52 protein-coding genes and 1 pseudogene (1 of these 53 only partly in view) are annotated in these 56,451 nt (G+C 71.0%); 35 read left to right on the top strand and 18 right to left on the bottom strand.

Going from position 1 to position 56,451, the window contains the following annotated elements; genetic code table 11:
- From ACFWUY_RS18140 to ACFWUY_RS18125, 4 genes are all read left to right on the top strand, one after another.
- Positions 1-213 carry the 3' portion of a 2OG-Fe(II) oxygenase gene (locus tag ACFWUY_RS18140; protein WP_384108597.1) on the top strand. 513 nt of this gene lie to the left of the window's left edge, so 213 of the gene's 726 nt are visible here — the last part of the coding sequence; the start codon falls outside the window, past its left edge; the stop codon is at positions 211-213.
- A 96-nt stretch (positions 214-309) separates the two neighbouring features.
- Entirely contained in the window at positions 310-1,116 is an 807-nt protein-coding gene (locus ACFWUY_RS18135) for an aspartyl/asparaginyl beta-hydroxylase domain-containing protein (protein ID WP_384108594.1), read from the top strand.
- 14 nt (positions 1,117-1,130) lie between these two features.
- Positions 1,131-1,796 (top strand): O-methyltransferase, encoded by a 666-nt coding sequence (locus tag ACFWUY_RS18130; RefSeq protein ID WP_384108591.1) that lies wholly within the window; start codon positions 1,131-1,133, stop codon positions 1,794-1,796.
- A gap of 126 nt (positions 1,797-1,922) precedes the next feature.
- Positions 1,923-2,648 (top strand): class I SAM-dependent methyltransferase, encoded by a 726-nt coding sequence (locus ACFWUY_RS18125; RefSeq protein WP_384108588.1) that lies wholly within the window; start codon positions 1,923-1,925, stop codon positions 2,646-2,648.
- A gap of 88 nt (positions 2,649-2,736) precedes the next feature.
- Here the strand turns inward: ACFWUY_RS18125 and ACFWUY_RS18120 are convergent, their stop codons facing one another.
- The 4 genes from ACFWUY_RS18120 to ACFWUY_RS18105 form a co-directional block, all read right to left on the bottom strand.
- Entirely contained in the window at positions 2,737-4,188 is a 1,452-nt protein-coding gene (locus ACFWUY_RS18120; RefSeq protein WP_384108585.1) for an endo-1,4-beta-xylanase, read from the bottom strand.
- Positions 4,189-4,408: 220 nt separating this feature from the next.
- Complete coding sequence (locus ACFWUY_RS18115) at positions 4,409-5,869, bottom strand: glycoside hydrolase family 43 protein (protein WP_384108582.1); 1,461 nt, start codon at positions 5,867-5,869, stop codon at positions 4,409-4,411.
- Positions 5,866-8,085, bottom strand: coding sequence for a glycoside hydrolase family 3 N-terminal domain-containing protein (locus ACFWUY_RS18110; protein WP_384108580.1), 2,220 nt, complete (start codon positions 8,083-8,085; stop codon positions 5,866-5,868). The genes ACFWUY_RS18115 and ACFWUY_RS18110 overlap by 4 nt, the downstream gene beginning before the upstream one ends.
- A 9-nt stretch (positions 8,086-8,094) precedes the next feature.
- A complete protein-coding gene (locus tag ACFWUY_RS18105; protein WP_384108577.1) occupies positions 8,095-9,108 on the bottom strand; it encodes a LacI family DNA-binding transcriptional regulator in 1,014 nt (337 codons plus the stop codon).
- Positions 9,109-9,340: 232 nt separating this feature from the next.
- Here ACFWUY_RS18105 and ACFWUY_RS18100 point away from each other — a divergent pair, with 232 nt between their 5' ends.
- The 9 genes from ACFWUY_RS18100 (at position 9,341) to ACFWUY_RS18060 (ending at position 19,160) form a co-directional block, all read left to right on the top strand.
- Positions 9,341-10,633: an extracellular solute-binding protein gene (locus ACFWUY_RS18100; protein ID WP_384108574.1), complete on the top strand. Its 1,293-nt coding sequence runs from the start codon at positions 9,341-9,343 to the stop codon at positions 10,631-10,633.
- 157 nt (positions 10,634-10,790) lie between these two features.
- Positions 10,791-11,687 carry a carbohydrate ABC transporter permease gene (locus tag ACFWUY_RS18095; RefSeq protein WP_384108858.1) on the top strand — a complete coding sequence of 299 codons (897 nt, stop codon included), beginning with the start codon at positions 10,791-10,793 and terminating at the stop codon, positions 11,685-11,687.
- Positions 11,684-12,514, top strand: a complete 831-nt coding sequence (locus tag ACFWUY_RS18090; RefSeq protein ID WP_384108571.1) for a carbohydrate ABC transporter permease — start codon at positions 11,684-11,686, stop codon at positions 12,512-12,514. Before ACFWUY_RS18095 ends, ACFWUY_RS18090 begins: the two co-directional genes overlap by 4 nt.
- Positions 12,515-12,550: 36 nt before the next feature.
- Positions 12,551-13,948 (top strand): glycoside hydrolase, encoded by a 1,398-nt coding sequence (locus ACFWUY_RS18085; protein WP_384108568.1) that lies wholly within the window; start codon positions 12,551-12,553, stop codon positions 13,946-13,948.
- A gap of 35 nt (positions 13,949-13,983) precedes the next feature.
- Complete coding sequence (locus ACFWUY_RS18080) at positions 13,984-15,036, top strand: endo-1,4-beta-xylanase (RefSeq protein WP_384108855.1); 1,053 nt, start codon at positions 13,984-13,986, stop codon at positions 15,034-15,036.
- Complete coding sequence (locus ACFWUY_RS18075) at positions 15,033-16,079, top strand: Gfo/Idh/MocA family protein (RefSeq protein ID WP_384108565.1); 1,047 nt, start codon at positions 15,033-15,035, stop codon at positions 16,077-16,079. Before ACFWUY_RS18080 ends, ACFWUY_RS18075 begins: the two co-directional genes overlap by 4 nt.
- Positions 16,076-16,972, top strand: a complete 897-nt coding sequence (locus ACFWUY_RS18070; protein WP_384108562.1) for a PmoA family protein — start codon at positions 16,076-16,078, stop codon at positions 16,970-16,972. The genes ACFWUY_RS18075 and ACFWUY_RS18070 overlap by 4 nt, the downstream gene beginning before the upstream one ends.
- Positions 16,969-17,685, top strand: a complete 717-nt coding sequence (locus ACFWUY_RS18065) for a cupin domain-containing protein (RefSeq protein ID WP_384108852.1) — start codon at positions 16,969-16,971, stop codon at positions 17,683-17,685. The genes ACFWUY_RS18070 and ACFWUY_RS18065 overlap by 4 nt, the downstream gene beginning before the upstream one ends.
- A complete protein-coding gene (locus ACFWUY_RS18060; RefSeq protein ID WP_384108559.1) occupies positions 17,685-19,160 on the top strand; it encodes a non-reducing end alpha-L-arabinofuranosidase family hydrolase in 1,476 nt (491 codons plus the stop codon). Before ACFWUY_RS18065 ends, ACFWUY_RS18060 begins: the two co-directional genes overlap by 1 nt.
- A gap of 120 nt (positions 19,161-19,280) precedes the next feature.
- Here the strand turns inward: ACFWUY_RS18060 and ACFWUY_RS18055 are convergent, their stop codons facing one another.
- The 10 genes from ACFWUY_RS18055 to ACFWUY_RS18010 form a co-directional block, all read right to left on the bottom strand.
- Positions 19,281-19,763: a DedA family protein gene (locus ACFWUY_RS18055; protein WP_384108556.1), complete on the bottom strand. Its 483-nt coding sequence runs from the start codon at positions 19,761-19,763 to the stop codon at positions 19,281-19,283.
- 310 nt (positions 19,764-20,073) lie between these two features.
- Positions 20,074-20,946 (bottom strand): ABC transporter permease, encoded by an 873-nt coding sequence (locus tag ACFWUY_RS18050; RefSeq protein WP_384108553.1) that lies wholly within the window; start codon positions 20,944-20,946, stop codon positions 20,074-20,076.
- Positions 20,943-22,055 (bottom strand): ABC transporter ATP-binding protein, encoded by a 1,113-nt coding sequence (locus ACFWUY_RS18045; protein WP_384108550.1) that lies wholly within the window; start codon positions 22,053-22,055, stop codon positions 20,943-20,945. The genes ACFWUY_RS18050 and ACFWUY_RS18045 overlap by 4 nt, the downstream gene beginning before the upstream one ends.
- 240 nt (positions 22,056-22,295) lie before the next feature.
- Entirely contained in the window at positions 22,296-22,451 is a 156-nt protein-coding gene (locus tag ACFWUY_RS18040) for a VenA family class IV lanthipeptide (protein ID WP_384108548.1), read from the bottom strand.
- A 47-nt stretch (positions 22,452-22,498) separates the two neighbouring features.
- Complete coding sequence (gene lanL / locus ACFWUY_RS18035) at positions 22,499-25,198, bottom strand: class IV lanthionine synthetase LanL (RefSeq protein ID WP_384108545.1); 2,700 nt, start codon at positions 25,196-25,198, stop codon at positions 22,499-22,501.
- Positions 25,199-25,401: 203 nt separating this feature from the next.
- On the bottom strand, positions 25,402-25,869 hold the full coding sequence (locus tag ACFWUY_RS18030; RefSeq protein WP_384108542.1) for a hypothetical protein: 468 nt from the start codon (positions 25,867-25,869) through the stop codon (positions 25,402-25,404).
- 148 nt (positions 25,870-26,017) lie between these two features.
- On the bottom strand, positions 26,018-26,392 hold the full coding sequence (locus ACFWUY_RS18025) for an FKBP-type peptidyl-prolyl cis-trans isomerase (RefSeq protein ID WP_384108539.1): 375 nt from the start codon (positions 26,390-26,392) through the stop codon (positions 26,018-26,020).
- A gap of 110 nt (positions 26,393-26,502) precedes the next feature.
- A complete protein-coding gene (locus ACFWUY_RS18020) occupies positions 26,503-27,117 on the bottom strand; it encodes an FMN reductase (protein WP_384108537.1) in 615 nt (204 codons plus the stop codon).
- Positions 27,114-28,211, bottom strand: a complete 1,098-nt coding sequence (locus tag ACFWUY_RS18015; RefSeq protein ID WP_384108534.1) for an LLM class flavin-dependent oxidoreductase — start codon at positions 28,209-28,211, stop codon at positions 27,114-27,116. Before ACFWUY_RS18015 ends, ACFWUY_RS18020 begins: the two co-directional genes overlap by 4 nt.
- 38 nt (positions 28,212-28,249) lie before the next feature.
- Entirely contained in the window at positions 28,250-29,086 is an 837-nt protein-coding gene (locus ACFWUY_RS18010; protein WP_384108532.1) for an alpha/beta fold hydrolase, read from the bottom strand.
- A 431-nt stretch (positions 29,087-29,517) separates the two neighbouring features.
- On the opposite strand from ACFWUY_RS18010, the gene ACFWUY_RS18005 reads away from it, so the two are divergent.
- Both ACFWUY_RS18005 and ACFWUY_RS18000 read left to right on the top strand, forming a co-directional pair.
- Positions 29,518-30,588 (top strand): helix-turn-helix domain-containing protein, encoded by a 1,071-nt coding sequence (locus ACFWUY_RS18005; RefSeq protein ID WP_384108848.1) that lies wholly within the window; start codon positions 29,518-29,520, stop codon positions 30,586-30,588.
- 147 nt (positions 30,589-30,735) lie between these two features.
- Entirely contained in the window at positions 30,736-31,731 is a 996-nt protein-coding gene (locus ACFWUY_RS18000; protein WP_384108530.1) for an alpha/beta hydrolase, read from the top strand.
- 14 nt (positions 31,732-31,745) lie between these two features.
- Here the strand turns inward: ACFWUY_RS18000 and ACFWUY_RS17995 are convergent, their stop codons facing one another.
- The gene (locus ACFWUY_RS17995; RefSeq protein WP_384108528.1) at positions 31,746-34,016 is read right to left on the bottom strand and encodes a helix-turn-helix domain-containing protein; all 2,271 of its coding nucleotides are present in this window, start codon (positions 34,014-34,016) and stop codon (positions 31,746-31,748) included.
- 154 nt (positions 34,017-34,170) lie between these two features.
- A pseudogene (locus tag ACFWUY_RS17990) lies at positions 34,171-34,725 on the bottom strand (allophanate hydrolase); the annotation flags it as partial.
- Positions 34,726-35,086: 361 nt separating this feature from the next.
- Here ACFWUY_RS17990 and ACFWUY_RS17985 point away from each other — a divergent pair.
- The 4 genes from ACFWUY_RS17985 (at position 35,087) to ACFWUY_RS17970 (ending at position 39,343) form a co-directional block, all read left to right on the top strand.
- Complete coding sequence (locus tag ACFWUY_RS17985) at positions 35,087-35,842, top strand: (5-formylfuran-3-yl)methyl phosphate synthase (protein WP_384108526.1); 756 nt, start codon at positions 35,087-35,089, stop codon at positions 35,840-35,842.
- Between the two features lie 8 nt (positions 35,843-35,850).
- Entirely contained in the window at positions 35,851-37,278 is a 1,428-nt protein-coding gene (locus tag ACFWUY_RS17980) for an aldehyde dehydrogenase family protein (RefSeq protein WP_384108524.1), read from the top strand.
- The gene (locus ACFWUY_RS17975; RefSeq protein WP_384108522.1) at positions 37,275-38,390 is read left to right on the top strand and encodes an NAD(P)-dependent alcohol dehydrogenase; all 1,116 of its coding nucleotides are present in this window, start codon (positions 37,275-37,277) and stop codon (positions 38,388-38,390) included. Before ACFWUY_RS17980 ends, ACFWUY_RS17975 begins: the two co-directional genes overlap by 4 nt.
- An 80-nt stretch (positions 38,391-38,470) precedes the next feature.
- The gene (locus ACFWUY_RS17970) at positions 38,471-39,343 is read left to right on the top strand and encodes a class I SAM-dependent methyltransferase (RefSeq protein ID WP_384108838.1); all 873 of its coding nucleotides are present in this window, start codon (positions 38,471-38,473) and stop codon (positions 39,341-39,343) included.
- Positions 39,344-39,499: 156 nt separating this feature from the next.
- Here ACFWUY_RS17970 and ACFWUY_RS17965 read toward each other — a convergent pair whose 3' ends face one another.
- On the bottom strand, positions 39,500-40,033 hold the full coding sequence (locus ACFWUY_RS17965; protein ID WP_384108520.1) for an EF-hand domain-containing protein: 534 nt from the start codon (positions 40,031-40,033) through the stop codon (positions 39,500-39,502).
- Positions 40,034-40,377: 344 nt separating this feature from the next.
- Between ACFWUY_RS17965 and ACFWUY_RS17960 the strand changes: the two genes are divergently transcribed.
- From ACFWUY_RS17960 to ACFWUY_RS17890, 15 genes are all read left to right on the top strand, one after another.
- Positions 40,378-41,385 (top strand): TauD/TfdA family dioxygenase, encoded by a 1,008-nt coding sequence (locus tag ACFWUY_RS17960; RefSeq protein ID WP_384108518.1) that lies wholly within the window; start codon positions 40,378-40,380, stop codon positions 41,383-41,385.
- 43 nt (positions 41,386-41,428) lie between these two features.
- Positions 41,429-41,821, top strand: a complete 393-nt coding sequence (locus ACFWUY_RS17955; RefSeq protein WP_384108516.1) for a cupin domain-containing protein — start codon at positions 41,429-41,431, stop codon at positions 41,819-41,821.
- 114 nt (positions 41,822-41,935) lie between these two features.
- On the top strand, positions 41,936-43,108 hold the full coding sequence (locus tag ACFWUY_RS17950) for a LeuA family protein (RefSeq protein ID WP_384108514.1): 1,173 nt from the start codon (positions 41,936-41,938) through the stop codon (positions 43,106-43,108).
- A gap of 14 nt (positions 43,109-43,122) precedes the next feature.
- Positions 43,123-43,449, top strand: coding sequence for a Dabb family protein (locus ACFWUY_RS17945; protein ID WP_384108512.1), 327 nt, complete (start codon positions 43,123-43,125; stop codon positions 43,447-43,449).
- 105 nt (positions 43,450-43,554) lie between these two features.
- Positions 43,555-44,967, top strand: coding sequence for a phenylacetate--CoA ligase family protein (locus tag ACFWUY_RS17940; protein ID WP_384108510.1), 1,413 nt, complete (start codon positions 43,555-43,557; stop codon positions 44,965-44,967).
- The gene (locus ACFWUY_RS17935) at positions 44,967-45,920 is read left to right on the top strand and encodes a branched-chain amino acid transaminase (protein ID WP_384108508.1); all 954 of its coding nucleotides are present in this window, start codon (positions 44,967-44,969) and stop codon (positions 45,918-45,920) included. The genes ACFWUY_RS17940 and ACFWUY_RS17935 overlap by 1 nt, the downstream gene beginning before the upstream one ends.
- A 44-nt stretch (positions 45,921-45,964) precedes the next feature.
- Complete coding sequence (locus tag ACFWUY_RS17930; RefSeq protein WP_384108506.1) at positions 45,965-46,579, top strand: prephenate dehydratase domain-containing protein; 615 nt, start codon at positions 45,965-45,967, stop codon at positions 46,577-46,579.
- Position 46,580: 1 nt separating this feature from the next.
- The gene (leuC, locus tag ACFWUY_RS17925; protein ID WP_384108504.1) at positions 46,581-47,975 is read left to right on the top strand and encodes a 3-isopropylmalate dehydratase large subunit; all 1,395 of its coding nucleotides are present in this window, start codon (positions 46,581-46,583) and stop codon (positions 47,973-47,975) included.
- Complete coding sequence (gene leuD / locus ACFWUY_RS17920) at positions 47,972-48,544, top strand: 3-isopropylmalate dehydratase small subunit (RefSeq protein WP_384108502.1); 573 nt, start codon at positions 47,972-47,974, stop codon at positions 48,542-48,544. Before leuC ends, leuD begins: the two co-directional genes overlap by 4 nt.
- A gap of 128 nt (positions 48,545-48,672) precedes the next feature.
- On the top strand, positions 48,673-49,056 hold the full coding sequence (locus ACFWUY_RS17915; protein ID WP_384108500.1) for a RidA family protein: 384 nt from the start codon (positions 48,673-48,675) through the stop codon (positions 49,054-49,056).
- Positions 49,053-49,322, top strand: a complete 270-nt coding sequence (locus tag ACFWUY_RS17910) for a chorismate mutase (RefSeq protein ID WP_384108498.1) — start codon at positions 49,053-49,055, stop codon at positions 49,320-49,322. Before ACFWUY_RS17915 ends, ACFWUY_RS17910 begins: the two co-directional genes overlap by 4 nt.
- A complete protein-coding gene (locus ACFWUY_RS17905) occupies positions 49,319-51,175 on the top strand; it encodes an FAD/NAD(P)-binding protein (protein ID WP_384108496.1) in 1,857 nt (618 codons plus the stop codon). Before ACFWUY_RS17910 ends, ACFWUY_RS17905 begins: the two co-directional genes overlap by 4 nt.
- Before the next feature lie 5 nt (positions 51,176-51,180).
- Entirely contained in the window at positions 51,181-51,777 is a 597-nt protein-coding gene (locus ACFWUY_RS17900) for a cysteine hydrolase family protein (protein WP_384108494.1), read from the top strand.
- Positions 51,774-52,988, top strand: a complete 1,215-nt coding sequence (locus ACFWUY_RS17895) for a pyridoxal phosphate-dependent aminotransferase (RefSeq protein ID WP_384108492.1) — start codon at positions 51,774-51,776, stop codon at positions 52,986-52,988. The genes ACFWUY_RS17900 and ACFWUY_RS17895 overlap by 4 nt, the downstream gene beginning before the upstream one ends.
- 208 nt (positions 52,989-53,196) lie before the next feature.
- Positions 53,197-54,537 carry a class II 3-deoxy-7-phosphoheptulonate synthase gene (locus ACFWUY_RS17890; protein WP_384108490.1) on the top strand — a complete coding sequence of 447 codons (1,341 nt, stop codon included), beginning with the start codon at positions 53,197-53,199 and terminating at the stop codon, positions 54,535-54,537.
- Between the two features lie 84 nt (positions 54,538-54,621).
- Here ACFWUY_RS17890 and ACFWUY_RS17885 read toward each other — a convergent pair whose 3' ends face one another.
- Positions 54,622-55,347 carry a LuxR C-terminal-related transcriptional regulator gene (locus tag ACFWUY_RS17885; protein ID WP_384108488.1) on the bottom strand — a complete coding sequence of 242 codons (726 nt, stop codon included), beginning with the start codon at positions 55,345-55,347 and terminating at the stop codon, positions 54,622-54,624.
- A gap of 396 nt (positions 55,348-55,743) precedes the next feature.
- Between ACFWUY_RS17885 and dhaL the strand changes: the two genes are divergently transcribed.
- Entirely contained in the window at positions 55,744-56,376 is a 633-nt protein-coding gene (gene dhaL, locus ACFWUY_RS17880; RefSeq protein WP_384108486.1) for a dihydroxyacetone kinase subunit DhaL, read from the top strand.
- Positions 56,377-56,451 lie beyond the last annotated feature (75 nt).

Raw genomic sequence — 56,451 nt, 5'->3', positions numbered from 1 at the left:
GCGAGCCTCGCCGCGCACCCGCTGACGGCCATCGTGCCGAAGCCGAACCGACTGGTCCTCGTCCAGGAAGGCACCATCCACTGCATCAACCGGGTGGACCGGGCGGCGGGGACCACCTTGCGGCAGACGATGACCGGCTTCGTCGCCGGCGCCGCTCCCCAGCCCGAACAGCGGTCCGTGGACCGGCTGACGTCCTTGCTCGGTTCCCACTAGGGCGTGTCCGGCCATGATCCGCCGGACACGCCCCAGCCCTCCGGAGCACTCGACTATCGGCGTACTGGTTTCTCTCGCTGGATTGGAAACAGGAACATGGAAGAACTGTGGATCACCGAAGGCCCCCGGGAGTTCGACCGGTGGCTCGCACAGGGGAAGGTCGACCCCAAGCAGGTCGAACGCATCAGAGAAGGACTGGCGATCACCGCCGAGGGGCGGATCGGCGAGGTAGGCGGCCCGCAGACGCCGGAGATCTACTTCCCCGGTCTCACGGCCCGACCGTGGTGGAGCCGCGACGACTTCCCCTGGCTCGACGGGCTGGAGGCCGCCGCTCCCGCGGTCCTCGAGGAGCTGCAGGCCCTGGGCGTCAACCTCGACAGCGCCGTCTCGCATCCCACGGGGCTGGCCGAGGAGGGCAAGTGGCGTGCGCTGTACCTGTCGTGCATCGGCCGGCCGTACGCCAAGAACGTCTCCGCGTTCCCGCACACGCTGAAGACGCTCTCGGCCATCCACGGCGCCACCGACAGCGGCATGACGTACTTCTCCACCATCATGGGAGGTACGCACATCCGCCCGCACTCCGGCTTCAGCAACGCCCACCTGCGCTGTCACCTCTCCCTGGTGGCGACCGAGGGTTCCCGTATCCGGGTCGCCTCGGAGACGCGCGCCTGGCAGGAGGGCAAGGCGTTCGTCTTCGACGACTCCTATGACCACGAGGTGTGGAACGAGGGCGAGGAGCGCCGGACGGTGCTGCTCTTCGACTTCTGGCACCCGGATCTCACCCCGCCGGAGATCGAGGCACTCACGCACATGATGGGCGTCTGGCGGCGCATGTACGCACGGCACTTCTGGGCGCACCAGATGGACGTCTCGTCCCCCGGCCCGACCTCCCTCGCCGCTTAGGAGAACTGTCTGTCATGGCTGTCGACACCTGGTCCGAGACCGAATCCTTCCTCAGCGGCGTGCTGTGTGCGCCCGACCCCGACCTCGCACGCGCGCTGGACGTCAGCGAGCAGGCGGACCTGCCGGTCATCAACGTCTCCGCGCTTCAGGGCAAGCAGATCAGCCTGCTGGCACGGATAGCCGGTGCCCGGCGGATCCTCGAGGTGGGAAGCCTCGGCGGCTACAGCGCCCTGTGGCTGGCCAAGACGCTGCCTCCGGGCGGTCGCATGGTGACCATCGAGAACAATCCGGTGCACGCCATGGTCGCCGCGGGCAACCTCAAGGCGGCCGGGCTCGACGACCGTGCCGAGGTCCGAGTGGGCAATGCCGCCGAACAGCTGGCACAGCTCGCGGAGGAGAAGACCGAGCCCTTCGACTTCTTCTTCATCGACGCCGACCAGCACAACAACGTCACCTACTTCGAGAGCTGCCTGCGCCTGGGCCGCTCCGGCAGCGTCATCGTCTTCGACAACGTCGTGAGGGCCGGCGAAGTCCGGAACCTGGAGACGTCGAACGGCGCCGTCCGCGCCACCCAGCGGGTGCTCGAGCTGGTCAGCAGCTCTGACCGGGTCGATGGAGTGGTCTTCCAGACGGTGGGCCACCGAGGGCATGACGGCATGCTCGTCATCCGGATGAGCTGACGGGCGCACGGGGCCTCCGGGTGCCTCCCGACCGGTTCGCCGGGAGGCGCCCCGTGGGCCCGCGATGACGGGGACACCGATGAGTCATGCCGATCGCAGGGCGTGACCGATGAGGAGGAAATTGCAGTGACCCGTGATATCCGCACGGTGGACGACGTCCTGCACATGTTGGATCGGCTGTTCACCGCGGAGACGGACCGCTGGACGGACGAATCCCGCGACTGGTGGGACGAGTTCTACGCCAACCGTTCCCGGGACATCCCGTTCTTCGTCGACAAGCCGGACGAGAACCTGGCCTCGTACCTGGAACGCGGCCTCGTCACACCCGGCCGGGCCCTGGACCTGGGCTGCGGGCCCGGGCGCAACGCCGTCTTCCTCGCCGCGCGGGGTTACGAGGTGGACGCGGTCGACCTTTCCCGCACCGCGGTGGCCTGGGGCCAGGAGAGGGCCCGCGAAGCCGGCGTGGACGTCCGCTTCCACTGCGGTGACATCTTCACCGTCGATCTGCCGCCCGGCCGCTACGACCTGATCTACGACTCCGGCTGCCTGCACCACCTGCCGCCGCACCGCCGTGTCAGCTACCTGGCTCTGCTGGAACGGGCGCTCGCCCCCGGCGGCCACTTCGCGCTCGCGTGCTTCGCCTCGGGAGCGACGGGTTCGAAACTGCCCGACGAAGAGTTCTACCGCACGCGCAGCCTGGACGGCGGACTGGCCTACACCCTCGATGACCTGCGCGGCCTCTTCCCCGCCTTCACCGAGATCGAGCTGCGTGCCATGAGAAGGCAGTCGCCCGACTCCCCGCTCTTCGGCGTGTCGCTCCTGAACACCGGACTCTTCCAGCGTCCGCTGTGACGATGCCCCGGGCGACCGGGCGACCGGGCGACCGGTGTCCACCGTCACCGTCTCGGCGGACACCGGCTTCACCCCTCGCCGCGGCGGGTCAGGTGCGGGTCCAGCGTTGGTTGCTGCCGTTCGAGCAGGAGTAGAGCTGGATCAGGGTGCCGTTGGCGGTGCCGTTGGCGGCGGCGTCGAGGCAGAGGCCGGACTGGACGCCGGCGATGGAACCGTCGGAGTTCAGGCGCCACTTCTGGTTGTCGCCGCCCCAGCAGCTGTAGATCTGGACCTTGGTGCCGTTGCCGGTGCCGGCGGCGTCCAGGCACTTGTTGCCGTAGACCCTGAGCTCGCCCGCGGCGGTGTAGGTCCACTGCTGGTTGGTGCGGCCGTTGCAGTCCCAGAGCTGGAGCTGGGTGCCGTCGGCGGTGCTGGAGTTGGGCACGTCCAGGCAGCGGCCCGAACCGACGCCCTTGATCTGTCCGGAACCGGGCGAGGGGGTCGGAGTGGGAGTGGGGGTGGTGGGGGAGGCGGCGTTGAGCGCGTTGAGGACGGAGGTGTAGGCGGGCTTCTTGCTGCCGTCGCCGTTGAACAGCAGCGGCGAGTGCTCCGGTCGCCAGGAGTCGGTGTCGCGCACGCCCCAGACGGTGATGCCGAGACAGCGCGGGACGGCCAGGCAGTCGTTGGTCACGTTGGCGTAGGTCGTGCCCGAGGCGCCCTGGATGTCGAGCTCGGTGACGGCCACGTCGACGCCGAGCGCGGCGAAGCTCTGCAGGGTGGTGCGGAAGTTGCTGTTGTAGGGGCTGTCGCTGTTGAAGTGCGACTGGAAGCCGACGCAGTCGATCGGCACGCCGCGCTGCTTGAAGTCCCGGACCATGGCGTACATGGCCTGGGTCTTGGCCCAGGTCCAGTTCTCGACGTTGTAGTCGTTGTAGCAGAGCTTGGCGGCCGGGTCGGCGGCGCGCGCGGCACGGAAGGCGACCTCGATCCAGTCGTTGCCGGAGCGCTGCAGGTTGGAGTCGCGCCGGGCTCCTGAGGTGCCGTCGGCGAAGGCCTCGTTCACGACGTCCCATTGGGCGATCTTGCCCTTGTAGTGGCCCATCACGCCGTTGATGTGGTTGGTCATCGCCTGGCGCAGCGCGCTGCCGCTGAGGTTCTGCATCCAGCCGGGCTGCTGGGAGTGCCAGGCCAGGGTGTGGCCGCGCACCTGCTTGCCGTTCTGCACCGCCCAGTTGTAGACGCGGTCGCCCGCGGTGAAGTCGAACCGGCCCTGCTGGGGTTCGGTGGCGTCGATCTTCATCTCGTTCTCGGCCGTCACCGAGTTGAACTCGCGGCCCGCGATCGTCGTGTACGCCGAGTCGCCCAGCCGGCCCGAGGCGATGGCGGTCCCGAAGTAGCGGCCGCTCTGCGCCGCCGCGCCGCCGAGCGTGCTCTCGGCGGCGTGCGAGGTCTGCGGCGCCACCAGCACGGCGGCCGTACCGAGGGCACCGACGACCAGGGCCGTACACAGGCCGCCGATCTTCCGGCGGACGGTGGTGGGTGGAAGGGCGTTCAAGCGCATGACTGAGCCTCCAGGACGGAAATCACGGAAGGTTTTCGGAGCGCGGCGGAATGAATCCGCGTCAGCGGGGCCTGCGCCCATGGAACTCAGTGTGGAAATTTGACGGAAACATGTCAACAGTTTCGAAAGGGTTTCGAGAATCTTTCCTTCAGAGGCGGCCGAGTAGTTGCCTGGGCCTGCACAAAAAGTCATCGAAAAACTTTCGAACGCCCCGGAGTGGTCACCCCGTTGAATCCGGGTACGTGATGTCGAACCTCGTGAAGTGGGCCTGGTTGGTGGAGGGGTGGCCGTTGGAGGTCGCGTAGAGACCGAGCTGGACGCCGGTGAACAGGGGCGTGAGGAAGGTGGCTTCGACGGTGGCCAGGTTCTGCCAGGCGCCGTCGGGTGCCGCGTGGGCGAAGGTGTGGCTGAAGCCGCGGATGCGGACCCCCAGGCGAACGGGGCCCGGGGGGACGGGAGCTCGGGCCAGGAGCTCGGGCCCGCGGCGGAGGATGAGTCCTTCCGCGGTGCGAAGGAACAGGAGGTGGGCGTCGTCGTCGAGGACGACGGCGAGGCCTGCCTGTTCGTCCGGTGCGGCGGGGGTGAAGCGCAGTTCGGTGGAGACGTCGCAGTCGGGATGCTCCTGGGGGCGGGCCAGGAGGGACGGGGTGGTGCGTTCGCCGAGGCGTTCGGGGCGGACCTGGAGACGCAGCCCGTCGCCGGTGGCCCAGAACCGCGTGGGTGGGGTCCGCAGGGTGCTCCAGCCGGGGGAGAGGGCGGCGAAGCCGTCGTGAAGGGGGCGGCGAGGGGCGATGTGGACGACGGGGGAGAAGACCGGCCAGCCGTCGTCCCAGGTGATCCGGCTGAGGAAGGTCTCACGGCCGAGGGCGGAGCCCGGGCGGACGCCCAGGAGGACGGCCCGCCAGTCGCCGTACGGGGTTTGGACGAGGTCGGCGTGCCCGGTGCAGGTGACCGGACCCTCGGCCGGCGGGAGCACGGGGTTGCCGGGGGCGCCCTCGTAGGGGCCGGTCACGCTTTCGGCGCGGGCGGCCACCACGCTGTGGTCCACATCGGTGCCGCCCTCGGCGGTGAGCAGGAGACAGGCGCCGTCGATCCTGTAGAGGTGCGGGGCTTCCGACCACCGGGCGCCCGGACGGCTGCCCGACCACAGGACGTGCTCGGGTCCCGTGAGCCGTCGTTCGCGGGGAAGGTATTCGCGCATCCAGATCTCGGTGCGGCCGGCGGCCTCGTCCCGTACGCGGGCGGCGGTGAACCAGGCCCGGCCGTCGCCGTCCGGCCCGTCGTCGAAGAACAGTGACGGGTCGAAGCCCTCGCCGTCCAGCCGGTGCGGCCGCGACCACGGCCCCGCCGGGTCGGTCGCCGTGACGACGAAATGGCCGGGGCCGTCCATCAGCGTGCAGACGAGATGGAAGAGCCCGTCATGGTGCCGGATCGTCGGTGCGAACAGGCCGCGCGAGGGCGCGCATCCGTCGAGGTCGAGCTGGGACGGCCGGTCGAGCGCGGAGCCGAGACGCCGCCAGTTCACGAGATCGCGGCTGTGGAACACGGGCAGGCCCGGGAACCATTCGAAGCTGGACGTCACCAGGTAGTAGTCCGCTCCCACGCGGCAGACGGACGGGTCGGGCCGGAACCCCGGCAGCACGGGATCACCGAACACGGGATCGTCGAACGACGTGGTCATGGAACGGGGACGATCTCGACCGGCACGGACAGCACCCGGTCGGCCCCCGGGTGACGTACGGGGCCGGTCAGGGTGAAGGAGCCCCGGAGCGGAAGATCGCCGCTGGACCGTCCGACGGCCACGCCGATCTCCCCGGGCTCCACCCTTCTCCGCAGGTCGACCCCGGTGAAAGAGGTCCGGTCGGCATGGACGGAGAAGGTGATCCGGGCGGCCGCGCCCGGCTGCAGCTCGACCCTGCCGAATCCGGCGAGCCACCGCTGCGGCCGGACGACGGACGCCTCGGGGTCCGAGAGGTACAGCTGGACCACCTCGGTCCCGGGCACCTCGCCGACGTTGCGTACGGTGACCGCGACGGAGACGGTTCCGTCCGTCGCGGCGACGGGATCCACCGAGAGCTCCGAGCAGGTGAAGCCGGTCCAGCTCAGCCCGTGTCCGAAGGGGAACAGCGGGGTCGGGTCCACCGAGCTCCAGTCGGTGTGCCCGCCGAGCCGGGCGCGCAGGTAGGTGCCGGGCTGGCCGCCGACCCGGCGGGGGATGGAGACGGGCAGCCGCCCGGACGGTTCCGCGGCCCCGCTGATGATCCGGGCCAGCGCCGTCCCGCCCTCCTCGCCGGGGAAGAAGGCCTGCACCACGGCCGACGCGCGTTCGGCCAGTGTGCCGAGCGCGTACGGCCGTCCGGAGACGAGGACCAGGACGGTCGGCACCTCGGAGTCCAGGACGGCGGAGGCGAGTGCGGCCTGGTCGCCGGGCAGGTCGAGGGTCTCGGCGTCGCAGCCCTCTCCGGAGGTGCCCCGGCCGAACATGCCGGCCCGGTCCCCGAGCACCAGCACGTTCACGTCCGGATCGTCCGCGGTGACCGTGAACCCGGCGGCGGTGAGCGCCTCGCCGAGCGTCGGGATCTCAAGGCCGAGGTCGCCGGGCAGCGCGACGTGGTTGGGGAAGGAGTAGCAGCCGAGGAAGGACTGCGGGTCCTCGGCGTACGGCCCGCTGACCGCGACCCGGCACGGCCGCAGCGGCAGGATGCCGTCGTTGGCGAGGAGCACGGTGGACCGTTCGGCCAGAAGCCTGGCCAGTGCCCGGTTCTCCGGCGGGTCGAGTTCGACCGGCTCGGGCTCGACGGGTTCCCAGGCGGGGTCGAGCAGGCCGAGCTCGGCCTTCTGCAGCAGGACCCGTTCCGCGGCCCGGTCGATGAGCGCCTCGGGTACGCTTCCCGACCGCACGAGCTCGGTCAGCGGCTCGCCGTAGCAGCGGGCCGTGGGCAGCTCGACGTCGATTCCGGCGGTCAGCGCCAGTGCGCCGGCCGCGCCGCGCGATCCGGTGACGCCGTGCCGGGTCTCCAGGAAGGAGACGGCGTAGTAGTCGGCGACGACCACACCGCCGAAACCGAGCTCACCCCTGAGCAGTTCGGTCAGCAGCCGTTCGTCCGCGGCCACCGGGACGCCGTCCACGTCGGTGTAGCTGTTCATCACCGACCGGGCGCCACCCTCTCGCAGGGCCCGTACGAAGGGCTCGACCAGCACGTCGGCGAACTCGCGCGGCCCCGAGGCGACGGGGGCCATGTTCCGGCCGCCGCGCGAGGCCGAGTACCCGGCGAAGTGCTTGAGCGTCGCCACGATCCCGGCGCCCTCCAAGCCCTGCACATAGGCGGTGCCGATCGCTCCGACGAGATAGGGATCCTCACCGATGCACTCCTCGGTCCTTCCCCACCGGTAGTCGCGGACCACGTCGAGGACCGGAGCCAGCCCCTGGTGGACACCGACCCGCCGCATCCCCGCGCCGATGGCGGCGGCCATCTGCCGCACGAGTCCGGGATCGAAGGACGCACCCCAGGCGAGCGGCCCGGGGAAGACCGTCGCCCCGAACGTCATGAACCCGGTCAGGCACTCCTCGTGCGCGACCGCCGGGATCCCGAACCGGCCGGATCCGGTCACCCGCCGCTGGAGCGAGGCGAGCCGCTCCATCCCGGCCTCCGCGGTGATCGGCGCGGTTCCGTACACCCGGGTGAGCTGGCCGAGCCCGTGGGCGACTATGTCGTCGAGGCCGGGCGCGGACTCGCCGGAGTCGTCCTCCATCGGCGCGACGGGTGCTCCCGGATTCGAGGGCAGCGCCCAGAAACCGGCGAGCTGCCCCGCCTTCTCCTCCAGCGTCATCCGTCTCAGCAGATCGGCGACCCGCACGGACGCGGGCAGGAGGGGGTCACGCCAGGGTTCGGTCAAGGGGTTCTCCTAGGGACGGGGCGGGGCGGTGGAGAGCCGGACCTTGAGCTCGGTCGAGAGCTCCATCCGGGGGCTGACCAGGGGCTGGTCCTCCAGAAGCTGGAACAGCGTGCGGGCGGCGAGCCGGCCCATCTCCTCCAGCGGCTGACGCACCGTCGTCAGCGGAGGTGACAGCCATTCGCACATCGGCAGGTCGTCGAAGCCGACCACGCTGAGGTCCTGCGGGATGCGCAGCCCGCCCTGCCGGGCGGCTTCGTAGACGCCCATCGCCTGCTGGTCGCTGCCGGCGAAGACGGCGCTCGGCGGCTCGGGGAGGGCGAGCAGTTCCTGGGCGCGCCGGAACCCGCCCTCGTGCTGGAAGTCGCCGAACCGGATCAGGTCGCGGTCCACCTCGATCCCGGCCCGTTCGAGGGCGGCCCGGTACCCGTCGATGCGGGCCTGGCTGCAGAGCATCTCCTTGCGCCCGCCGATCGCGGCGATCCGGCGGTGCCCCATCTCAAGGAGGTGCTCGGTGGCGGCGAGGCCGCCCGCCCAGTTGGTCGCGCCGATGCTCGGCACACCGTTGCCCGGCAGGTCGATCGGGTCGATGACGACCAGGGCCACCCCGGCCCGTTCGACCTGGGCGCGCTGGGCCTGGGTGACCGAGGTGGTGACGAGGATGACGCCGTCGCTGTGGTGCAGGACCGGCAGCGCGGCCCAGCTCGACGGCGTGGCCTCGCCCGGCGGGACGAGCGACACGACGGTGCCGACGCCCCGCTGGGCGCACTCGGCCTCGACGCCGCGCAGTATCTCCACCGCCCACGCGCTGTCCAGACCGCCGATGATCAGGTCGACCAGGCCCGACCTGCGGGCCCTGCTCTGCCGGCCGGGCTGGAGGTAGTTGTGGGATCGCAGCAGGGTCTCGATCCGTTCGCGTGTCGAGGGCGCCACATCGGAGCGGCCGTTGATCACCTTGGACACGGTGGCCTGGGAGACCCCTGCCTCCGCGGCGATGACGGCCAGGGTCGGACGCTGCTCGCTCAACTCTTCTCCTCTGCGCGGGTGCCGGGGGTCGGCGACAAGTACCGCAAACTTTTCGAAGAGTTTCCGGTCGGCATGACTGCTTGTCAAGCCTGTAAGTACTTGATTCCTGCGGGTAATTCGGTGACAGGCCTTGACCGAGAAGCCCCGCGTTCCTAGTTTGTGGCAGCACGGAATTCGAGAGTATTACGAAAAGTTTTCGAGCTCGAATCGGCAATCCCACTCCGGAGGTCCCATGGCCAGCACTCCCCCGAGTCGACGACGCTTCCTGGCGCTCTCGGGCCTGACCGCAGTGTCCGTCTCGCTGACCGCGGCCTGCGGCGGCGGCGACTCCGGCGGCAAGCCGGCGGCCGACGGCAGGGTGACTTTCGCGTGGTGGAACATCGCCACGACGGAACCGGGCAAGTCCCTCTTCCCGCAGATCTCCTCGGCGTTCACGGCCGCTCACCCGAACGTCAGGATCGAGACGACCTCGTTGGAGAACGAGGCGTTCAAGTCCAAGCTGACCGCCACCACCTCTTCCGGCAAGCTCCCCGACGTCTTCCAGACCTGGGGCGGCGGAGTGCTGCAGCAGCAGGTCGACGCGGGTCTCGTCGAGGACCTCACCGACGCGTTCGGCTGGTCCTCCGAGCTCACCCCGGTGTCGCTGCAGGCCTACCGGATCGGGGGCCGGACCTACGGGGTGCCCTACGACATCGGCATGGTCGGCTTCTGGTACAACAAGAAGCTCTTCGCCAAGGCCGGGATCACCGCGCCGCCGGCCACCTGGGCCGAGCTCCTCGAGGACGTCAAGAAGCTCAAGGCGGCGGGCGTCACCCCGATCGCCCTCGCGGGCAAGGAGAAGTGGCCCGGCCACTACTACTGGGCCTACCTCGCGATGCGCGTCGCGGGCCTCCCCGCGCTGCAACGGGCCGCGACCACCAAGGACTTCACCGACGCCGGCTTCGTCCAGGCCGGCACCCACCTCAAGGAGCTGGTCGACCTCCAGCCGTTCCAGGAGGCCTTCCTCGGAGCCGGCTACGCCACCCCGGGCGGCCAGGCGGCGACCATGGGCAACGGCAAGGCCGCCATGGAGCTGATGGGGCAGTGGGCGCCGTCGGTACAGCAGGACGCGGGCGCCGGCCTCGGAGCGGACCTGGGCTTCTTCCCCTTCCCGACGGTCGACGGCGGAGCCGGCCGGGCCACCGAGGTGTTCGGCGGCGGCGGTGGCTTCGCGCTGCGCAAGGGCGCCCCGAAGGAGGCGCTGGACTTCCTGAAGTTCCTCGTTCTGGAGAACGAGTCCAAGCTGCTGGCCTCCAACGGCTACCTGCCGGTGGTCAAGGGCGCGGAGCGCCAGCTCACCGACGCCAACAAGAAGGTGGTGGCCGACAGCCTGGTCAAGGCGACGGGCTTCCAGCTCTTCCTCGACCAGGCCTACCCGCCGGCGGTCGGTCAGGAGGTCAACGACAGCGTCGCCGACCTCATCGCGGGCAAGAAGACGCCCGAGCAGGTCACCCGGTCGATCACCGAGGCTGCGAAGGGTGCCTAGTTCCGTGGCCACCCCCACCGACGACCCGACCGAGGGCCCGACCGAGGACCGGGCGGAGGGCCCGACCGAGGACCGGGCGGAGGACCCCGGCGAGGACCGGGCGGAGGACGCCGTACCGGTGCGACCGCCCGCTCCGGCCCGGTCGTTCCCGCGTGAGCTGGGAAGCTGGGCGTCGATCGTCTGGTTCCTCGTCCCGGCCCTGGTCCTCTTCCTCGTCTTCGTCCTCGCCCCGATCGCCGTCGCCGTCCACACCAGCTTCTTCAAGTGGGGCGGGATCGGCCCCATGGACGACTTCGTCGGCTTCGAGAACTACGCCAGGCTGTTCGCCGACCAGGTCTTCCTCGGCGACATGGGGCGCGGGCTGTACCTGATCGTCCTGTCGATCACGGTGCAGTTGCCCTTCGCGCTGTTCACCGCGGTCCTGCTCAACCAGAAGCTGCGCGGCCGGGCCGTCTACCGCATGCTGTTCTTCGCGCCGTACATCCTGTCCGAGGTGGTCACGGCGGTCCTCTTCACCATGATCTTCCTTCCCGGTGACGGCATGGCCGACCATCTCGCCGGCGCCCTCGGCCTGGAGGGGCTGCGGGGCAAGTGGCTCGCCGATCCCTCGACGGTCATGCCGACCCTGTTCGTGGTCATGACCTGGAAGTACTTCGGCTTCCACATGATGCTGTTCCTCGCCGGGCTGCAGAGCATCCCGCGCGAGGTCCTCGACGCCGCCTCCATCGACGGCGCCGGCGCGTGGCAGCGCTTCCGCCACGTGACGCTGCCGCTGCTCGGTCCGACGATCCGGATCAGCGTCTTCCTTTCGGTCATCGGGGCCATCCAGCTCTTCGACCTCGTCTGGGTCATGACCGCGGGCGGTCCCAACCACTCCTCCGAGACGATGGCGATCTCGATGTTCCAGTTCGGGTTCAAGCGCTACCAGGTCGGCTACGCCAGTGCGATCAGCGTGGTGTTGTTCATGATCAGTCTGGTCTTCTCCCTCTTCTACCAGCGTTACGTGCTCCGCCGTGACCTGAGCGGGGCCGTCACCACGGGAGGTGGCCGATGAAAGCCCGCAGGACGGCACGCGGCCTGTCGTCGCACGCCGTGGTCTGGTTGATCGGCGCGTTCGTCGTCGTGCCGCTGATCTACGCGGTGGTCTCCGGGTTCAAGAGCACCGGCGAGCTGACGACCAATCCGTTCGGGCTGCCGGAGCACTGGAAGACCGGCAACTACACCGGCGTCCTCGGCGACGGAATGTTCTGGCGGCAGATGGCCAACAGCGCCGGCATCGCGATCGGCACGACCTTCTGCACGGTGGCGGCGTCCGCGATGGCGGCGTTCGTACTGGCCCGCTACGCCTTCCGCGGCAGGGAGCTGTTCTACACGCTGTTCACGATCGGGCTGATGTTCCCGTTCGCGGTGGCCGTCCTGCCGCTCTTCCTGCTGCTGCGCACCTTCGGCCTGCTCGACAACCCGCTCGGAGTGATCCTCCCGCAGGCCGCCTTCGGGCTCCCCATGACGATCATCATTCTGCGCGGCTTCTTCCGGACCATCCCGGCGGAGGTCGAGGAGGCGGCCGTCATGGACGGCTGCGGCAAGTTCCGCTTCTTCTGGAAGATCCTGCTGCCGATGGCGCGTCCGGCGCTCGGCACGGTCTCGGTGCTCGCGATCGTCGCGAGCTGGAACAACTTTTTCCTGCCGCTCCTTGTGTTCAACGACCCGAAATGGCAGACGATCCCGGTCGGCGTCCAGCAGTTCCAGGGCCAGTACTCGACCGACTACGCGCTCGTCCTCGCCTACATCGTGCTCGCCATGGTCCCGGCCCTCGCCTTCTACGCCGTCGCCGAGCGCCAGCTGATCGGCGGCCTCACCGCGGGCGCCACCAAGGGCTGACCCGCCCCGCGTGACCCCCACCCCCGAGGAGACCTTGTGAAACGTCTGACCGTGCTGACGGCCGTCGTGTTGTTAGCGCTCACATCGCAGGTCGCGGCCGCCCCCGCGCGACCCGCCGCCCACCCCGCCCGACCCGCCATCGACTTCCGCGCCGAACTCCAGCCCATCGACGGATTCGGCTTCTCGATGGCCTTCCAGCGGGCCGACCTGCTGCACGGCGCGCGCGGCCTCAGCCCGGCCAAGCGGCGCGAGGTGCTCGACCTGCTGCTCAGCAAGGACAAAGGCGCGGGCCTTTCGATCCTGCGCCTGGGCATCGGGTCGTCGACCGACAGGGTCTACGACCACATGCCGACGATCCTGCCGGCCGACCCCGGCGGGCCGGACGCCACGCCGAAGTACGTCTGGGACGGCTGGGACGGCGGCCAGGTCTGGCTCGCCAAGGAGGCCAAGGCCTACGGCGTCGAACGGTTCTTCGCCGACGCCTGGAGCGCCCCGGCCTTCATGAAGACCAACGGGAGCGAGAACGACGGCGGCGAACTACGGCCCGAATGGCGTCAGGCCTACGCCGACTACCTCGTGCGGTACGCGAAGTTCTACCGGCAGGAAGGCATCGGGATCACCGACCTGGGGTTCACCAACGAACCCGACTGGACGGCGACCTACGCCTCGATGAGGTTCACCCCGCAGCAGGCCGTCGACTTCCTCAAGGTGCTCGGGCCGACCGTTCGCGCGTCCGGACTGAAGACCGAGCTGGTCTGCTGCGACGCCGCCGGCTGGGACCGGCAGCTCACCTACACCGAGGCCATCGAGGCGGACCCGGTGGCCGGCAAGGCCGTACGGACCATCACCGGCCACCGCTACAGCGGTCCGACCGACGTCCCGCAGCCGACCGACAAGCGCGTGTGGATGTCGGAATGGTCGCCGGACGGCACCGCCTGGAACGAGAACTGGGACGACGGCAGCGGCTACGACGGCTTCACCGTCGCGGCCGACATCCAGAACACCCTGACCGTCGGCAACGCCAACGCCTACGTCTACTGGACCGGCGCGTCCCTCGGCGCGACCCGGGGGCTCATCCAGCTCGCCGACCCCGGAGACGACTACCGGGTGTCCAAGCGGTACTGGGCCCTTGCCGCCTTCAGCCGGTTCATCCGCCCCGACGCCGTCCGCGTGCCGGTCACGAACGCCGACCCGGCACTGCGGATCACGGCCTTCCGCAACACCGACGGCAGCCGGGTGATCGAGATCCTCAACACCGCGACCACCGAAAGCTCCGCCGAGTTCTCCCTCCGCGGCGGGCGCGACCGGCACCCCGCCGGCTACGTCACCGACGAGACCCGCTCGATCACCCCGGCCGACATCGTCTCCACGCACGGAACGACCCTCACGGCGAAGCTCGCCCCGCGCGCGCTGACCACCATCGTCCTCGACTGAACCGCCAAGGAACCGAGGAGTCACCTGTCATGCCCATGTTCATGCCCATATCCATGTCCCGGAACCTCATCGCCCTGTCCGCCGCCCTCTGCCTCGGAGCCGGCCTCGCCGCCGCGCCCGCCGCCGCCGATCCCCGTCCCAGGACGCTCGGCGAACTGGCCGAGAAGCACCACAAGTACTTCGGCTCCGCCACCGACAACCCCGAGTTCACCGACGCCGCCTACCTGAAGCTGCTCGGCAGCGAGTTCGGGCAGACCACCCCCGGCAACGCCATGAAGTGGTACGCCACCGAGCCCGAGCGCGGTGTCTTCGACTTCACCGCCGCCGACGAGGTGGTGGCCTTCGCCAAGGACCACCACCAGAAGGTCCGCGGCCACACCCTCGTCTGGCACAACCAGCTCCCCGCCTGGCTCACCGAGGGCACCTGGACCGCCGACGAGCTGCGCGCCGTCCTCAAGAACCACATACAGACCGTGGTCCGGCACTACAAGGGCCGGGTGATCCACTGGGACGTCGTCAACGAGGCCTTCAACGAGGACGGCACCTACCGCGAGTCGCTCTTCTACAAGACGCTCGGGCCCGGCTACATCGCCGACGCCCTGCGCTGGGCCCACGAGGCCGACCGGCACGCCAAGCTGTATCTCAACGACTACAACGTCGACGGGATCGGCCCCAAGAGCGACGCGTACTACACCCTGATCAAGCAGCTGAAGGCCGACGGCGTCCCGGTGGAGGGCTTCGGCATCCAGGGCCATCTGGCACTCCAGTACGGCTTCCCCGCCGACGTCCAGCAGAACATGCAGCGCTTCGCCGACCTCGGGGTCGAGGTCGCGGTCACCGAGCTCGACATCCGGATGAACCTCCCGGCGACCCCTTCGACACTCGCCACCCAGGCCACCTGGTACGCCGACTACGTCAAGGCCTGCCTGGCGGTCGAGAAATGCGTCGGCATCACCATCTGGGACTACACGGACAAGTACTCGTGGATCCCCTCGGTCTTCCCCGGTGAGGGCGCGGCGCTGCCCTACGACGAGAACCTGCTGCCCAAGCCCGCCTACCACTCGATCAGGAAGGTGCTGGGCGGATGATCAGGGCAGCGATCGTCGGAACGGGCGGCATCGCGGGCATCTGCCACGTTCCCGCCCTCCGGGCGCAGGCGCACCGGGCCGTGATCGTGGCAGCCGTCGACGTGGACGCGGCGCGCGCCGAGGCGTTCGCGGCCGAGCACGGCGTTCCCGCGGTCCACACCGACCTGCGGACGATGCTCCAGGAGCAGGGTCCGGACCTCGTACACCTCTGCACGCCGCCGTTCCTGCACGCCGAACAGGCCGTGGCCTGCCTGGAGTCGGGCGCGTGGGTGTGGTGCGAGAAGCCGGTGGCGCTGTCCCTTGCCGAGCTCGACCGGATCCGTGCCGCCGAGGGTCCCGCGTTCGCGGGCGCGGTGTTCCAGCACCGGTACGGCTCGGGCGCCCGGTACCTGCGCGACCGGATCGCGGCCGGGGCGCTGGGCCGTCCGCTGGTCGCGCAGTGCGTCACGGCCTGGTACCGCGACGACGCCTACTACGAGGTGCCCTGGCGCGGCACCTGGGAGGGCGAGGGCGGTGGCCCGACGCTGGGCCACGGCATCCACCAGATGGACCTGATGCTCGCGGTGCTCGGTGAATGGGCCGAGGTACGCGCGATGGCCGGCTGCCTCGAGCGCGACGTCCAGACCGAGGACGTGTCCGCGGCTCTGGTCCGGTTCGAGAGCGGAGCCATCGCGACGGTCGTCAACAGCGTCCTCTCCCCGCGCGAGGAGAGCTACCTGCGGTTCGACCTCACCGACGCCACGGTCGAGCTGCGGCACCTGTACGGCTACTCCAACGCGGACTGGACGGTCACGACCAGGTCGTCCGGCGTGAGGTGGGAGCCGCCGGACGACCTGCCCAGCTCGCACACCGCCCAGCTCGCGGACTTCCTGGACGGTTACGAGGCGGGGATCCGGCCCGACCTCGGCAGAGCCACCATGGAACTGGTCACCGCCCTGTACAAGGCCGCGATCAGCGGCCTGCCGGTCCGGCGCGGAGAGATCGACGCGGCCGACCCGTTCTACGGCTCGCTCCACGGGGGACGCCCGGAGGTGTTCCGATGACGTGCGGACTTCCCGAGAACTTCGAACTCCCAGAGAACCTCGAACTCCGCGAGAACGAGGACTCGCTGATCGTCCGGGCTCGCGACGTCGACCTCTTCCGGTACGTGCACCGGCCGGTCATGGACCCCTTCGAGGCGCCGAAGCCGTACCTGCATCCGGTGCGCACGCTCGCCGGCGACGTCGTCACCGGGTACCGGCCGCACGACCACCGCTGGCACAAGGGCGTCCAGATCACGGCGTCGTGGGTGTCGGGGCAGAACTTCTGGGGCGGCGGCACCTACCTGCGGGGCCGGGGCTACGTGGACCTGCCGAACCTCGGCACGATGCGCAGCCTCACCCTGTCCGCCACGACGGGCCACGGCCGCGCCGTGATCACCGAGGACCTGGCCTGGCACACGATGACGGGGGAGCACTGGATCGACGAGCGCCGCACGCTGACCGCGTGCGACGTCGAGGCCGAATCCTGGACCCTGGAGGTCACCACCGCGCTGACCAACGTCCTCGACACCGACCTGGTGTTCGGCAGCCCCGGCACGCAGGGCAGGGAACTCGCCGGATACACAGGCCTGTTCTGGCGCGGCCCGCGCGACTTCACCGGCGGCGACGTGATCGGCCCCGCGATGGGCGAGAAGGGCGACTGGCTGGCCTTCGTCGGCAGGCACGACGAGGTCGACCGCTCCTCCACGCTCCTGTTCCTGGACGATCCGGACGCCCCCTGCCACTGGTTCGTCCGCAGTGAGCCCATCCCCGCCGTCAACCCGTCCCTGGCGTTCGACGAGGAACTGCCGCTGGCCCCGGGCGACACCCTGTCGCGCCGCTACCGGATCGTCGTGGCCGACGGCGCGTGGACCCCCGGGCGCCTGTCCCGCCATGTCGCGGAACACCCGTGGTGACCCCGTTCCCCGGCGGCGTGGGGATCTCCGGACTGACCGTGTACGACTGGGAGGCCGCCGACGGACTGTGCGGCGGCACGCCCCACATGCACCTCGTCTGCTCCGAGGCCTACGTCGTCATCGGCGGCGCGGGCAGCGTCCAGACGCTCACCACCTCCGGCTTCGCCGACACCCCGCTGCACCCCGGCGACGTCGTCTGGTTCACGCCCGGCACGATCCACCGCCTCGTCAACGCCGGCGGTCTGCGCCTCGTGGTGCTCATGCAGAACAGCGGACTCCCCGAGGCGGGCGACGCCGTCTTCACCTTCCCCGCTCCCGTCCTTGCCGATCCCCACGCCTACCGGAAGGCGGCCGCCCTGACCGGCGGCCATTCCGCGGCGGCCCGCCGCCGCCGCGACCTGGCACTGGAGGGCTTCCTGGCCCTGCGCGAAGGCGGGCTGCGGGAGTTCCACACCGCGGCCGCCCGCCTGAAGAGCGAACTCCTGGACGCCTGGCGGATCCGCTGGCGTGACGGCCCGCTGGCCGCGGCCGTCGCGACCGGCCGTCAACTGGAACGGCTGAAAGCCGGAGACCTCTCGCACCTCGGCCACGGCGAGGTGCTGCGCCTGGAGTGCCCGGAGCACCAGGTCTTCGGCATGTGCGGCCGCCTTCACACCTATCCCGTCCCCGACCACCCGTCACCTCACCTCCGTCCCCCGAAGGAGCTCTTCTGATGCGGTTTCGCCATCCACCCCTGGTCCTGAGCCTCGTACTCGCGGTCCTGTCGTCCCTGCTGCTCGGGGCCACCCTCCTCGGTGCCCCGCCCGCCGCCGCGGCGACCGTCGACACCAACGCCTCGTACGTCCTGGTCAACCGCAACAGCGGCAAGGCCCTGGACGTCTACAACCTGGCGACCGGCGACGGCGCCCGCATCACCCAGTGGTCCAGGAACGACCAGAACCAGCAGCAGTGGCAGTTCGTCGACTCGGGCGGCGGCTACTACCGCGTCAAGTCCCGCCACTCCGGCAAGGTGCTGGACGTCCAGGGCGCCTCCACCGCCAACGGCGGCGCGATCGTCCAGTGGGCCGACGCGAACGGCACCAACCAGCAGTGGCGGCTCGCCGACAGCCCGGACGGTCACGTGAGGCTCATCGCGCGCCACAGCGGCAAGGCCCTCGAAGTGCAGGGCGCCTCCACCGCAGACAACGCGAACATCGTCCAGTACGACGACTGGGGCGGCACCAACCAGCAGTGGCAGCTCGTCAAGGTCGGCGCCGGCACCCCCGGCACGTGCGCCCTCCCGTCGACGTACCGCTGGACGTCGACGGGCGCGCTGGCGCAGCCCAAGGCGGGCTGGGCCTCCCTCAAGGACTTCACCGTCGCCCCGTACAACGGCAAGCACCTCGTCTACGCGACGACGCACGGCGCCGCGGGAACGGGAGCGGGCTGGGGTTCGATGAACTTCAGCCTGTTCGGCAACTGGTCGGAGATGGCCTCGGCCGGCCAGAACACCATGTCGAACTCCGTCGTCGCGCCCACGCTCTTCTACTTCGCGCCGAAGAACATCTGGGTGCTCGCCTACCAATGGGGAGGCGGGAGCGCCTTCTCCTACCGGACGTCGAGCGACCCCACCGACCCCAACGGCTGGTCGGCACAGCAGGTGCTCTTCTCCGGAAGCATCACCGGCTCCACGACAGGCCCCATCGACCAGACGCTCATCGCCGACGGCACGAACATGTACCTGTTCTTCGCCGGTGACAACGGCAAGATCTACCGGGCCAGTATGCCGATCGGGAACTTCCCGGGCAGTTTCGGCTCGACCTACACAACGATCATGAGCGACACGACGAACAACCTGTTCGAAGCCCCGCAGGTCTACAAGCTCCAGGGCCAGGACCGCTACCTCATGATCGTCGAGGCGATCGGCTCGCAGGGCCGCTACTTCCGCTCGTTCACGGCCACCAGTCTGAACGGCTCGTGGACACCCCAGGCCGCGACCGAGAGCAACCCCTTCGCCGGCAAGGCCAACAGCGGCGCCACCTGGACCAACGACATCAGCCACGGCGAACTGATCCGCGCCAGTGCCGATCAGACCTTCACCGTCGATCCCTGCAACCTGCAGTTCCTCTACCAGGGACGCGCCCCCGACTCCGGCGGCGAATACGGACAGTGGCCCTACCGGCCGGGTCTGCTGACACTGCGCCGCTGACGACGTGACACGGGTCCGGCTCCGCGGTGGAGCCGGCGTGGCGGGCTCGGCGGAAGGCCGGGCCCGCCCGGGTCACACGAAACGGCTGGCGCCCGTACGGCGACGGAGCGCGGGGCGGGCTCACGATTCGTCGGCAACGGTGTCACCGGAGGACGGGACCGCCCTTCTTCTGCGGTACACCGCCACCCCGCACACCACGAGGAAGAGGACGGCCACGGCGGACACCCCGAGGGCCGTCCGCTGGGCGAAGAGCCTTCCCAGCACTTCGAGCACGCCGAGCCCCGCGGTCGCGTAGATCAGCGCCCAGGCCGCTCCGCCCATGAACAGGGCGGGGAGGTAGCGCCGCAACGGCATGCGCATGCTGCCCGCGAGGAAGTTGGCCGCGGTCTGGAAACCGACGGTCAGGAAGGAGACGGCCACCACCGGTGAGCCCCACCGCTGAATCGCCAGCTCGGCACGCCGGAACTTCGCCGAGGAGATCCGCCCGGCGAACCTGCTGCGCCGGGCACCGGCGCCGGCGAGCCACCCGACCGCGAACGTCCCTCCGGCGCGAAGCAGGACGATGACGTACAGGGCTCCGGCCGTGAGCGCGATCTTATCCACGACGCCTCGTCCCGGGCGCCGGGCCGGAACCCGCGTCCTCCGTCACGCACGGGCGTCCCGCCCCGCCGGGCGCACGACGCGCACAAGCTCGATCGCTGTCTCTCACCTGCGCCCTGCCTCTGCCCGTTCCGTCCTCCGGGTTCCCGCCTGCGGCACCGGAACCCGAACCCGCACACCAAGGTTCGCGCGCCAGGCAAGGCCAGCCTAACCGAACCTGCATACGACGGATACGGGGCGCCGGGCTGCCCGAGGAACGACAGGCCCGCAGCCGGTCGGAACCGACGGCCCCCGTGCCCCTTCGGCGTGGTGCTCATTCCGGATGGTTGAAGCGTCGTGCGGCCCACAGCAGGGCAAGGGTGCCGCTGATCAGGAGAAGGCCCGCTTCGAGGGGGAGGGGCGGCTGCCAGCCGGCCCATTCGATGCCGGTGGCGGCTTGCTGGTCGGGGACGCGATGGGTGACGCAGCGGCGGAGGAGGTCCACCGCGTAGGCGAGGGGATTGACGCCGGCGAGGGCGTGGGCCCAGTCGGGGAGGGACCGCAGGGGGAAGAAGCCCCCGGAGAGGAACAGCAGCGGCATCATGACCAGGCCGAGGAGGGTGTGGAAGGTCTCGGGCCTGCGGAGGGTCACGGCCAGGGCCAGGGACAGGGCGGTGATGGTGAACGAGGCCAGGATCATGCCGCCGAGGAGCAGGAGCAGGAGGAGCGGGTCGTAGGGGAGGCCGACCGGGCCGGCGAGGCCGAGCAGTACCGCGCCTTGGACCGTGGCGGTCAGGGTGCCGCCCGCGCAGTTGCCCAGCAGGAGGGTGGAGCGGCTGACGGGGGCCATGAGGAGCTCACGGAGGTAGCCGCTCTGCCGGTCGGTGATCAGACGGATGCCGACCATGATGGCCGGTGTCTGCACCGTCATCATCAGCATGCCGGGGAAGAGGTAGGTCTGGTAGCCGACGCCCAGGGAGGAACGGGGGATGAGGGCGGCCAGTCCGCCTCCGAGGACGAGGAGGTAGAGCATGGGGTGGAGCAGCATCAGCGCGGTGTGGGTGCGCTGGCCGGCCAGGCGCAGCATGTCGCGGTGGACCAGGGCGTGGATCGCGCGCAGTTCGTGACGCAGACGGGCCGGCCGTCCGCCGCCGGACATCCCGGGGGCGTCCGGGGCGTCCGGGGCCTTCGGAGTGACTGTGGTCATGAGGCGCCGCCGGTCTCCGACGTGGTTCCGCACGGGGCGGAACCGGTCGGTACGCTGCCGCGCTCGGCGGTGTCGAGGCTGCGGCCGGTGTGGTGGAAGAAGACGTCGTCAAGCGTGGGCGAGGCCGCGGAGGCGGCGTGGACGGCGATGCCGTGGCGTTCCAGTGCCGCGCAGAGGCGGGGGATCCAGGTGCTGCCGTCCGGCATCCGCAGGGAGATTCCGGCCGTGTCCACGGTGATGGCGCGGTCCGGCCGGACGATGGCGCGTACGACCCGCTCCGCCGTCGTGTCGTCGCTGGTGCGCAGGACGACCCGGTCGTCTCCGATCGCGGCCTTCAGCATGAGGGGAGTGCCCTGTGCCACCACGCGACCACGGTCGATGATGGCGATGCGATCACAGTTCTCCGCCTCCTCCAGGTAGTGGGTGGTGACGAAGAGGGTGCTGCCGTGCCGGTCGCGCAGGGCGCGGAGGTGGTCCCAGACCTGGACGCGGGCGTGGGGATCGAGGCCGGTGGTCGGCTCGTCGAGGAACAGCACGCTGGGGGAGTGCAACAGCGCCCGGGCGATTTCCAGACGCCGCCGCATGCCGCCCGACAGGGTGCGTACCGGGGAGCCCCTCCGGTCGGTCAGCCCGGCCGTCTCCAGTACCTCCGCGGCGCGCAGACGGGCGTGTCGGCGGGACAGCCCGTAGAGGCGGGCGTGGATGTGGAGGTTCTGTTCGGCTGACAGGTCCGCGTCCGTAGCGCTGTGCTGGAAGAGCGTGCCGACGTTCCGCCGTACCTGGTGGGGCTGGGTGACCACGTCGGCGCCGGCGACCGTGGCGTGACCGGAGGTGGGGCGGGCCAGGGCGCACAGCATGGCGATGGTGGTCGACTTCCCGGCTCCGTTCGGGCCGAGGAAGGCGAACGTCTCGCCCTGCGCCACGTCCAGGTCCAGGCCGCGTACCGCGTGGGTCGTGGCGCCCCGCAGGCCCGGGTAGCTCTTGACCAGGCCACGCGTGCTGATGGCGTACACCGGTTCGGGTCCGCGCTGTGCGCCGTGCGGGCTGGTGACGGCGGCTGTCATGAGGGCCGCCGGGGCAAGGTCGTCGTCACCGGTGTGCAGCTGCATGTGTCTGGTCCTCGTCTGCGGGTTCGCCCTCCGCGGCGGCCCGGGCGCGGCGTCCCTGGCCGAGGGCTGGGCGCGTGGTGGGGCGGCTCCGCCAGGAGATCGGTGGAGCCGCGTCGTGTTGCTGTTCGTCGTACGGCTTCGCATGCGGTGCGAAGCCGCGGACAGCCGGCCCCGCACCGGACAGCGGGTCCGGCCGGCGGCTTTCCCGGGTCAGCCGCCGGCCGGACGGTGGTGCCTGTTCTAGGCGCAGCTGACGCCGATACAGACCGTGTTGAGGAGGGTCAGCAGGCCGACGCACTCACACGTCGCGGCGAACGGCGCTCCGTCCACGCCGACGGGGTCGGTCTCCGGAAGGGCGTGCAGTCGGGCGAGCAGTTCGAGGTCCTTGTTCTCCATGGGGCGTGTTCCTTCTTTCTGTGAGCCGGCGGCAGGCCTCCTGCCGCTCAGACCGGCAGCTGGACCATCCAGTGCCGGGGGTCGGTGTGGTGGATCCGCAGGAGGAAGGCCAGGATTCCCGCGGATCCGTCGCTCCAGCTGGTCGAGACGTCCCCGTACTCGTTGGGGAAGACCACCTGGGAGTCGCGGCGGGCCCTCTCGCAGACGATGAGACGGGCCAGGTCTTCTGTCATGGCGCGGTAGCCGGGGTCATCCGTGGCGTCGGCCATGTCGAGGAGGAAGTCGCCGTTGCCCGCCAGCCCGTGGCACTGGCCGAGGGCGGCGCGGGAGGCGCGCTCGGTGACGGCGTGCGTACCGCGGTGGGCGAGGTCGCCGAACCTGTCGTCCCCGGTCACCTGCCACAGGCGGACGAGGAAGGTCCCGACGCCCGCCGCGCCGTGGCACCAGTACGGGGCCGTGGGCACGTCCGAGGCCTGCGAGGGCCACTGGGCCGTACCGCCGGTGAGCACGGCGTCGGCCAGCAGCTGCTCGCCCACCTCCACCGCGAGCTCCATGTGGTCCGTGCGCCGCGAGACGGCCGCGGCGGCAAGGAGGAAGCAGCCGATGCCGGCGGATCCGTGGGCGAAGCCGAGGTAGCGTTTGCCCCCCTCGGGGGAAGCGGCTCCCCCGGGCACCGGCCAGCCCACCCCGTGCTGATCGCGCTGTGCGGAGGCGGCCAGCCGGTCGGCCGCGTCGACGGCCAGTTCGGCGAAGCGCGGGTCACCGGTGCGGTGCCACAGGTGGAGGACGGCCAGTCCACTGCCCGCGCTGCCGTGGGTGATGTCGTGGTGAGGTGCGGCCTGTTGCGGGGCGAGGGCCAGGGCCAGCGCGTGGTCCGTGAGCCCCCGGTCGTCGATGGCGCGCCCGGCGTCGTACAGGGCCCAGGCGGTTCCGCGGCCGCCGAAATGCAGACCCGGACGCGTGGAGCGGACGTCGGTGCGGTCCGCGATCCAGCGGCCCGCGGTGGAGATCAGCCCGGGCAGCCGGGCGTCACCGGTGAGCTCCCAGTACCGCGTCAGTACGGCGAGGACACCGGCCGCGCCCTGCTGCACGGTGCACGGGTCGGCCTCCCCGGCCATGGTGGACACGGGCCACAGCCGCCGCTCGTCCGCCGGATCCATCGAGTCGATGAGGTGATCCACGATCCCGGACACCGTGTCGTCCAGGCCGGCATCCCGGCCGTCGCTCCGTGCCGCGCGGGGTACGGAGTGATTCTCCACCCGCACCGGGACCGTGTTCTCCACCCGTACCGGGACTGCCCGCCGGAGCGCCTCACGGGCCCTGGACGGGTCCCACCGCTCGGCGGGATCGTCCTTCATCAGCCCGAGAACCATCTCCGCCAGGCCGTCCGGCAGCCGAAGCGGCCCGGCGCAGGCGGCCAGCCATGCGGCGAGCCGCTGCTCCGTGGCCCTGGTGTCGGGCTCCTCGGGCAGCAGGTTCGGTACTTTGCCCGCCAGGACGAAGCACGCGGTGGCTCCAAGGCTGTAGTAGTCGCCCGTCGGACTGACGGGCGCGTCGGCCAGACGCTCGGGCGCACTGAAACCGGGGGTTCCCACCCGGGTCGGAAGGGCGGCCTCGTCCTCCAGGACGGCGAGTTCGAGGTCGATGAGGCGCAGTTCGCCGTCCGGGCGGACCATGACGTTGCCAGGCGTGAAGTCCCGCAGGACGCAGCCGCGGGCGTGGGCCGCCGCGACCAGGTCCACCAGGCGTCCGACCTGCGCCAGTGCGTCGGCGCGGTAGCTCTCCCCTCCGACATCGCGGAAGTGCTCGGCGACCCAGGTCCGCAGGGTGACGCCCGGCACTTCGTCCTGGGCCAGGAACAGGTGCCCGCCGTGCTCGAACAGCGCCAGCGGCTCCGGCGCCAGCCCCGTGCCCCTGAGCTTCTCCAGCGTCCGGGCTTCGGCGCGCAGCCAGTCGCGGACGTCACAGCCGGAGGCGTCGGCCTCCACATGCGGCCGGGCTTCCTTGATCACCACGGGGGCGCTCGTACGAACGTCGCTGCCCCGGTAGACGCCGCCCTTGTTCGTGTGCCGGATGGCCTCCCGTACCGCGAACCGGCCACCGAGCATCACGGGGCCACTCGCCTTCTCCACCGCGCGCGGCACGTCGGGCACCGAGGCGGGGAAGGGGCAGACCGCCCAGGAGGGAGGGCAGTACTGGCCGGTGCGCCTATCCTCCACGGGGTTGCCGTCGGGATCCTCGACGAACCACACCAGCAGGCCGTCGTCCGACAGCCGGCGCCGGCCGACGAAGGAGCCGTAACGGTAGTGGACCAGAGAGTGCGGGGCGTACGCCTGGTCGGACAGGATCCGGGGGCCGGCGAGCCCCGCCGTGGCCCGGTGCAGCTCCTGGGCGAGCCGGGTCGCCTCCTCGTCGGAGCGCGGGTAGACGGTGATGAACTTGCCCGAGCTCCCCCGAGGCGTGGCGCGGGAGTTGAGCGCACTCACCCGGTCCAGCGACCGGGCGAACTTGAACGCCGACTCCTCCCGCAGCAGCACGTCCAGCGCCTTCACGAGGACCTCCGGCGCGGAGGCCGCCGTCGCCGAGAGGTGCAGCTTCCACCCCTGCTCGCGCCGCGTCCCGGACCCGGGCGTGACACGGCACCACATCTCGTCGGAATCGGCCGTCCAACGCGCACCGGTACCCGTGACCAGCAGCGCCTGGCGGAGAAGGCCTTCCAGTTCAACTTGGCTCATCCGGCTCGTCATTCGTGTCCCTCTCAACGGTGAGGACCGCTGATCGGAACGTGCCCGGTGACATAACCGGACCAACACACACCCATCCGGATTCACTTGATCCGGCGAGCGCACAGCGCGCCGGACCCGTTCACAGCTGCGCCCGGCGCGGAAACAGGCGCACGAAACCCTGGGTCAGGACGGCACCCCGCCCCCACCCTCGTATCCGGCCCGGGTCATTTCCCGGAGGCCTTCCGGGGCGAGGCCGGTGATGTCACGCCGGCGAGGAGGGCGCAGAGGGCCGCGGTCGCCGTGAGGCCCACCGAGCCCGGACCCACGAAGCCGGGTACGTCGTCGGTCGCGTAGTTCCCGCCGCCCTGCCGCAGGCAGGTGTACCGGGGCGGCAGGTACTCGACCCGGTGGCCCACGACGTCCGCCGCCTCCGGAGCGCCCGCCGCCCGGCAGGGCCGGGCCGGGAAGGCGTCGGTGCCGCTGTCGTCCGTGGTGATCACCGCCATGCCGAGGTTCAGCAGACCCCACGCGTACACGGCCGAGGCGGCCGCGCCCGCCAGTGCGGCCGCGCACCTCAGCCGGGTCCGCCGGTCGGCCCGGCGCACCCCGCTCTGTCCGAGTCGGCCGAAACCGTATCCGGCGAGCCCGAAGCACACGAGGACCGCGACGACGAGAAGGGCGAGGACCATCATCCGCCGACCTCCTCAGGGGGCGACCTCAACGGCTATGACGGAGCCCACAGTTCCGTCCCCGGGACTCCGGGGGGTCCCGGCCGGGGGGTTCCGGAGGAGGGATGAACAACCGCCCGCCCCGCCCTGACCGGTCGGCGGTGGGCCCGTGTCAGACGGAGAGCAGGTCCACCACGAAGATCAGCGTCGAACCCGCCGGGATCAACGGCGAGGGCGACTGCTTGCCGTAACCGAGACGCGGGGGAACGATGATCTCGCGCCGACCGCCCACCTTCATCCCCCTCACCCCCCGGTCCCAGCCCTTGATGACCCTGCCACCGCCCAGGGCGAACTTGAACGGCTGACCCCGGTCCCAGGAGGCGTCGAACTCCTTCCCGGACTCGAACGTGACTCCGACGTAGTGGACCCTGACCACCATGCCGGGCTTCGCCTCGGCCCCGTCCCCGATGATCAGGTCCCGGACGGTCAGCTCGGTGGGAGCGTCACCCTCCGGAACGTTGACCTCGGGCTTCGTCAGTTCACTCATCGCAGCCTCATCGCTCTCCGCCGGAAGCCCTCACACGGGCCGGCCGGACACATAGACATTCCACGCAGCAGACGATCACGCTACCGAGAACGCCGGTCCCCGGCCTCGTCTCAGTCGAAGCGGAGGTCGGCGAGTTGCCGTTCGAGCACGGCGACGTCGTCCTCCGGCTCGGTGCGGGCCGGCCGGACCGCCATGAGGCCGGCCAGCTCGCCGCCCGCCCGACGGATGCGCGCGGGAAGGCCGTCGGTGTACTCGTCTCCCCCTGAACCCCAGTCCTCCGACGCCGCGTACACCGCGGTGGGAACGACGGTGGCGCGCAGATGGGCGAAGAGCGGGCGCAGGGCGTGGTCCAGGACCAGGGAGTGGCGGGCGGTGCCGCCTGTCGCCGCGACCAGGACCGGCTGCCCGGTGAGGGCGTCCGGGGCGATCACGTCGAAGAAGGACTTGAACAGCCCGCTGTAGGAGGCCGCGAACACCGGAGTCACGGTGATCAGGCCGGCCGCTCCCGTCACCGCGTCGATCGCGGCGGCCAGTCGCGGTGGTGCGAAACCGGTCACGAGATGGTTGGCGACATCGCCGGCGAGTGCGCGAAGCTCGACGACCTCGATCGACACGGTGTGTCCCCGGTCGGCGAGTTCGTCGCGGGCCGCCTCGGCCAGCCGGTCGGCGAGCAGGCGGGTGGAGGAGGGCGTGCTCAGTCCCGCGGAAACGACGGTCAGCCTCATGCGGCGGTCGCTCCCCGCTGCGTCGCGGAAGCGATGACCCGCGCCGCGTGCGTCGGCCCGTCCGGGACGTCGGCGGGACGCCCGTTCGCGAACTCCTTGCGCAGTACGGGCACGACCTCCTCGCCGAGGATGTCGAGCTGCTCCAGGACGGTCTTCAGGGGCAGGCCCGCGTGGTCCATCAGGAAGAGCTGGCGCTGGTAGTCGCCGACGGTCTCCCGGAAGGCCAGGGTCCGCTCGATGACCTGCTGGGGTGAGCCCACCGTCAGCGGGGTCTGCTCGGTGAAGTCCTCCAGCGACGGGCCGTGGCCGTAGACGGGCGCGTTGTCGAAGTACGGGCGGAACTCCCGTACCGCGTCCTGCGAGTTCTTGCGCATGAACACCTGGCCGCCGAGGCCGACGACGGCGTCCTCCGGGCGGCCGTGGCCGTGGTGGGCGTACCGCCGCCGGTACAGCTGGACCATGCGCCGGGTGTGGTCGGCCGGCCAGAAGATGTTGTTGTGGAAGAAGCCGTCGCCGTAGAAGGCGGCCTGCTCGGCGATCTCCGGGGACCTGATGGAGCCGTGCCAGACGAACGGCGGGACGCCGGCCAGGGGCCTGGGCGTCGAGGTGAAGGCCTGCAGGGGGGTGCGGAACGTACCCTCCCAGTCCACGACGTCCTCGCGCCACAGCCTGCGCAGCAACGCGTAGTTCTCCTTGGCGAGGTTGATGCCCTGGCGGATGTCCTGCCCGAACCACGGGTACACCGGGCCGGTGTTGCCCCGCCCCAGCATGAGATCGACCCGGCCGTCGGCCAGGTGCTGGAGCGTCGCGTAGTCCTCCGCGATCTTCACCGGGTCGTTGGTGGTGATCAGCGTCGTGGCGGTGGACAGGATCAGCTTCTCGGTGCGGGCGGCGACATAGCCGAGCAGGGTGGTCGGGGACGACGGGACGAACGGCGGGTTGTGGTGCTCGCCGGTCGCGAAGACGTCCAGGCCGACCTCCTCGGCCTTGAGGGCGATGGCGACCATCGCCTTGATGCGCTCGTGTTCCGACGGAGTACGGCCGTCGGTGGGGTCGGGGGTCACGTCCCCGACGGTGAATACGCCGAACTGCATGGGGTCTCTGCTCTCCTGATCGGCCGGTGGGTGGGGTGTCACTTGGTCAGGAAGGTGAGGAGTGCGGTGTTGACTTCTTCGGCGTGGGTCCACAGGAGGCCATGAGGGGCGCCGTCGATCTCGACGTAGTCGGCGGTGGGGAGGGCCTTGTGGAAGGGGCGGGCGGTGTTCGCGGCGGGCAGGATGCGGTCGGCGGTGCCGTGCAGGATCAGGGCGGGGACGTCGATGGCGGGTATGTCGGCGCGGAAGTCGGTGTACCAGGTCGCCGGTGCGGCGGAGGCGGCGAAGGAGCCGCCGGCGGCGGCGGTGTTCCAGCTGTTGCGGACGGCTTCTTCGCTGATGCGGGTCCCGAGGTTCTCGTCGAGGTTGTAGAAGTCGTTGAAGAAGGCGGTGTAGTAGGCGTAGCGGTCGGCCTTGACGGCGGTGACGACGCCGTCGAAGAACTCCTTCGGTGCGACGCCGTCGGGGTTGTCGTCGCTCTGGAGCAGGCAGGGTTCCAGGGAGGCCAGGAAGGCGACCTTGGTGAGGCGGGCGGAGCCGTACGTCGACACGTAGCGGGCGACCTCGCCGGTGCCCATGGAGAAGCCGACGAGGACGGCGCCCTGCAGGTCGAGGGTCTCCATCAGGGTGTTGAGGTCGGCGGCGAAGGTGTCGTAGTCGTAGCCGGTGGTCGGCTGGGAGGAGCGGCCGAAGCCGCGGCGGTCGTAGGTGATCACGCGGTGGCCGGCGTCGAGCAGCGCGGCGCTCTGGCGTTCCCAGGAGTGGCCGTCGAGCGGGAAGCCGTGGATGAGGACGACCGGCCGGCCGGTGCCGTGGTCCTCGTAGTACAGCTCGACGGGGGTGGTGTTCTCCTGGCCCACGGTGATGTACGGCATGAAGTGTCTCCTCGGTTCGGGTCGGCCGCACCGCACTCGGCACGGCACGGCACGGCACTGGACGCCGTCACGCTACGGTCGGCACGACACCACCTGTTGCCGCGCCGCGCACCACGCCTTGTTCATGCGTGCAGCGTTCTGCCTGGTCCGGGAGTAGAACGGTCGGCCGGTGGTTCCCCTCGGAGGCCTGCTCACGGTGCCCTGCGCTGTTCAGGCACCGCACGCACCGCACGTGCCGCACGTGCCCGTCGGCTCCGGCGATTCCTGCCTGTGGTTCTGCCTGGAGACAGGAACGGCCCGCTGCTTGGCTGTTCATCGCGGGCAGGAACGTGGGCCCCGCCGAAGCGGCCCGGTCGTGCTTCGACGAGGTCGCTGCCCGCCCGTCGCAGCCCCGAAGCCACTTCCCCTGAGCGGAGAGCAACTTGAGCCTGGTGTTGACGACCGCCTCCGTGCCGGACCGGGACAAGGTCGCGTACTGGAGCGATGCGGTGAGCAGGACGCTGGTGCCGATGACGGTCGCCCCGCGGGGAGACGGCCCGTTCGACGGCCGGATCGCCACCCACCGCCTCGGGTACCTCCAGGTCTCCACCGTGGAGGCCGACGCGGAACGGGTCAGCCGCACCCCCGCGCTGATCGCCCGGTCGCCCGAAGCGCTGGTGGCGGTCTGTGTCCAGGTGTCCGGCACGGCCACCTTCGTCCAGGACGGCCGGCGGGCCGAGGTGGGTGAGGGAGACCTGGTCGTGTACGACACGACCCGGCCGTACTCCTTCGACTATCCGCAGCGGTTCGCCAAGCACTTCTTCCAGCTTCCCCGCCGCACGCTGGGCGTGCCGGACAGCGACATCCGGCAGGTCACGGGCAGCGCCATCGGCACAGGCGACGGCTTCGGCGCGATGCTGCTCCCCTTCCTGGCCACCCTGGCCTCCTCGACCGCCGGCTATCCGCCGGACGTAGAGAACCGGCTGGCCGGCAACGTCGTCGACCTGTTCGCCACCCTGATCGCCGAGCAGGCCCACCCGGGCGGCACCGACGCGGGTGCGCGGAACCATCTGCTGCCGCGCGTCCGCGACCACGTGAACCGGAACCTGGGCGACCCGGACCTGTCGCCGGAGAGCATCGCCCGGACGCACCGGATCTCCGTCCGCTACCTGCACCGGCTGTTCGAAGGCGAGGGGACCACCGTCGGCCGGTTCATCCGGGCACGGCGCCTGGAGGAGTGCGGCCGCGAACTGGCCCGTCGAGGCAGGACGGCCCCCACCGTGTCCGCGGTGGCCCAGCGCTGGGGCTTCGTCAACCCCGCCCACTTCAGCCGGGCCTTCCGCGCCGCCTACGGCGTCTCTCCTCGCGAGTGGCGCACCCTGCGTACCTCCCAGGACGACGCCGGTCGGCCCCGGGGCGTCACCTCGGCGCCCGGGATCGTCCCCGGGATCGTCCCCGGGGCCGCCGCCGCAGTCCACGCCGCCGCCCCGCCATGGACCGACCTGCCGCCATCCAGCGGGTAAGGTCCCCGCGGAGCCGGACCGGCCGCCCTGTGCCGCCCGGCGGCCGCGCCCCGTCCGGCGGCCGCGGCACGGCGTTCCGTCGCTCGACCGGAGGCCCGGCGCCACCGGATCACCCTTTCGTTTCAGGACCTCTCGGCAGGAGACAGCGTGACCGACTTCGTCCCTTCGCCTGCTCGGCCCCCGGTCCTGGACCACTCCACCGGGATGTTCGTGGCCCGGCACACCTGCCCGCCCTCGGCGCACGACCAGGACCTGGAACAGGCCCGGCTGGACCTCGCCCGTCTCCAGGGGACCGACACCCCCGATCCCCTCGACGACGAAGCCGTCTCCACGGAGTGGTTCGCCCTGCCCGGCGGGCCGACCGGCCACGTACGGGTGCAGGTGGTCAGGCCCGTGGACAGCGTCGGCGAGATCCCCGTCGTGCTGTTCCTGCACGGTCTTGGCTGGGTCCTGGGCGACGCGGGCACTCATGAGCGCCTGGTGCGGGCGTTCGCCCTCGGCACGGACGCGGCCGTGGTCTTCGTCGAGTACGAGCGCGCCCCCGAGGCGCGGTATCCGGTCGCAGTCGAGCAGTGCTACGCGGTCGCCGAGTGGATCCGCGAGCGCGGCGGCGAGATCGGCCTGGACGGCAGCCGGATGGCTGCCGTGGGCGCGTCGGCGGGCGGCAACCTGGTGGCGGCACTGACCCTGCTCGCCAAGGAGCGCGGAGGGGTGCGACTGCTCCAGCAGGTGCTGCTCTGTCCGGTCACCGACGCCGGCTGCGACACCCCTTCGTACGAGGAGTTCGCCCAGGGCTACTTCCTCGGGCGCGAGACCATGCGCTGGTTCTGGGACCAGTACCTGCCCGACGTACGGCAGAGAAGCCGGGCCACCGCGTCACCGCTGCGGGCGTCCCTCGACCAGCTCGCCGGACTCCCTCCGGCGCTTGTGGTCACCGGCGAGGCCGATGTGGTGCGCGACGAGGGCGAGGCGTACGCGACGAAGCTCCGGGCGGCCGGCGTCCCGGTGGTCTCCGTGCGCTACCACGGGACGATCCACGGCTTCATGGTGCTCGATCCGCTGCGCGAGACGGACGCCGCCCGCGCCGCCCTCGTCCAGGCCCTCGACACCGTGCACGTCGCCCTGCACCGGCACCGGGGGTGAGCGCTCGGCCCCGGTTACGGGTCGGCCCGCTCGGCGGAGAGGAGCGTGTCCAGGAGCCGCTGGGCGGTCTTCAGGTCCTTGTTGTCGACCGCCTCGCCGAAGGCGAGGGCCTGACGGAGGCAGGAACGGGCTTCCTCCGCTTCTCCCAGTTCGATCAGCGCCTCTCCCAGATGCAGCAGCGTGCTGCCCTCTATGTGGGGAATGCCGATGCGGCTGGACTGGGCCACCGCATCGCGGTAATGGTCGGCGGCTTCGCGCCATCGCCGCAGGCCGGCGTAGCCGCGACCGAGCGCGCGGGTCGTGTTGGCCCGGTAGATGCCGGCGAGGTGGCCGCTCACCGGACAGTCGGGCGCGTCGAGGAAGGTGATGATGCGCTGGTGCTGGATCACGGATTCCTCGGCGCGGCCGAGCAGGCGCAGGGAGGATCCGTAGGTGAACATGGCACCCAGCCAGCCCTCGCGGTCGTCGGTCTCTTCGTAGAGGGCTATGGAGGCGAGCGACGTGTCGGCGGCTTGCCGCACCTCGCCGAGCTCCGTCTGGGCCCATGCCGCCTGCGCGAGTGCCGAGGCCTGCTGGGAGGAGCTCTGGGCGCGGCGGGCGCATTCCAGCGCCTCGTGGGCCCGCTCGACGGCCTCCCGGTACCGGGATTCGCAGGAGAGCGCCCAGGAGTGCATGTTGAAGTGGAAAGCCTGCATGTACGGGTCGCCAAGTGCGGTGGCGGACTCGCCGGCCAGGCGGAACACCTCGGGCCAGTGCCCCCAGTGGACCCACAGGTCGCAGAACCACTCCATGGCGTAGGCGGTCTCCACGACCTGGGTGTGCTCACCCCTGTGGGCGGCGCCGCGCAGCGCGGCGAGCCAGGCGGGGCCTTCGCTCTGGAGCCAGGCGCGGGCCTCCTCGGCGCTCCCCAGCGGGACCAGGCCCTGCCAGGAGGACGGTGGTGCGCCGTGCTTGGGCTTGTACCAGCGGCCGGCGACCACAGCCGTCTCGAGGAGCCAGGTCCGCAGCCGGTCCTCGGCCGCCTCGCGTTCGGCGGGTTCCTCCTCGCGGGACAGCCGGGCGCGGGCGAAGAGCCTGAGCAGGTCGTGCAGTTGGTAGCGGCCTGTGAAGCCGGCCTGCAGCAGGCCGGCCTCCACCAGCTCCTCCATCACGTCCTCGGCCTCGAAGACGCCGGTCGCGGTCAGAGCGGCGCCGTAGGCGGCGGTCATGTCCGGCCCCGGGACCATGCTCAGCAGGCGCAGCATCCGGGCGGCCTGGTGGGTCAGTTGCCGGTAGGACAGCTCGAACGCCGCCTCCACCCGCACGTCGCCGGCGACGAGCGCGCCCAGCCGCCGCTCCTCGTCGGTCAAGCGGCGGACCAGGTGGTCGACGCTCCACCCCGACCGCACGGTCAGCCAGTTGCCCGCCACCCGCAGAGCCAGCGGCAGACGCCCGCACAGCTCCGCCACCCGCGCGACCGACTCCGCTTCCGCGTCGGCCCGCCCCTCGCCCAGGATCCTGCGCAGCAGCTCGACCGCCTCGTCCCGCGCCATCTCCGACAAGGTCAGGCGGTCGACGGCCTCCAGTCCGGTCAACGGGCGCCGGCTGGTGACCAGTACCAGACTCCGCCCACCCGTGGGCAGCAGCGCACGCACCTGTTCCTCGTCCCGCGCGTTGTCCAGGACCACGAGGCACCGGCGCTCGCCAAGCAGCGCCCGCAGCAGCCCCGCACGGCCCCGCGCGTCCTCCTGCGCCAGTCGGCGGTCCGACACACCCAGGGCCTTCAGCAGCTTCAGCAGCGCCTCGCCCGTGTCGACGGGCCCTTCCACGCCGTGCAGGTCCACCACGAAGCACCCGTCGGGGAAGTCCTCCGCCAGATCCGCCGCCGCCTTCAGCACCAGCGTCGTCTTGCCGCACCCCGGAGGACCCGAGACGACCGACACCGACGCTCCCACATCGATGCGGGCCCGCTCCGCCGCCTCCCGCAGGAACGCCAACTCCGGTCCCCGGCCGGTGAAATCCCCCACCGATCGCGGCGGCACAGCCGTCCCCGCCACCGCCACCGTGCGTATCGGACGCGCCGCCCGCCCCGCGGCCAACAGCGCCTCCCGCTCCGCGTCCGCGAGCCCCAGCCCCTCCGCGAGCGCCACCACCGTGCGCCGCTGCGGAACCCGACTGCGCCCCCGCTCCATGTCGCCGATGGCCCGGACGCTCACGCCCGACGCCTCGGCCAACTCCTCCATCGTCAAACGGCCCTGCTGCCGCAAACGGCGCAGAACGACCCCGAACGACTTCTCTCCGGACACAACCCCTCCCACTCTCTCCGACCCGACGGAAGGATACGACGTGATGATCAGGGCAAATCCGCAGGTCGGCGGCGTCGACCGCCCCGACGCACCACGTGACGGGGGCGCCGCACGGAACATCCGTGCGGCGCCCCCGGACGTACGCCTGTCGGTGTCACCGCGAGGACCGCGGCCCCGTGTCCTCGCCCCGGGCGAGAGCGGGGAGAGCGGCGCGCCAGCCGCCGTACGAGGTGATCTCGCGGGCCCCGTCGAGGGCCTCGGGTGCGCAGAGGAAACCGGTCACCGGACTGCCGTCCGCGAGTTCCACGGCGCCGAGGGCCATCGGACGGGGGAGCGCCGCGAGGAGCGCGCCGAGCCCCTCGGCGGGCAGCCGACACACCTCGGCCTCGATGGCGGCGCCGCCCTCGCGGGTGCGGACCAGACCGGGTTTGGGAGGTGTCGTGTCCAGGGCGTACAGCCGGTAGGCGGGCGACGTCGTCGTGGTGCGTACGAATCGGCCGCCGAGGGCGAGCAGTTGTGCGCTCAGCGGCTGTCCGGCCAGGTGCGCGCCGACCACCGCGAGGTGCAGGGGCGGGGCGGTGAGCAGGCCCGCGACGCGTGCGAACCGTTCGTCGGTGAAGGCCGGGCCGATCAGCATGACGCCGAACGGCAGCCCGTTCACCTCGCCCGCCGGGACGGCGACCGCCGCGAGGGCGAAGAGGCCGGCGGCCCTCGGGGACACCGCCGGATGCCTGGTCCCGGGCCTCCTCGCCCGGGACCTGCTCGCCGAGCGGGTGACCGGCTGACGGTGCCGGCTCCCGGTCGGCGACCGGGGCCGGAGCACGCAAGTGCGCAGGGGCGCACCGAGGGGGGCGGCCGGCCGGGTCCGGGGCGGATCGGCGGGCCCCCGGTCCACGCCGGTGCACGCGGTGTCGTACACGTGCGTACACGCGCTCCTGGGGAGCTCCGCGCGCCCTGGCGGTGCGTACGGGGGGTGGAAATGATGAGCGCACCACACATGAACCAGGTGATCCGCGGTCCCTCGTCCCTCGTCCCTCGGCCGGGCGGGCCCGCGGCGGAAGGAGTTCACGGTGTTGCTTCTCATCTCCCCGGACGGCGTCGAGGAAGCCCTCGACTGCGCGAAGGCGGCGGAACACCTCGACATCGTCGACGTCAAGAAGCCCGACGAGGGCTCTCTCGGCGCCAACTTCCCGTGGGTCATCCGGGAGATCCGCGACGCGGTGCCGGCGGACAAGCCGGTGTCCGCCACCGTGGGCGACGTGCCGTACAAGCCCGGCACGGTGGCGCAGGCCGCGCTCGGCGCGGTCGTCTCCGGTGCCACGTACATCAAGGTGGGTCTGTACGGATGCACGACTCCCGAGCAGGGCGTCGAGGTCATGCGGGCGGTCGTCCGGGCGGTGAAGGACCACCGCCCCGACGCGCTCGTCGTCGCCTCGGGCTACGCCGACGCCCACCGCGTCGGCTGCGTCAATCCGCTCGCCCTGCCCGACATCGCCGCCCGCGCCGGTGCCGACGCGGCCATGCTGGACACCGCGATCAAGGACGGGTCGCGGCTCTTCGACCACGTGCCACCGGACGCCTGCGCCGAGTTCGTCCGCCGCGCCCACGCGTCCGGTCTGCTCGCCGCCCTCGCGGGCAGCGTCAAGCAGGTCGACCTCGGTCCCCTGACCCGCATCGGCACGGACATCGTGGGCGTGCGGGGAGCGGTCTGCGCGGGCGGTGACCGCAATGCCGGAAGGATCCAGCCGCACCTGGTCGCCGCCTTCCGGGCGGAGATGGACCGGCAGGCACGGGAGCACGCCGTCGGCGCCCCGGCCGTGAACTGACCACCGGGATGCCGACACCGGAAGCCGGCCGTGTCCCCGGGCGTCGTGCCGCACGCCTCGCCGTCGTCGACCCGGCCACCGGGGAGACCTTCGACGAGGCACCCGACCAGCAGCCGGAGGAGTTGGACGACGTGGTCGCCCGCGCCCGGCGGGCCTGGGGCGGCTGGCGCGCCGACCCCGCCGCCCGCACCGCCGCGTTGCGCGGCTCGGCCGACGCCGTGGAGGCGGCAGGCGACGACCTGGCCCGGTTGCTCACCCGGGAACAGGGCAAGCCCCTGGCCGAGTCGTACGCGGAGGTCGCCCGTACGGCGGCCCGCCTGCGCTACTTCGCCGACCTGGCCCCCCGCACCCGCCGGATCGACGACGGGCGGCCCGTGCACAGCGAGATCCGCTGGCGCCCCCTCGGACCCGTCGCCGCGATCGTCCCGTGGAACTTTCCCCTCCAGCTCGCGGCGGCGAAGTTCGCGCCCGCGCTCGCGGCGGGCAACACCATGGTCCTCAAACCGTCCCCGTACACCCCGCTCGCCACCCGACTGCTCGGCTCCGTCCTCACCAAGGCCCTGCCCGAGGACGTCCTGACCGTCGTCACCGGCCGGGAACCCCTCGGCGCCCGCCTCGCCTCGCACCCGGGCATCCGCCACGTCACCTTCACCGGTTCGGTGCCCACCGGGCGGGCCGTCGCCGGAGCGGCGGCGGCCTCGCTCGCCCGGGTCACCCTGGAGCTGGGCGGCAACGACGCGGCCGTCCTCCTGGACGACGTCGACGTGGACCGGATCGCGGACCGGCTGTTCTGGGCCGCGTTCCGCAACTGCGGGCAGGTCTGCATGGCGGTCAAACGCGTCTACGCACCGGCCCGGCTCCACGCCCAGGTCGTCGAGGCCCTCGCCCACCGCGCGAGGACCGTCGCCGTCGGACCCGGGCTCGACCCGGACACCCGGCTCGGGCCGGTCAACAACGCACCCCAGCTGACCCGGGTCGAGCGGGTCACGCGGCAGGCCCTGGCGGCCGGCGCCCGGGCGGCGGCCGGCGGCCACCGGCTCGACGGGCCGGGCCACTTCTTCGCTCCCACGATCCTCACCGACGTCCCACCCGACAGCCAGGTGGTGACCGGGGAACAGTTCGGCCCGGTCCTGCCGGTGCTGCCGTACCGGAACCTCGACGAGGCCGTCGACGCGGCCAACGGCACCGGCTTCGGCCTCGGCGGCTCCGTGTGGGGCACCGATCTCGACCGGGCCGAGGCGGTGGCCGACCGGCTCGAATGCGGTACGGCCTGGATCAACCACCACGCCGAACTCTCCCTCGCCCAGCCCTTCGCGGGCGCCAAGGACAGCGGGGTCGGTGTCGCGGGCGGCCCCTGGGGCCTCTACGGCAACCTCCGGCCGTTCGTCGTGCACCGCCCGCAGGGGGACGACCGCCCGCGGGAGGAAGGACGATGAGGTTCCGAGCCGCCGTGCTGCGCTCGTACGAGGACCCGTTCGCGGTGGAGGAGGTGGCCCTGAGCACCGGCCCGGCCGCCGGTGAGATCCTCGTCGAGATCGCGGGTTGCGGAATGTGCCGGACCGATCTCGCGGTCCGGCGGTCGGCCGGCCGCACCCCGCTGCCGGCGGTCCTCGGCCACGAGGGGGCCGGAGTCGTGGTGGCGTCGGGCGACGGCCCGGACAGCGCGATCGGCGTCGGCGACCACGTCGTGCTGAGCTTCGACTCCTGCGGACACTGCCGGAACTGCCGCGGCGCGGCCCCCGCCTACTGCGACTCCTTCGCCGCCCTCAACCTCTTCGGAGGACGCAAGGAGGGCGTGCCACGGTTCACCGACGCCGCCGGGGGAGCGCTGGCTCCCCGGTGGTTCGGCCAGTCCTCCTTCGCCGCGTACGCGCTCGTCCCGGTCCGCAACGCCGTCCGGGTCGACCCCGCCCTGCCGCTCGAACTGCTCGGACCGCTCGGCTGCGGCTTCCTCACCGGCGCCGGAGCCGTACTGAACACCTTCCGTGCCGGTCCCGGCGACACCCTCGTCGTACTCGGCGCGGGAGCGGTGGGCCTGGCCGCGGTGATGGCCGCCACCGCCGCCGGCGTACGGACCGTGGCCGTCGACCGGCACCCCGGGCGACTGGCCCTGGCCGAACGGTTCGGCGCGGTCCCGCTGCCCGCCGCGACGGCCGGGCCGGCCGGACCGGCCGAGCGCATCCGCCGGCTGACCGACGGCGGCGCGCAGTACGCCCTGGACACCACGGCCTCGGCCCCGCTCATCGACGAAGCGCTCCGCGGACTGCGTCCCACCGGCACCCTCGGCCTCGTGGCACGCCTCCACACCGCGGTGCCGCTCGAACCGGGCACGCTCGACCGGGGCCGCGGCATCCGGCACATCTGTGAAGGGGACGCCGTGCCCGGACTGCTGATACCCCGGCTGATCGGCCTGTGGCAGGCCGGCCGCTTCCCCTTCGACGAGCTGATCCGCACCTACCCGCTGGCCGACATCAACGAGGCCGAACGCGACTGCGACGCCGGCCGCGTGGTCAAACCCGTCCTGCTGCCGGAAAGAAGAGACCGATGAGCGAAACGTTCACCACCGAGGACTCCTCCCGTCCGACCGACGGGCCTGCCGCACCCCTCGTTCCCGCCGCCGTGGAAGGCGTGGACGGCGTGGACGGAGGCGTGGGCCTGACCGCCCTCCTGGTCGCCGCGGCACGGGCGATCGAGACCCACCGCCACGACAGCCTGGCCCAGGACACCTACGCGGAGCACTTCGTGCGCGCGGCCCGGGCCTGCGCGGACTGGCCGGTGCGCATCGAGCAGGTTCCGGACGGGGACGACGACCCGCTGTGGGGGAGGTTCGCCCGCTACTTCGGTTTGCGGACGAGGGTCCTCGACGACTTCCTCCTCCAGTCGGTCGGTACGGGCGCCCGCCAGGTGATCCTGCTGGGAGCGGGGCTGGACACCCGCGCCTTCCGGCTGGAACTGCCGTCCGACTGCGTCGTCTTCGAGCTCGACAGGGCGGGCGTGCTGGCCTTCAAGCGGCGGGTGCTCACGGAGCTCTCGGCCGCCCCGAAGGCGAAGCGGGTCCCGGTACCGGTCGACCTGCGCGCCGACTGGGTCACCGCGCTGACCTCCGCCGGGTTCGACCCGGCCGCCCCGAGCGTCTGGCTGGCCGAGGGACTGCTCTTCTACCTGCCGGGCCCCGCCGAGACGCACCTCGTCGACACGGTGGACCGGCTGACCACCGGGGGCGGCGCCCTGGCCTTCGAGGCCAAGCTGGAGAAGGACCTGCTGGCGTACCGCGACAGCCCGATCTACACGGCGACACGAGAGCAGCTCGGCATCGATCTGCTCGACCTCTTCGACAAGGGGCCACGCCCCGACTCCGCGGGCGCCCTGACGGCCAGGGGCTGGTCCACTTCGACGCACACGCCCTTCGACTTCACCCGCCTGCGGGGACGTGGCCCCCTCCCCGAGCCGAACGACGCGCTGGAGGGGAACCGGTGGGTGTTCGCGCACAAGCCCCGGTGATGACGTCCGCTCACGACGACGTCCGCACGGGGCCCGGCACTGCCGTCACATCACGGCGGTGCCGCCCGCGCACGTGGGGGTGAGCCGGGTTCCGTACTGATCGACGGCGTCCCGTGACGGCCCGAGCCGCCACGGGACGCTCGCGTCCGGACCGTGTCAGACGGCCCGGACGGACACCAGCCGGTCGCCCGGGATCCCGGCCTTGTCCGGCGCGTAGTAGTCCTCGATGCCGGCGGCCCACGTGGCCACGGTGATGCGGTCCTCGGCGTCAGGACCGAAGGCGTCGAAGAGCGCGTGGATGTTCGCCTCCTCGAAGCCGATCGCCGTCATCAGCGACACGAAGAGCGGACGCTCGATCAGGCCGTCCCCGTCGGGGTCGCCGAGTGCGGCGAGCGCCTCGGCGAACTCGGTGACCGTGGGGCCGAAGCGCTCGGGGTCGAGCACGAACGGACGGAACTCGTCGAGGGTGATCACGCCGTCGCCGTCGGTGTCCAGTTCCGTGACCAGCGTCGTCCAGTAGCGGCGGAACGCGGCCCGGATGGCCTCCTTGGCACCGTCGCCCGACGCGACCGCCGCCTCCAGCACACGACCCGTCATGAGGTCGAAGTCATCGGATTCGATAACTCCGTTTCCGTTGGCGTCGAAGAGGGAGAAGACCAGCTCGACCCGCTGGGCAGCCTCAGTTCGCATGTCCGTCACCTGTCTCCTGCGGTCCGTCGATCCCGGACCTGGCTCAATGCGTGCTCCTGGGTAACCGCGCCGGGGCGGAAGCGTGACGGTGAGGCGGTCTCCGCTACCGGAATGAGTGAGTCCGCCGATAATCGGTCCGGACGGACCGGATCCGGCCGTCCGCCTCCAGGTGGCAGGAAAAAAACCGGTACGGGGCATCCCGGCGTTCCCTCTCCTCCGCGACTCCTCCTTGGCTTCACGCCTCCTCTTTAGGTTGAGTCGAAACTCAACCGTCAGCCGATGCGGGGGGCGAGGAGCATCGCTTGAATACTCGTACCGAATCGAAAGAATGTGGGGGTCGGGTTTTGGAAGCGATACTGGTTCTGACGGACGGTGAGCGTGCTCAGCTCGTCGAGAAGCTCGCGAGCGTCGAGGCGAGTCCGTACAAGGACTATCCGGCGTTCAGCGAGCTCATTTCCAAGGTCGTGGCCGACGGGGGAGTTCCCGCCCGGCTGCTCGAGGCCGCCGAGAGGATGCGAGTCGAGCGTTCCCAGGGCCTCGCGGAAGCTCACGTCCTGCGTAACTGCCCGGTGGACGAGGACCTGCCCGACATCGGCAACGAAGATCCCTCCGCCGAGAAGAAGAGCCGAAAGACCACGTTCATCGGCGAGGGGTTCCTGGAGCTGCTGGCCCAGATCACCAGGACGCCGCTGCTGTCCTACGCGAACCGTTTCGGGGGTGACTTCTTCATCGACGTCATCGCCATCAACAAGTACCTGGGGCAGCAGACCGGCTACAACGGCGGCGAGGTGGTGTTCCACAACGACCGCACCGCCCACCCCGTCCGAGCCGACTACATCACCCTGCTGGGCATGCGCTGCCCGACCGAGGACCTGGTCTACACCGGCTTCGTCCCCGGCCGCCGGCTCATCGCCGAGCTGTCGCCGGACATCCAGCAGGTGCTGCGTGAACCCCACTTCGTCACCCCGTTCGACGTTGTCTCCCGGGACGCGAACAACGAGCTCGAGAGCGCGCCGGCGCACGCCATCCTGAGCGGGGTCTCCTCGCTGCGCTACCTCGACACGCACACCACGACCGCGCCCGACGCGCCGGTCGAGGCCAAGGACGCCCTGCTGGCGCTGAAGAACGCGCTGACCCGGGTGCCCAAGGAGCGGCACCGCATGCAGGAGGGCGACGTGCTCACGTTCGCCAACCAGCACGGCCTGCACAACCGCGAGCAGATCGAGATCAGCGACGCCCGGCGCGCGCTCGGCCGCTGGCTGCTCAAGACCTACGCCTTCGCGGACCAGGCCGCTGCGGACGCGCACGGCGACGCCTGGATCGACGGGGTGCCGGGCAAGGTCGGCGACTGATCCCGTTCCCCACAAGACGAGCGAAAAAGGAATACGAATACATATGTCTGATCAGGCTGACACGAGCGCGCTTCCGCAGCTGTACACCGGAATTCCCGGGAAATCGTTCGGACCGGTGGACTACAAGTTCGAGCCGTTGATACGGGACGGCCGGATCGGTGCGGAGATCCATTCGCTCTACTCGACGGCGGAAACCGGTGAGAACGGCCCCGCGGCGGCCATCGTCCGCTATATGCCGAGTGGAAAAGCCCAGCCGCACCGGCACCCTGGATACGAGATCATCTGGATCGTCGAAGGCGAGCTCGAGACCGACGACGGAGTTTATCCCGCGGGCAGCCTCCTTGTGATGCCCCCCGACAGCGTGCACACCCCGCGCAGTCCGAAGGGCGCTGTCGGACTCGTGGTGTGGGAGCAGCCGGTACGGCCGGCCCAGTGACCGGTTCGAAGCGTTGAGGACCACGCGGGACCCGCGCCCGCGACAGCCGTGTCCGCGGATTGCGGTGCTTCCGCGGAGAGACGCGCCACACCCCTCCTCCACCCAAGGAATCCAATGACGAACAGGCAAGCCGCACGACGCATAGGGATATTCGACACGACGCTGCGCGACGGCGAGCAGGCTCCCGGAAACGCCATGTCCGCCCAGGACAAGCTCGATCTGGCCCTACGGCTCGAAGCGCTGGACGTGGACGTCATCGAGGCCGGCTTCCCGGCCTCGTCGTCCAACGACTTCGATGCCACCCAGGCGGTCTCCGCGGCACTCAGCCGGGCCCAGGTGGCGACCTTGTCCAGGGCGCGCAGGGACGACATCGAGACGGCGGTCCAGGCCGCCGGCAGCCGCAACCACGTCCTGCAGATCATGGGCACCGGCAGCGACATCCACCTCGAGCACAAGCTCGGCATCACCCGGCAGCAGGCGATCGACGACGCCGTCGACGCCGCGCGGTTCGCCACGTCCCTCGGGGTGGAGACCGTGGCGGTGGGGATCGAGGACGCCACGCGCGGCGACTTCGGCTACCTGCAGCAGCTCACCGAGCGTGCGGTGGAGGCCGGAGCCCGCTACATCCCGATCGCGGACACCTCCGGCTGCGCCTCCCCCGAGGAGTTCGGCGACCTCATCGCCAGGATCCGGGAATGGGCGCCGGCACCGGTGCGCATCGGGGTGCACTGCCACAACGACTTCGGCCTCGCGACCGCCAACGCGATCGCCGGCCTCCAGGCCGGTGCGGACGACGTCCAGGTCACGGTCGGCGGCATCGGTGAACGGGCTGGCAACACCGCCATGGAGGAGGTCTGCGCCCTGCTCGCCTACAAGGGCGAACAACTGGGCCTGTACGCCGAGGTCGACCTCGCCGGCATCTACGCCGTCTACAACCGCCTCCGCGAGGTCATCCGCCTCGAAGAGCCGCGGAACAAGGCCATCTTCGGCCGGTACGCGTTCGGTACGGCGGCGGGAATCCACCAGGCGGGCATGCTCCGCAACCCGGCGACCTACGAGTACGTCGAGCCGGCCCGCTTCGGCAGGGAGCGCACGCTGCTGATCAGCAGGCACTCCGGCCGGGCCGTGCTGCGCCACCTGCTCGACGACATGAACCTGCGGGTCGACGAGTTCAAGTTGAACGAGATCTACCGCGAGTACATCGCCGAGCGGGTCGAGAGCGACTGCGAGGACATCTCCGTCCTGCGGGAGCGCCTGGCGGCCGATCTCGCTCCCGTGCCGAGCTGACCGGGGAGCAGGGAATGATCAGCCACATCGTCTGCTTCCGGTTCCTGCCGGGCATCACCTGGGCGGATCCCCGGGCCGTCGAGGCCGAGCGCATCTCACGCGGCCACCCGGAGCACATCCCCGACATCGTGTCCTGGACGGTCGGGCGCAACACCACGGCCCGTGAAGCCGCCTACGACTTCACCGTGATCGGCCTGTTCGAGGACCGGGAAGCGCTGGAGCGGTACCAGGCCCATCCCGACCACCGGCGGGGGGTCCGCGCCTGGACCGAGCTGAGTACATGGGTGGTGGTCGACCTCGACGACACCGAGGACGCCCTGCTCGGCGCGCCGGCCCGATGAGCACCGGCCTCACGGCCCGGAAGCCGGCCGGCAGGATCGCCGGCGGCCTCCCGCCGATGCGCTGACACCCGCAGAACTCAGCCACGACATACCGAAAGGACAGCGGTGTTCACCCTCTTCAGGCCGGAACTCGAGGCCTTCGCCCGCGGCGCGCTCACGGAGCAGCGACAGCTCCACAAGGAAGGCCGGCCGACGGACGACCTGCACGCGCTGCAGATGGAGCGCGTCGCGGAGACCATCCGTTACGTCCGGGCCAACTCGGCGTTCTACCGCGACCGGCTGCGCGATGTCACCGTCGCCCCGTCCGGGCCGATCAGCCCGCAGGAACTCGCCGCGGTGCCGTTCACGACCAAGGACGACCTGCGCGCGGAGCTGTTCGACGTCATGTCGCAGCCGCTCGACAAGGCCTGGGTCTACTACGAGACCACCGGAACGACCGGCCGCGCCACCCCGTGCCCTCGTGACGAGCACGACTCCATCGTCAACAACACCGCCCTGACGCTCGCCTACGAGGACGTCTTCGCGCAGCACGGCGAGCACCACGTGGTCGCGGTGATGGGGCCGACCGAACTCCACTCGACCGGCGACACCTTCGGCGACGTCCTGCGCAACCTCGGCCACACCGTGGTCAAGATGTGGCCGCACTCGCCGGTCGTCGGATTCCCCCGTGCGCTGGCCCTGCTCGAACAGCTCGGTGTGACCGCGCTCGTCTGCACCCCCGGCATGGCCATCTCGCTGGCCAAGGCGGCCCGCGCCGCCGGCGTCGACCTCCACTCCCGCCTGGGGGTCCGACTCATCCTCACCCTCGGCGAGCTGACCTCGCCGGCCATGCTCGAGAACCTGGGCGCGCTGTGGTCGGCCAGGGTCTACAACTGCATGTACGCCTCGCAGGAGGCGTCGATCATGGCCGCCTGCCACGCGGACGGCCGGCTGCACACGGTGCCGCTGAACAACTACCTCGAGGTGGTCGACCCCGACACGGGGCGGCCGGTCGAGGCGGTCGACGGGACGCGGGAGGGCGAGCTCGTCGTCACGCATCTGTACCAGGGCTCCAAGCCGCTGGTGCGGTACCGCACCGGTGACATGGTCCGGCTCTCCGCGCGGGCCGGTTCGGTCCACGAGGTGCTGCAGCCGATCGGCAGGGTCAGGGACGCGCTGCACCTGGGCGGGCGGCGGGTGACCGCCTTCGACCTGGAGCAGACGCTGTTCACCCACATCCGTGGCGTCATCGACTACTTCCTGGTCATCGACGAGGTGGACGGACAGGACCTCGTCACGGTCAACCTCGAGCCGACGGACCGGGAGGCGGGGCTGCGCCTCGACCGCGAGGTGCTCCGGCGGGCCGTCGCCGAAGCCTTCGGTGTCCGCTGCGAGGTCGTGCTCGGCTCCATGGACGCCATCACCAGCACCGGTGCCATGGTGAGCTGGAAGGCCGCGCGGATCCACGACCGGCGGGGCAGTGAGCCCGAGCCCGAGCGCCTGGCCGCGCTGGCGATCGCCACGGGACGTAACGCGTGATGGCCACGACCGCGGTGGCGGCGCCCCCGTACGCGTACCACAACGGCGCCTTCGTCGAGGCCGGCGCCGTCAGCCTGCCCCTGAGCACGCAGGCCCTGCACTACGGCACCGGTGTCTTCGAGGGCATTCGCGCCTACGCCCAGGAGGGCACGGCGGGACCGGCGGTCTTCCGGCTCCGGGACCACCTGGAACGCCTGGAGCGCTCCGCCGCGACCCTGCGGATCCGGCTCCCCGGCGACGTGGCGGGGCTGGCCGACATCGTGCTGGACCTGCTGCGGCGCAACGGCAGCGGCGGCGACACCTACATCCGCCCTCTCGCCTACAAGCTCGCGCTCGAACCCGGCACGCCCTTCGGCGTCCGGCTGAGCGGAGTGTCCGGGCAGTTCACCGTCACCACGGTGCGGATGGGTTCCTACGTGCCGAGCGAAGGCCTGCGCTGCAAGGTGAGCAGGGTCCGCCGGGTGCCGTCGGTGAGCGTCCCGTCCGGGGCGAAGATCACGGGCACCTACGCGAACAACGCCCTGGCCGTCGAGGAGGCCCACGCCGACGGGTGCGACGACGCGCTGATGCTCGGCCTCGACGGCAACCTCACCGAGGCGAGCACGTCCAACGTCTTCGTCGTCGGCCGGGACGGGACCGTCGCCACACCGCCGGTGACCGCCGACATCCTGCCCGGCATCACCCGGGCGACCGCCATCGAGCTGCTCGAGCGCGAGTTCGGGACGACGGTCGAGGAACGGCCGGTGTCCGTGGAGGAACTGACAGCAGCACAGGAAGTGTTCACCACCGGCACGGGCGTCGAGATCTGTCCGGTGACATCGATCGACCACCGCGAGGTCGGCACGGGCCGGGCGGGTGCCGTGACCTCGCAGCTCCGTCACGTCTACGACGAGGTGGTCCGGGGCCGGCGCCCCGCCTACGCCTCGTGGCTCACGCCCGTCCGTTCCGCATGACTCCGGACCACCGGTCCGCAGAGGTACAGGGGGAAGGAAAAGCAGTGCAGCACACAATGGTCCAGGGATTCCTGGACATATCTCTGCCCACCACGGCCAAGGGATGGAAGGTGGCCACGCTCGGCCCGGCCGGCACCAGCAGCGAGCTGGCGGCCAAGCACCTCATCAAGCGGCTTCCGGGCATGGCCGTCGAGCAGACTCCCGAGCTGTTCCACAGCTACGAGATGGCGTCGAGGGCGGTCGTCCAGGGCACCGCCGATCTGCTGGTGGTGGCCAACGCCTACGCCAAGGTCTCCGAGTTCTACATGGACACGACGCTCAGTCTGGTCGGTGCGTACCACTACCAGACCCCTCAGTACGGCATCGCGGTACCGGCCGGCACCACTTTGACCGGACCGGTCCGGATCGCGAGCCACCCGGCGCCGATCCCCCTGATCGAGCAGCTGCTGCCCGTGGAACTGAGCGTCAAGGAGATCGTGCGGGCGGAGTCGACCAGCGCGGCCGCGCTCGCGGCCCGTTCGGGCCGGGTGGACGCGGCCCTCACCACCCAGCCCTCGGCCGAGCGGTACGGGCTGACGTTCATCTCGGGAACCCGGCCCATCGACATGCTCTGGTCCGTGTTCGGCCTCGCCCGTGCCGTCGAACCCGTGGCGGCCTGACATGGGAAGGACACTGGCCGAGAAGATCTGGTCCCACCATGTCGTACGGCCCCTCGACGACGGCGCCGATCTGCTCTACGTGGACCTGCACGTCCTGCACGAGGTCAACACGCCCCGGGCCTTCGACGACCTGAGGGCGTCGGGCAGGACCGTCCGGCGTCCCGACCTGACACTCGCGGTCGAGGACCACAACACTCCGACCAGGGACGGCGCCCTCGAGGACCTGGCCGGACGGCGGCAGCGCGAGCTGATCCGGGCCAACTGCGCCGAGTTCGACATCCGGCTGCACCGGCTGGGCGACGCCGATCAGGGGATCGTGCACGTCATCGTCCCCGAACTGGGCCTCGCGCGGCCCGGCATGACGATCGTCTGCTGCGACTCGCACACCTCGACGCTCGGCGCCCTGGGCGTGCTCGCGTTCGGCATCGGCACCGGCCAGGTCGAGCACGTGCTCGCCACCCAGACCCTTCCCGTACACCGGCCGAAGGACCTCGCCGTCGAGGTCTCCGGCGTGCTGCCGGACGGGGCCACGGCCAAGGACCTCGCGCTGGAGCTGATCGCCCGGATCGGCACCGGGGGAGGACAGGGCAGCGTCATCGAGTACCGAGGTGAGGCCGTCCGCCGACTGTCCATGGAAGGCCGGATGACGCTCTGCAACATGAGCATCGAGGCCGGCTCCCGGGCCGGCCTGGTGGCGGCCGACGACGTGACGGTCGACTACCTGCGCTCACGGGTGGCCCTGGACGACGGCGAGGAGTTCTCCGCCGTCGAGGCCCGGTGGCGTGAGATGCGCAGCGACGACGACGCCCGGTTCGACGACGTCGTCCACATCGACGCCGCCGACGTCGGCCCCAGGGTCTCCTGGGGAACCAACCCCGCGCAGAACCTGCTCATCGACGGACGGGTCCCGTCCCGGGCGGACTTCGCCGCCGGCGAGGACTGGGCCTCGGCCGAGCGGTCCATGGAGTACATGGGCCTGCGCCCGGGCCAGGCGGTACGGGACCTCGAGGTGAGCACCGTCTTCCTCGGCTCGTGCACCAACGGCCGGATCGAGGACCTCCGCGAGGCCGCGTCCGTCCTCGACGGGCGTCGCGTCGCCGAGGGCGTGCGCATGCTGATCGTGCCGGGTTCCGCGGCCGTACGCCGCCAGGCCGTGGCCGAGGGCCTGGACAAGGTGTTCGACTCGGCCGGCGCGGACTTCCGCGCCGGCGCCGGCTGCTCGATGTGCTGCGCGCTGAACGAGGACCGGCTGGCACCGGGCGAGCGCGCCGCCTCCACCAGCAACCGCAACTTCGAAGGGCGCCAGGGGAAGCAGTCCAGGACCCACCTCGTCTCGCCCCGGGTCGCGGCCGCCACCGCGGTCACCGGCCGCTTCACGACACCGGAGGACCTGTGAGCGAGCCCGTGACCCGCACCGGGACCGCGGTTCCGCTGCGGCGCGACGACGTCGACACCGACCAGCTCGCGCCGGCCCGGTTCGTCCCGTACTACCGGCCGGACGGCTTCACGAACATCCTGCTCGCGGACTGGCGGAGCGACCCCGGCTTCGTCCTCAACCAGCCGCAGTACCAGGGGGCGACGGTCCTCGTGGCGGGCCGCGACTTCGGTACCGGATCATCGCGCGAGTCGGCCGTCTGGGCACTGCAGAGCGCGGGCTTCCAGGTGGTCGTCGCCGCCCGGTTCGGCGACATCTTCCGGGGCAACGCCACGACCCGGGGACTGTGGACGGCCGAGGTCGACCACGAGGTGATCGAACGGCTGTGGGCGGAGATCGAGGCCGACCCGTGGCTGGCCGTCACGGTCGACCTGACGACGCTGCGGCTCAACTGCGGTGCGGTGGAGAGCCCGTTCCGCATCGACGAGCCGTTGCGACGGCGCCTGCTGGAGCCGGGGGACCGGATCGCCGAGACGCTGGCCCACCTCCCCGCGATCGAAGCGTACGAGTCGAAGCAACCCGCCCTCTGACCAACCCGCCCTCTGACCGCCGAGGCCGGTACCGAAGGCCCCGGCCGGTTCACCGGCGCGATCCGGCCCCTCGCCCGGCCCGACACCCGGCGTGCCTCCCCCCCGTATCTTCTCCGGAAAAGGTGTTCATGCTCAGCCAGACGTTCTCCGCGCCCGGCGCTCCGGCGCCGGCGGCACGGTACTCACCGGTCGTCCGCCGAGGCCCCCTGCTCGCGGTCTCGGGCCAGGTCCCCTTCCTCCCCGGTCGGCTCGAAGGGCCGGCTCCGGGCATCCGCGAGCAGGCCCGGGCGGTCTTCACGTACCTCCAGGAACTGCTCGAGACCGCCGGCGCCGACGTCTCCGACGTCCTGATGGTCAGGATCTACCTGGCCCGTGAAGAGGACTTCGCGGTCATGAACGAGATCTTCGACGAGGTGTTCGGCGAAGTCCGGCCGGCCCGCACGACGGTATGGGTGCACCTGCCGGGAGAGCTGCTGATCGAGGTCGACGTCCTGGCGGTGGTCGGCACATGAGCACGAACGCGGGAACGGAGGCCATCGCGAACTGGCGAACCGAGATCGACGTCCTCGACGAGAGGATCATCTCGCTCCTGGAGCAGCGACTGGCGCTCTCCCTGCAGGTCCAGCGGACCCGCATGCGCGAGGGCGGTGACCGGCTCGCCTCGGACCGCGAGCGGTGGATCGTCCGGAGGTACGCCGACCGTCTCGGCGACCGCGGCGCCCGGCTGGCGGGCCTGGTCCTGGAGATGTGCCGCGGAAACACGGGGCGGGCACGATGACCGCGATCGCCCTCGTCGGGGGCGGACCCCGGGCCATGAGCATCCTGGAACGGCTCGCCGTCCGCGCGTCCGAGTCCCCCGAACCCGTCGACATCCACATCATCGACACCGTGCAGGTCGGCTGCGGCCGGGTCTGGCGCACCGATCAGCCGGACTGGTACCTGATGAACACGGTGGCCGGCGAGATCACCGCGTTCTCCGGTGCGCCGGACGCGGGCCCGGCCCGCCCGGGGGCCGGCCCCTCGTTCGCCCAGTGGTGGGACATGACCGAACCGGGGCGCGCGCACGCCAACGACTACGCCCCGCGCCGCGTCTACGGCCGCTACCTGCTCTTCCTGCTCGACACGATCGAACGGGCACTGCCGTCCTCCGTCACCCTGCACCGGGTCGTCGCCACCGTGAGCGACCTGCGCAAGGACGGAGAGGGGTACTGCCTGACCCTCGACGACGGGCGGGAGCTCCACGTCGATCGGGCCGCCATCGTCACCGGCCACGCGCGGCCACGTCTGTCGGGGCACCTGCTCGAACTGCAGCGGTTCGCACAGAGCCACCCCGGCCTGCGGTTCGTCCCCGGAGGCTCGGCCGCGGACATGCCGCTGACCGACATCGCCCCGCGTGCCAAGGTCGGTGTGATCGGGATGGGGCTCACCTTCTACGACGTGGTGGCCGCCCTCACGGTCGGGCGCGGCGGAACGTTCACCGAGTCGCACGACGGCCTCGTCTACACGCCGAGCGGCGACGAGCCGTTCCTCGTCGCCGGTTCGCGCAGCGGCTTCCCCCAACCGGGACGCGGCCGCAACCAGAAGCCGTCCGGATTCGCCTACCGGCCGGTCTTCTTCACCGAGGAACTCGTCCGTGCCGCGGCGGGCGGTGAACGCCTGGACTTCCACCGGCACCTGCTGCCCCGCCTGATGGCGGAGGTCGACTTCGTCCACTTCACCACCGTGCTGCGCGAACGCTCCGGAGCGGCCACCGCCGAGGAGTTCGCCGCGCGGGTACGTGCCGGGGGCGGCGTCCGCGTCTCCGACCTGGCACGGTGTGCCGCGGACTTCGGCCTCGGCGACCTGCCCGGCCTCGACTTCGACACCCTCGCCCGCCCGTTCGCCGACCGGACGTTCGCCGACCGGACCATGTTCGACAAGGAGCTCCTCGCCGCACTGGACGCCGACGTGCGCGAGGCGGAGCGCGGCAACGTCGACTCCCCGGTCAAGGCCGGCCTCGACATCCTGCGCAGCCTGCGCTGGATCATCCGGGAACTCACCGACTTCGGCGGCCTGACTCCGGCGTCGCACCGGGACGGACTCGTCGGCTGGTACGCGCCGCGCAGCGCCTTCCTCGCCGCCGGGCCGCCCCTGAGCCGGCTGCGCGAGACGCGAGCCCTGATCGAAGCGGGGATCCTCCGGGTCGTCGGACCCCGGGCGACGTACGTGACCGACGCCGTGACCGGACGGTTCGGCGTCGTCTCGCCGCAGGTACCGGGAGCGTCCGAGGCGGTCGACACCCTCATCGACGCCCGGATCCCCGAGCCCGACGTCCGGGCGGACACCTCCGGGCTCTCCGGCATGCTGCTGCGCCGCGGGCTGTGGAGCGAGTTCGTCAACGGCGGGGAGTTCCCCACCGGCGGAGTCGCGGTGACCCGGTCGCCGTTCCATCCGCTCGGCGCGGACGGCCGGCCGGAACGCGGCCTGTACGTGCTCGGCATTCCCAGCGAGTACTCCCGCTACTTCACCCAGGTCGTCGCGACCGGGCCCACAGGGTGGAGCGAGTTCATGCGTGACGCGGACGACGTCGCCTCGCACATGCTGCGCCCCGCCGAAGTCACCGTTCCCCAGTCCCTGACGATCGGAGGTTGAGAAGGATGTCACGGTCAGCACTGCTCGTACTCGACATGATCAACGAGCTGGTCCACCCCGACGGGCACTACGCGCACGTGTGCCGCAAGCAGGTGGCCCGCCGCGGCGTGATCGACCGCACCGCGGCCGCGATCGACCGCGCCCGCGCCCGCAGCATACCCGTCATCTACGTGGTGCTCGGTTACAGCAGCCACTACGAGGACTGGCCCGGCGGGTCGGCCCTCTTCGGGCCGGCCGACCCGGAGCACCGCTTCACCCTCGGCGGCTGGGGCACCCAGGTCCACGAGCGGCTGGCACCCGAGCCCGGTGAGGACATCGTGGTCAAGCAACGCGTCAGCCCGTTCTACGGCACGAACCTCGAGTTCCTGCTCAGGGCGCGGAAGATCGACACGCTGCTGCTGACGGGGGTCGCCACCGACCTGGTGGTGCTCATGACCGCCCGCGAGGCGCACGACCGCGACTTCGTCGTCCAGGTGCTCGAGGACGCGACGGCCACCGGAGACGAGACGCTGCAGGAGGCCGCACTGCACATGCTCGCCCGCACCGCCGTGGTCAGCAGTGTCGACGAGGCACTCCCGGAGACGGGACGGGCCGCCGCATGAGCACCCGGTCCGCCCCGGTCGCGGCGTCCATCGGACGGTCTCCGACCGTGGCCCTCCTCGACGAGGTGCAGCGCCAGAAGGCGCGCGGCGTCGACGTCCTCAACCTCAGCGGCGGCGAGCCCGACTTCGCGACGCCCGACCACGTGGTCCGTCCGGCGGTCGAGGCGCTGCAAGGCGGCTTCACGCACTACACACCGAGCCGGGGGATCCCGGAGCTGCGCGAGGCGATCGCCGCCAAGCTGCACGCCGACAACGGGATCGTCGTGGACCCCGGGACCGACGTCATCGTCACCCCGTCGGCCAAGCACGGCATGTTCATCGCCCTCGCCGGTGTCATCGGACCCGGTGACGAGGTGCTGGTGCCGTCGCCCGCGTGGGTCAGCTACGCCCCGATGATCACGCTGCTCGGGGGGCGCGCGGTCGACGTCCCGCTCGATCCGCGGGACCACTTCACGATCACCGCCGAGCAGCTGTCGGAGGCGGTCACCCCGCGTACCCGGGCGATCCTGGTGAACACGCCGAACAACCCGACGGGCCGCATGCTCACCGCGGCCGAGGCCGACGCGGTCGCGCGGGTCGCCGACCGGCACGACCTCGTCGTGCTCACGGACGAGATCTACGAGTACATCCGGTACGACGGCCGGACGCACCGCAGCCTGGCCGCCCGGCCGGGCTGCCGGGACCGCACCCTCACCGTCAACGGCTTCTCCAAGAGCCACGCCATGACCGGGTGGCGGCTCGGCTACGTGGCAGGGCCGGCGGCCGTGCTGCGGGAGGTCGTGAAGGTGCAGGAGCACACCGTCGGCTGCGCCTCCTCGTTCGTCCAGCGCGGGGCGCTCGGGGCGCTCGGCGAGGAGTCCCGCGCCTGTGTCGACGAGATGGTGGCGAGCTACGACGCCCGGCGCCGGTTCCTCGTCGGCGCGCTGAACAAGATCCCCGGCGTGTCCTGCGCCGACCCCGAAGGGGCCTTCTACGTCCTGCCGGACATCTCCGGACTCGGCTTCGGATCGGCGCAGGAGTTCTCCGCCTGGCTGATCGAGCACGCCGGGGTCGTCGTCACGCCGGGAAGCGCCTTCGGCCCCACCGCCGAACAGCACGTCCGGCTGTCCTTCGCGGCGCCCCTCGACACCCTGGCGAGCGCGGTCGAGCGTCTCGCGGCGGCGCTCGACGCCGGGGGAGCCCCGAGGGGGACGCCGGCTCCTCCTCCTTAAGTGCAGAAGAACTCGGCCGACGGCCGATGCGGGGCGGAGACGGCCGCTGCTTGAATCGTCCGGGAGACGTCGAGACGCCACCGGAACCGTTCACCGCGTGTTCCGTACTCATGTGGTGACGGCGGCCCTACCGCGCTTCTGCATTCCCCTTCACCTTCTCACTTCGACGGAAGGGAGTGGCGGTAGTGCGCTACCGCTCATTCCGGCCATGAAAAAAGACGAACCCGATGTCCATTCGTTCCGGACGAGGCCGGCCGCCCAGCAGCCCGTCTGGCCGGACCCCGAGGCTCTGAACTCCGTCCTCGCGGACCTGTCGACCGCTGTTCCGCTCGTCTTCGCCGGCGAGTGCGACCAGCTCCGCGACCGTATGGCCGCCGTCGCCAGGGGCGAGGCGTTCCTGCTCCAGGGCGGTGACTGCGCGGAGACCTTCGACGCCGTCTCCGCCGACCAGATCCGCGACACCCTCAAGACACTGCTGCAGATGGCCGTCGTGCTGACCTACGCGGCCTCGGTACCGGTGGTCAAGGTGGGCCGGATCGCCGGACAGTACTCCAAGCCCAGGTCCAAGGACACCGAGACCCGCTCCGGTGTGACGCTGCCCGTCTACCGCGGCGACTCGGTCAACGGCCTGGCCTTCACCCCCGAGTCACGCACCCCCGACCCCGAGCGGCTGCGGCGCATGTACCACGCGTCCGCCGCCACGCTCAACCTGGTGCGCTCCTTCGCCACCGGTGGATACGCGGCACTGGAACAGGTGCACGCCTGGAACCGGGACTTCGTCGCCCTGTCCGCCAGTGGTGAGCGCTACGAGAAGCTGGCCCAGGAGATCGACCGTGCGCTGGACTTCATGACGGCGTGCGGCGTCCACCCCGAGCAGTTCGAGAACGTCGAGTTCTACTCCAGCCACGAGGCACTCGTACTGGACTACGAAGCCGCGCTGACCCGGAAGGACTCGCGCAGCGGCCAGCTCTACGACACGTCCGCCCACATGGTCTGGATCGGCGAGCGCACCCGTCAACTGGACGGCGCGCACATCGAGTTCGCCTCCATGGTCCGCAATCCGATCGGGGTCAAGCTCGGTCCGGGCGTCTCGGCGGACGAGGCGCTGGCGCTGATCGACAGACTGGATCCGGACCGCGAGCCGGGCCGGCTGAGCTTCATCACCCGGATGGGAGCGGGCAGGGTCCGCGATCTGCTGCCCGGCCTGGTGGAGAAGGTCACCGCGAGCGGTGCCCGGGTCGCCTGGATCTGCGACCCGATGCACGGCAACACCTTCGAGGCGTCCAGCGGCCACAAGACCCGCAGCTTCGACGCGGTGCTGGACGAGGTCAAGGGGTTCTTCGAGGTACACCAGGGCCTCGGCACCCACCCGGGCGGCATCCACGTGGAGCTGACCGGCAGCGACGTGACCGAGTGCGTGGGAGGCGGCGACGAGGTCCGCGTCGACCACCTCCACCAGCGCTACGAGACGGCCTGTGATCCGCGGCTGAATCGCAGTCAGTCGCTCGACCTGGCCTTTCTCGTGGCGGAGATGTACCGGGGGGCGTGAGACCCGTCCCCGCCCCGGCCCCACGCCCCCTCCGGGGGCGTGGGGCCGTCCGGCAGCCGAGTGGTGCGGTCCTCGGCGGAGGCCTCACCTCGCCATGGCCGCCAGATGCCCGCCCGGCACCGTCTCCGTGTCGAGACCGTAGGAACTCTGGAACAGCAGAACGGCCTCGAGGCGGTTGCGGGCACCGAGTTTGGTCAGCGCGTGCGAGACGTGGCTCTTGACCGTGGCCGGCGACACGTGCAGCTGGGCCGCCGTCTCGGCGGTCGACATGCCGTCGGCCAGGCTTTTCAGCACCTCCCGCTCGCGTGACGTCAGCGTGTGCAACAGCCGCTCGGATCCGGTCGTCCGCGCGCTCGACGGGCCGGGCGCCCGCTGGGTGTAGAGGACGCGCAGCTCCGGCGAGAGCACCGTGTGTCCGGAAGCCACCGCGCGGATGGCCGCCGACAATCCGGCGACCTGGATGTCCTTCACCAGACAGCCGGTGGCGCCGGCCGCGAAGGCCGCGTCGAGCCGTCCCTTGCTCCAGGTGGTGCCGACGAGCAGTACGCGCACCTTCCGCGACTCCAGCCGGCGCACCAGCTGAGCGACGTTCTCGCGAAACACGGAGACCAGGACCACCACGTCGATCCGGTCTAACGGCCATTCGGTCAGAGGCTGTTGTTCATTCACGCTTCCCGCCACTTCGAGATGCGGGGATCTGCGGAGGACGCTTGTCAGGACGTGTCGCGAGATCGGGTCGTGGTCCGCCACCAGCACTCGTACTCTTTCGTCGGCGTGGTCGGCGCCGAAGAGTTCACGCTCCAGAGACATACGTACGTCCTTCATATGGCTGTGCGATCTGGACGGAGCACGAGCCTAGTTCGCGGAATGTCATTCAGCAATGCTGAACAACGTTTTGTTTAGGTGTGCGCTTCGCCACCTTCTCCGCTCATGTCCCTGTGGAATTTCTGACCCTTCGTCACCTCCCGTGCGATCGCGTGTCGTCCGCGACCGGGAATTGTTTGGTCGTCAACTACCTTTGAGTGAGCGGCATATGGGGTGTCCAGCCTTCGGTCGTTCGTTGTCCCGGTCCGCACGAGGCCCTACGATCGGATTTTTGCTGCGGTTCCAGCTCTTTGCGTGGAACGCCCTGCGATGTCGCTTGACAGTGTGGTCGAGGGGCGACGTTCCCTGTTGTCACGGCTGAAGGGAAACCGAGTGGATGTCGTGCTGGCTCGAGACTGGTTACGGGCCTTTGCGAGAGCGGCCCACGACAACAAGGGTCGCCTCACCGTCCTCGACTCCGCGATCGGCGACGGCGACCACGGCGTGAATCTGTGCCGGGGGTTGTCGGACGTCTGCCGATGGCTCGAGGAGGATGACGCGCCGGACTCCGCGGGAGACGTGCTGAGCGGCGCGGGAGCGCTGCTCCTGTCCCGGGTGGGCGGCGCTTCAGGAGTGCTGTACGGCAGCGCCTTCCAGGCGATGGGGGGTGAGCTGGCGACCCCCGGGGCCGATCCCCGTCGGCTCGGGGCCGCGCTCGACGCGGGGCTCGCCGTCATCGTCAAGCTGGGGGCCGCCGCCCCGGGGGACAAGACCATGGTGGACGCCTTCGTGCCGGCCCTGACGGCCTTCCGCGGCTCCTGTGACGAGGCCGGGTGCCTGCGGCGTGCGACGTCCGCCGCGGCGTCGGCGGCGCGTGCCGGGGCGGAGTCCACGATTCCGCTGCTGGCGCGCAAGGGGCGGGCGTCCTATCTCGGCCATCGCAGCATCGGATACCTGGACCCGGGGGCCGTGTCCACGGAACTGCTCTTCCGCACCCTGGCCGAGGTGACGTCATCCGTTCGCGTATGCGCCTGACCGGGTGCGGGGGCCCGCGGATGAGGACGTTCCGCTGAACGGCCGTGTGGCCCGGGGAGGCGAGGTGGACTCGCC

Origin of the sequence: Streptomyces sp. NPDC058664 (assembly GCF_042716635.1) — a bacterium.
Taxonomy (GTDB): Bacteria; Actinomycetota; Actinomycetes; order Streptomycetales; family Streptomycetaceae; genus Streptomyces.
Note: the sequence above shows the minus strand (reverse complement) of the source record. Positions and strands in the feature narration are given on the sequence as shown.

Excerpts from the sequence above, each read along its gene's own strand:
- ACFWUY_RS18020 (WP_384108537.1), bottom strand. The coding sequence starts at position 27,117 with ATGAGGCTGACCGTCGTTTCCGCGGGACTGAGCACGCCCTCCTCCACC.
- ACFWUY_RS17890 (WP_384108490.1), top strand. The coding sequence starts at position 53,197 with ATGAAAAAAGACGAACCCGATGTCCATTCGTTCCGGACGAGGCCGGCC.
- ACFWUY_RS17950 (WP_384108514.1), top strand. The coding sequence starts at position 41,936 with ATGACGAACAGGCAAGCCGCACGACGCATAGGGATATTCGACACGACG.
- ACFWUY_RS17900 (WP_384108494.1), top strand. The coding sequence starts at position 51,181 with ATGTCACGGTCAGCACTGCTCGTACTCGACATGATCAACGAGCTGGTC.
- ACFWUY_RS17975 (WP_384108522.1), top strand. The coding sequence starts at position 37,275 with ATGAGGTTCCGAGCCGCCGTGCTGCGCTCGTACGAGGACCCGTTCGCG.
- ACFWUY_RS18030 (WP_384108542.1), bottom strand. The coding sequence starts at position 25,869 with ATGATGGTCCTCGCCCTTCTCGTCGTCGCGGTCCTCGTGTGCTTCGGG.
- ACFWUY_RS18075 (WP_384108565.1), top strand. The coding sequence starts at position 15,033 with ATGATCAGGGCAGCGATCGTCGGAACGGGCGGCATCGCGGGCATCTGC.
- ACFWUY_RS17910 (WP_384108498.1), top strand. The coding sequence starts at position 49,053 with ATGAGCACGAACGCGGGAACGGAGGCCATCGCGAACTGGCGAACCGAG.
- ACFWUY_RS18135 (WP_384108594.1), top strand. The coding sequence starts at position 310 with ATGGAAGAACTGTGGATCACCGAAGGCCCCCGGGAGTTCGACCGGTGG.
- ACFWUY_RS18040 (WP_384108548.1), bottom strand. The coding sequence starts at position 22,451 with ATGGAGAACAAGGACCTCGAACTGCTCGCCCGACTGCACGCCCTTCCG.
- leuC (WP_384108504.1), top strand. The coding sequence starts at position 46,581 with ATGGGAAGGACACTGGCCGAGAAGATCTGGTCCCACCATGTCGTACGG.
- ACFWUY_RS18115 (WP_384108582.1), bottom strand. The coding sequence starts at position 5,869 with ATGACCACGTCGTTCGACGATCCCGTGTTCGGTGATCCCGTGCTGCCG.
- ACFWUY_RS17965 (WP_384108520.1), bottom strand. The coding sequence starts at position 40,033 with ATGCGAACTGAGGCTGCCCAGCGGGTCGAGCTGGTCTTCTCCCTCTTC.
- ACFWUY_RS17955 (WP_384108516.1), top strand. The coding sequence starts at position 41,429 with ATGTCTGATCAGGCTGACACGAGCGCGCTTCCGCAGCTGTACACCGGA.
- ACFWUY_RS18090 (WP_384108571.1), top strand. The coding sequence starts at position 11,684 with ATGAAAGCCCGCAGGACGGCACGCGGCCTGTCGTCGCACGCCGTGGTC.
- ACFWUY_RS18025 (WP_384108539.1), bottom strand. The coding sequence starts at position 26,392 with ATGAGTGAACTGACGAAGCCCGAGGTCAACGTTCCGGAGGGTGACGCT.
- lanL (WP_384108545.1), bottom strand. The coding sequence starts at position 25,198 with ATGACGAGCCGGATGAGCCAAGTTGAACTGGAAGGCCTTCTCCGCCAG.
- ACFWUY_RS17895 (WP_384108492.1), top strand. The coding sequence starts at position 51,774 with ATGAGCACCCGGTCCGCCCCGGTCGCGGCGTCCATCGGACGGTCTCCG.
- ACFWUY_RS18130 (WP_384108591.1), top strand. The coding sequence starts at position 1,131 with ATGGCTGTCGACACCTGGTCCGAGACCGAATCCTTCCTCAGCGGCGTG.
- ACFWUY_RS18100 (WP_384108574.1), top strand. The coding sequence starts at position 9,341 with ATGGCCAGCACTCCCCCGAGTCGACGACGCTTCCTGGCGCTCTCGGGC.
- ACFWUY_RS17905 (WP_384108496.1), top strand. The coding sequence starts at position 49,319 with ATGACCGCGATCGCCCTCGTCGGGGGCGGACCCCGGGCCATGAGCATC.
- ACFWUY_RS18045 (WP_384108550.1), bottom strand. The coding sequence starts at position 22,055 with ATGCAGCTGCACACCGGTGACGACGACCTTGCCCCGGCGGCCCTCATG.
- ACFWUY_RS17980 (WP_384108524.1), top strand. The coding sequence starts at position 35,851 with ATGCCGACACCGGAAGCCGGCCGTGTCCCCGGGCGTCGTGCCGCACGC.
- ACFWUY_RS17915 (WP_384108500.1), top strand. The coding sequence starts at position 48,673 with ATGCTCAGCCAGACGTTCTCCGCGCCCGGCGCTCCGGCGCCGGCGGCA.
- ACFWUY_RS17935 (WP_384108508.1), top strand. The coding sequence starts at position 44,967 with ATGGCCACGACCGCGGTGGCGGCGCCCCCGTACGCGTACCACAACGGC.
- ACFWUY_RS17885 (WP_384108488.1), bottom strand. The coding sequence starts at position 55,347 with ATGTCTCTGGAGCGTGAACTCTTCGGCGCCGACCACGCCGACGAAAGA.
- ACFWUY_RS18060 (WP_384108559.1), top strand. The coding sequence starts at position 17,685 with ATGCGGTTTCGCCATCCACCCCTGGTCCTGAGCCTCGTACTCGCGGTC.
- ACFWUY_RS18010 (WP_384108532.1), bottom strand. The coding sequence starts at position 29,086 with ATGCCGTACATCACCGTGGGCCAGGAGAACACCACCCCCGTCGAGCTG.
- ACFWUY_RS17945 (WP_384108512.1), top strand. The coding sequence starts at position 43,123 with ATGATCAGCCACATCGTCTGCTTCCGGTTCCTGCCGGGCATCACCTGG.
- ACFWUY_RS18070 (WP_384108562.1), top strand. The coding sequence starts at position 16,076 with ATGACGTGCGGACTTCCCGAGAACTTCGAACTCCCAGAGAACCTCGAA.
- ACFWUY_RS18080 (WP_384108855.1), top strand. The coding sequence starts at position 13,984 with ATGTTCATGCCCATATCCATGTCCCGGAACCTCATCGCCCTGTCCGCC.
- ACFWUY_RS18050 (WP_384108553.1), bottom strand. The coding sequence starts at position 20,946 with ATGACCACAGTCACTCCGAAGGCCCCGGACGCCCCGGACGCCCCCGGG.
- ACFWUY_RS18015 (WP_384108534.1), bottom strand. The coding sequence starts at position 28,211 with ATGCAGTTCGGCGTATTCACCGTCGGGGACGTGACCCCCGACCCCACC.
- ACFWUY_RS18120 (WP_384108585.1), bottom strand. The coding sequence starts at position 4,188 with ATGCGCTTGAACGCCCTTCCACCCACCACCGTCCGCCGGAAGATCGGC.